Source organism: Priestia sp. 179-F W1.4 NHS (assembly GCF_045369295.1).
GTDB lineage: Bacteria > Bacillota > Bacilli > Bacillales > Bacillaceae_H > Priestia > Priestia zanthoxyli.
In genome coordinates this window covers 227303-284761 of sequence record NZ_JBIQFF010000005.1, presented here as the reverse complement: position 1 = coordinate 284761, position 57459 = coordinate 227303, and the positions used below count along the sequence as shown (strand labels likewise).

Genomic DNA, 57459 nt, shown 5'->3' with positions numbered 1-57459 from the left:
GCCATTAGCTCAGTTGGTAGAGCATCTGACTTTTAATCAGAGGGTCGAAGGTTCGAGTCCTTCATGGCTCATTTTAAGAAGCGCCCGTAGCTCAATTGCATAGAGCGTTTGACTACGGATCAAAAGGTTAGGGGTTCGACTCCTCTCGGGCGCGCCATAAACGGGAAGTAGCTCAGCTTGGTAGAGCACTTGGTTTGGGACCAAGGGGTCGCAGGTTCGAATCCTGTCTTCCCGATCAGAAGTATCATAGGACCTTAGTTTAGTTGTTTAGAGTAGAAGGTTCATCAGTTATAATATCGGAGGAATACCCAAGTCCGGCTGAAGGGATCGGTCTTGAAAACCGCCAGGGGTGTCAAAGCCCGCGGGGGTTCGAATCCCTCTTCCTCCTCCATTTATTTTTATCATCATCGCGGGTTCAATTTCCGTCATGACTGCTACTTTTTATAGGGGCATAGTTTAAAGGTAGAACTACGGTCTCCAAAACCGTCAGTGTGGGTTCAATTCCTACTGCCCCTGCCATTTTAGATACATATGAGGATTATGGGCCTATAGCTCAGCTGGTTAGAGCGCACGCCTGATAAGCGTGAGGTCGGTGGTTCGAGTCCACTTAGGCCCACCAGTATAACAAACAGTTAAGTTAAACTTAAAAAACAATCACGGCCCGTTGGTCAAGTGGTTAAGACACCGCCCTTTCACGGCGGTAACACGGGTTCGAATCCCGTACGGGTCATCGAAAGAGCAGTTTGCATTTGCAAACTGCTCTTTTATTTATGTTAGATAACTACAGATTTTGATTGAGACTGTATAAAATTCTAATGTGAAAACTTCAAAATTTTTGAGTCTAATCTCTGAAATTTGAACATAACGATACTAGTACTTTAAGAATAACACTAGGATAACGTGCTATAATGGATAAAACTGAATACTAGGGGTAATGAATAATGGAGGAATTAAAGCGAAAAAACCAAGGTGCTGCGGAACTAGACGAAAAGGGCTTTAAGTGGATGCGTTTCGTCAGCTTCTTTATGATTGTGAACCTCATTTTCACCGTAGCTTTAGTAGCAGTTGTTCTAATAGTTCCACAAATTCAAGAAACTTTTCAATGGGTAGCATTTGGTGTATATGGGTTTACAGTTCTTTATCTCATCTTTATGCGTGAAGTAGCCTTTAAAAAGACATATGGTTCTTTAGCAGTTTGGATGCGTACTGTGTGGAATTTTAGTTTTATTGCTAGTGCGTTTGGGGCCATTAGCATGTTTATAGGGAACACTCACTGGACTTTATTTTAAAGGAATCTGTCTTCTTGTGTTGAAAGTGAAAGTAAGGGAGGAATTTATATGAATCCATATGAACAATTACAATTAAACAAAGAAGTAGAAGCGATTGCTAAACAACGAATTGAAATTCATAAACAGCGAATAAAGCTATCTGAAGAGTTAGAACAAGACTTTGATAATACAGAGCTCCAAAATAAAATTATTGAGTTAGAAGAAGAAAGTCAAAAACTAAAGAAAAAGAGTGAAGCTTTACAAGCTAACTATTAAACATCCTTTCAGGGTGTTTTTTTAATAATGTTATAATAATAAAGGAGTTGGTACTATCACCATACAAAATCTTATTGACTCAAAAGATTTAGAATTGCCATTTGTTTTTTATTATGACGGGGATTTCGTACGTCAATCAATTAAAAATGGAACGAACATACTAGAAAGATATGATTACGTCGGAGAAGTTGAATTAGAATTACTTCAAGAAACTGGATTTATTGAAATTTGTATAGAGGGTTATGGTGGGATGAGAATAGGTGATAAAATTGATGTCTCTGTTGGTAATTTAGAAACTAAAAATGTTACCGAACCATTTGTTTTAGAAAAACTTGATAAGCGATTTTATTTTTTAATACCCTTTCATCCTTATTGGGTGAGTACAATGGAAGATGGGGGTATCCTCATCTCATATTCCATAAAAAGTGTACTAAATATGACTACTTATAGTTCTGAAACAGTACGCTTTCATAAAGATATTCTATCTAGCTCAACTGTTTATTAAAATAAACGTATGAGCTTAATCTATTGCTTGTCAATATGCCGCTAGATATGTATCTTTTAGAAAAAATAAAATAATTTACTGAAATAGTCTTTATATAGAGCAGAACAAGCAGATTCTTAACTATTAAGAGCCTGCTTGTTTTACTTTATACCTAGCATTAGATTCTTTAAATTCTCTTTCTGGCTTAAAGGCTGGAGACTTTGTAGCATCAATAAATTCAACTTTATTCGTATCTAAATACCTTATTCCTTACTATGTATAGTCTGTGTAGACAAAAAATATATCATAGTTTTCTTATAAGGATCGAACGTAAGTTCTTTTAAAAGCATAATGCATCTGCTAGAAAACTCTAAAAAAGTTAACATTGCATGTTTCGTTTCCTTTTTATTAGGGAACTGGAAATAAAAGAGAGATAAAAAATGATTAAAAATGAGAAGAAGGAGTGTCAAAAAAGTGGTATATAGTCAAGCAGTAAGAAAACCTGAGTTTCAACAAGCGGAATCGGAAGGGTTAAATGAAGCCATTCACGAGTACATAACTCGTCGTACACGTCACAATGCACCGGTTGTGGATGCGCTTCGATATATTATGACCATTGAACATAAACATGAACGCATGCAGGTAGCAGCAGAACTGTTCGGATCAGCTATTCAGCGTGTAAAAGATCAAGATATTATTCAATATCTAAAAAAATGCGGAAGCTACAAAAGAATTTCTGATACGATGGAATAAAAACGTTTTCTTTGAAAAAGCGCCTTTAATGAGAGGGGGCTTTTTTTGTTTCCTCCATTTAAAAGCGAGGGTAAATACATAGAATTCTTCCAATTTGTGCATAGTAAATGAAGCAGAATTAATTGAGGAAGAGACAGAGTTGTGTATCTGACTGCGGGGACGAATGTTAAGGTCTAAAATAAAGTCTTTATTACAGATACCCACTCTTGAATAAATGAAGATTTACGTATGTATCCCTAGCAGGAGGTTTAGTGCATGAGTCAAGAAATACCGTTAAGTTCAAGTGAAATTGCTACTCTTTGGATGACCTATCAGCAAAAGACAATGGTCCGAAGAATCTTAGAATATTTTATTGCACACGCAGAAGATGACCGAGCAAAAGAAATTATGCAAGATACGCATATGCAAGTGGTGAACTACATTGAAGATATCAAAAAAATTTTACAGAATGAAGGGGCAGCCATACCGGTAGGATACACAGAAAAAGACGTAAATGTCGGTGTTCCTAAGCTTTATGATAAGATGTTTGATATTATGTTTCTTCGCCTTTTAAAAGAAATTAGCATGGGGCTACATACGCTTCATTTAACCATGTCCTACAGAAAAGACATGATTTCACTATATAAAGAGCTTACCGCTTTCACGCAAAGTGGCTATGACAAATGTGTAGATTATCTTCAGGAAAAAAACGTGCTTCCAAGACCTCCAGCTGTTTCAGTACCTAAAACAGTGAAGTTTGCCGAAGGCACAGATTACATGAATGGAATCCATTTGTTTTCGAGTAAACGTGCATTAAATACTGTAGAGGTAGCACATATTTATTACGCTATTGAAAGCAACATTTTGGGCATGCAAATGATCACAGGGTTTGCTCAAGTAGCAAATGAACCTGAAGTGAAGAAGTACTTTGTAAAAGGAAAAGAGCTGGCTAAAAAAGTTGTAAGTGATTATAGCAAAATTCTTCTAGAGAGCGATATCCAGACGCCTGCGACGTGGGGTGCGAAAGCGACCGAGTCAAAAATAGCGCCTTTTTCAGATAAACTAATGATGTACTGCGTGAGTTTATTCTGCAGTTTCGGGCTGGGAAGCAACGCTTTGGGCACCGCGTTTAGTTTACGTGGAGATCTTCCTCTTACACTTGTCAGTACGGCCAAAGACATTTTAACATACGGGCAAGACGGGGGAAAAATCATGGCCAAAAACGGATGGCTTGAGGAACCGCCAAGTATGGAAGACCGAAATGATTTGATTAAATAGAAAAAGCATAATATATGAAGAAGACTTCTTTTTTTAAAGAAGTTTTTTCTTTTGGATAAAAAATGTCGTTATTTGTTCGTTGAACGGTTTGTTTTTTGAATAAAAAGGATATATAAACTATAAATTTACAATTATATGATAAAAAAGGAGGATGTTGCAGTTGAAATGGTACATAAAGGTGTTAAAAAATTACGGGGTATTTTCTGGTCGAGCAAGCCGAACTGAATACTGGATGTTTGTTTTAGTTAACTTTGTTATTTCATTTATTCTGTCTTTCATACAGTTCGTTATTGATAAGCCTCTTTTTCTGCCTATAATCTACTCGTTATTGATTGCAGTCCCTTCGTTAGCTGTAGGAGCAAGAAGACTCCACGATACGGGAAAAAGCGGATGGTGGCAGCTCATTACATTAGTTCCACTCATTGGCGGTATTTGGCTAATTGTTTTATTCTGTCAGCCTAGTGACCCTAAAGAGAACCGTTTTGGTACAACGGCTAAAGCAGCATAAATAGAACTCCCCCTTACACAAGGGGGAGTTTTTTAGTGCACAGGTTCTACTATAGCACCATCATACGCCGATTGGTAAATAGCTCGTATGTCTTTTTCATGAAGAGGCAAAGGACTGCGAGCGAGAATTCGTTTTTGCTGGACGCCATCTTCTGTCAGCTTTTGAAGGGCACTTTCTGGAATATCAAATCCGCGAAGGGTTTGAGGAATGCCTACGTCTTTGACAAGTGACTGCAGCTGTTTTACACACTGATAAGAAGCTTCTTCTGTTGATAAAGAGTTAGCGTTTCCGCCTAGTGCTTCAAAAATATCTCGCATCTTTTCCACACAGCTGCTGCGTATGTAACCCATCACATATGGAAGCAATACGGCGTTTGATTCACCGTGAGAAATATGAAACTGTCCACCTAACGGATAGGCAAGTGCATGAACACCGGCAACACCAGCGTTAAAAAAAGCAAGTCCCGCTAAATAGCTTCCGTAGCTCATCTGAGTTCGCGCTTCTTTATCTTTGCCATTTTCTACAGCTGTTCGTAAAGAAGAGCCGATCATGCGTATAGCCTTTAGTGCTAAGGCGTCTGTTGCTGGATTTGCATTTACTGATATATAAGCTTCAACGGCATGAGTTAATGCATCAACCCCTGTAGCCGCCGTTACTTTAGGAGGCACGCTCAGCGTAAGCTCGGGATCTACAATCGCGGCGTCCGCAAGCAAGTAGTCGTGGGTCACAACATCTTTTGTGCTTTCAAGAGACAGCACAGAAATATTCGTTACTTCTGAGCCCGTGCCGGAAGTTGTGGGAATTAAAATTTTAGGAAGACCTTTTTTTGAAATTTGTTTTGTACCAGTTAAGTTCAAGTATTCTTCTACAGCTCCGTCGTGAACGGCTAAAACGGCCGTAAGTTTTGCTAAATCTAATGCGCTGCCGCCGCCAACGCCAATGACTAAATCAAATTTTCGGCTTTTTGCGTAGGATACGAGTTTTTCACCGAGTGCTAAAGGCGGCTCTGGTGCCGTATCTGCATATACATCTACTTCGTATCCATTTTTAATGAGGGGAGAACTCACTTTATCCACAAGTCCAATGTCTTTTAACACGGGATCTGTGACAATTAAAATATGAGCAGGGTGATATTTTTTTACTTCCGGAAGCAGTTGCTGAAGTGATCCCCATCCTGTGTAGCTGAGAGGGGTGAAAACTAGTTTTGAAATGGTCATTTGTTTGCCCTCCGATTTATAGAAAATTTTTTTTATATTAAGCAGCTGCTTGATTTCATTCGTAATAACCTTCAGTAGATTTGCGGAACTGCTGAAATTGATTTGCATCGTGGCCAAACCAAACTTGCGAATTAGTTTCGTAGGCTAGACGGCGTATACGTTCAACTGTGTTTGCATATCCAAGAGAGTCGTAGATAATACCGGGTGGTTTAACAGGAGGACCATAGCTCTCAGCTGTATAGATTGTATCAGATGCTAAGATAATGCCACCTGTTTCAGGCAAATGAACATGAAGACCAAGCATACCCCAAGCATGTCCGCTTCCAAAATTCAAGACATTAATTCCTTCTGCCAGTTTGATGGTATCTTCGTTTCGTTTAATCGTTTTCCAACGAAGGTCATTTTTTATCCAGGCGTCAATGTCAGCCCAAATGTAAGCACCTTCTTTTTGATTGCGTGCATAAGACTGAAGAGTGCCGTTTAACTCATCTTCATGAACGATAACAGTGGCGTTAGTGAACAATTCTAAGCAGCCGGCATGATCAAGATGAAGGTGGGAGGCAACAACAAATTTAATTTCTTTAGGGTCAACCCCTAATTGTTCTAATCGATTTGGTAAATAACATTCTTCTGTAGCGGAGTAAGGAAACATTTGTTGAGTTGTTTCAGTCCAACGCCCTTGTGGTCCCATTGATTCAGGGTTGCAGGCTGTATCAAACAGAATTTTCCCTTCAGGATGATCAATTAATACAGTATAAATTGGAAACTCTACAAATTCCGTGGGTGCCTGAGGGTTCTTAACAGTTGCTGGGTTATGCATTGCAAGCATCCAGTTTTTATCCATTTGCATCGAGCCGTTGTCCATCACATAAAGCTTTGGGTTAGGTTTGATAATATTACACATATAATAGCCTCCTAAACGTAGTTGAATTTTTGTTTGCGCTTTCAAAATAGCTTTATACTACATTTACCCTATATGCTGGAGAGAATAATCCTTTTTAAAATGGATAGACTCTTTCCTATTCTTTCAACATACTAAACTGCAATTTTTATGCCAGTATTTGAAAAGTAAATATTAGCGCCGTTTTCCTTGGTTCTTATAACCAAGTGCTGAAAAAATTCACCGCTTTTAGAAGGAAAAAGGCTATTGTGCATTGAATGGTTAGTGGTGAAAAGTTTCACCATATGTTGGCGGGAATTCACCATAAGAAAGGAATGCGAAACAATGACTTCTTTTAAAGGGAAAAAAGATTTGACGAACGAAACGTTACAGGCCATCATTGAATTCTCTACGGACGGAATATATGTAGTAAATAAAAAGGGAATAACGATATATGTAAATGAAGCTTATGAAAAAATCACAGGAACAAATAAACGAGACGTATTAGGAAAGCATATGCAAACCGTTATCGATGAAGGATATATTGATCAATCTGTTTCCCTACTTGTGTTAGTAGAAAAACAGCAGCGCTCTATTATGCAAACTATTTCAAGCGAAAGAGACGTTATGGTAACAGGAAATCCAGTGTTTAACAAACAAGGTGAAATAGAGCTCGTTGTGACCACTGTACAGGATATTACACAGTTAAACGCAGTTAAAAAAGAGCTGTTAAAGGTAAAAGAGTTTTCGCATATGAATGCAAATAAATACGCTGTGAAAGTGAATGGGTCGGAACAGCCCCTAGTGTTTCAAAGCAATAGGATGAACTTAGTTTATCAGCAAGCCAAACGAGTAGCTCCGTTTCCTACAAGTATTCTTCTATCAGGTCCCTCAGGATCCGGAAAAGAAGTAGTCGCTAACCTTATTCACGATTCAAGCGATAGAAACAATCAGCCATTTATTAAAGTGAACTGCGGAGCCATTCCTGAGCCGTTGCTAGAATCGGAGTTGTTCGGCTATGAAAAGGGAGCTTTTACTGGCGCTCGAACAGAAGGGAAAATAGGACTGTTAGAACTCGCTGATGGCGGAACCTTGATGCTTGATGAAATTGGTGAAATGCCGATTTCCTTGCAAGTGAAACTGCTTCGAGTGTTACAGGAAAAGCAGGTACAGAAAATTGGAGGAACTAAAACAAAAAGTATCGATATACGAATCATTTCGGCAACAAATCAACATCTAGGAGAGCTTATTAAAAAGGGGAGGTTTCGTGAAGATTTATACTACCGTTTAAAGGTAGTCGAAATCAGCCTTCCGCCTCTATCTCAACGTAAAGAGGATATCAGTTTACTGGTTGATCATTATGTTTCCTACTTTTGCAGCTTGTATTACGTCCAAAAGCGCATATCAAATAAAGCGAAGCAAGTATTAGAAGCTTACCAATGGCCAGGAAATGTAAGAGAGCTTCGGAATATGGTGGAGAATATGATTGTGTCTATTCCTGGAGAAACAATTGAAGCTCATCATTTACCTTTTCATACTTATCATGAAGATGAAAAATGTGATTATTTACCTCTAAAAAAGAAAGTGGAGCAGTTTGAACAGCGACTCGTTAAAGAGACTATTCAACATTGTCCATCACTCCGGCAGGCAGCGAAAGAATTAGGTATCGATCATTCTACTTTGATAAAGAAACTAAAAAGATGGGAATGTAAAGAAAGAGAGGAGCAGGCTTGAGATATGTAACAAAAGAATTAGCTCAGAAAATTGTCGGTAGAACAATGGAGATTATTGATTGCAACATTAACGTGATGAACGAAAAAGGAGTCATTATTGGTTCTGGTGACAAAAAGCGAATGGACCAAATTCACGAAGGAGCGCTAATGGTATTAAAAAGCGGCAGTTCTTACGAAATTACTCAGCAGCAGGCTGACTCGCTGCGCGGAGCCAAACCGGGCGTGAATTTGCCTATTTTCTTTAACGGAGAAATTGTTGGAGTCGTGGGATTAACAGGACTGCCAGAACAGATTCGTAATTACGGAGAGCTTGTGCGTATGGCTGCTGAAATGATTTTTCAAGAAATGATTTTAATAGAGGAAATTCAGTGGGATGAACGATTAAAAGAAGAGGTGGTTCATCAGCTTCTTCAACAAGAAGAGCCGCTGGATTCCTTATTTTTTGAACGAGCGAATCGGTTTAATATTAACTTATACCTTCCAAGAATGGCACTAATTATTAAAGCTGAAAATCGCCATGAAGTTATGAAGGTTGTAAAGAAATACATAGCTAATAATGATCTATACGCTATGCTTCCAGACGGAGTGGTTTTATTGAAATCTATAGAAGCGGGCAGCGCTAGCAGCTATGCTGAACAGCTGGAAAAACAGCTTCGTGCGTCTGGTATGGTGTGTAAGTTATCTGCAGGATCTGTTCAAGCTGACTTTAAAGGCCTTCATGTATCGTATCAGCAGGCGAAAGATACGCTTGCTGTTGGTTCAAAGCTTCATCCAGAAGCTGATTTCTACAGCTATTCGGATTATCAAATTCCCGTACTGTTACGTCAACGCGCCGGTTTTCAAGAAAATCATGATCTGTTGCAATACTATGAAAAGCTTAAGGAATATGATAAGAAAAAAGAGCTTATCGAAACGTTAACGATCTACATAGAAGAAAATGGCGAAGGAAGCACGGCAGCTAAAAAGCTTTTTATTCATCGGAATACGCTAAGCTACCGTCTAGATAAAATTCAAGATATCACGGGAAAAGATCCAAGGAAAGTAAAAGACCTTCTCGAACTGTATGTAGCGCTACTGCTATCTAAAATTTCATAATTGTGCACGTGCATAAAAGATCTTGCGATAGCAAGGTCTCTTTTTGTTGAAGTGACTAATGAAAGAATTAAAGGTAGCGCTTACAATTAGCACTGGGGATAGAAGAAATAAGAAAGGGGATGCTTTATGGACGTTCAAGTAAGCGCATTAGGCGCTATTTGTGCATTAGTAATTGCTATTATATTAATCTTAAAGAAAGTGGCTCCAGCATACGGAATGATAGCCGGAGCTTTAATTGGAGGACTGATTGGCGGAGTTAATATCGCTGATACCGTTAATTTAATGATTGAAGGGGCACAAGGCATCATTCCCGCAGTACTGCGGATTCTTGCAGCCGGTATATTGGCCGGGGTATTAATAGAATCAGGTGCTGCAGCGGTTATAGCAGAAACCATTGTAAAAAAACTAGGGGAAACAAAAGCGCTTTTAGCTCTAGCGCTAGCCACACTCATTCTTACGACAGTAGGTGTGTTTGTGGATGTGGCTGTCATCACAGTGGCGCCTATTGCTTTAGCCATTGCTAAACGTACGGGTATGTCAAAGCCTGCTATTTTACTGGCAATGATTGGAGGAGGAAAGGCAGGAAATTTAATGTCTCCTAATCCTAACGCTATTGCTGCTTCGGATGCATTCAATATTCCGCTTACATCCGTGATGGCTGCAGGAATCATTCCCGCTGTATTTGGCGTAGCGGTCACTTATCTAGTAGCCAAACGATTAGTGAAAAAAGGAACAATGGTTCAAGCTGAAGAAATAGATACAGTGGATGCAAGCAGCTTGCCGCTGTTTTTAACGGCTATCATAGCACCAATTGTTACCATCGTGCTGCTGGCGCTGCGCCCGCTTTTTGATCTTAATATTGATCCAATGGTTGCGCTTCCTGCAGGAGGTATTGTTGGTGCCATTGTGATGAAAAAAGGAAAACAGCTTAATACATATGCTATTTCTGGATTAGGGAAAATGTCAGGGGTAGCCATTATGCTTCTCGGAACAGGGACATTAGCAGGTATTATTGCTAACTCTCAGCTAAAAGACGTTATTATTCAAGGCTTGTCTGCCATTGGATTGCCCGCTTATGTTTTAGCTCCGGTTTCAGGTATTTTTATGTCAGCGGCAACCGCTTCGACAACGGCAGGAACAGCAGTCGCAAGCCAAGTTTTTGGCTCGACGATTTTAGAGCTGGGCGTTTCTGCTTTAGCCGGAGCTGCTATGGTTCATGCTGGAGCGACCGTACTTGATCACCTCCCCCACGGAAGCTTTTTCCACGCAACGGGCGGAAGTGTAAACATGAAAATAAAAGAACGTTTAAAATTAATCCCTTACGAATCGCTGATTGGACTCATTATGGCAATTGTATCCACGCTTATATTTGGTGTATTAAAGCTATACGGGTAAAAACAAAAAGGAGTGTTTCTATGAAAATTGTGATTGCACCGGATTCATTTAAAGAGAGCTTAACGGCTTTGCGCGTTTGTGAAGCGGTTGAAAAAGGAATAAAAGCTCATTTTCCAGACGCTGAGATTAGTAAAGTACCTATGGCAGACGGTGGAGAAGGAACAGTTCAGTCGCTTGTGGACGCGACGGGCGGACAAATTATACAAGCTAAAGTAACCGGACCTTTAGATAAAGAGGTGGAAGCTTTTTACGGAATTCTTGGAGACGGCAACACGGCTGTTATTGAAATGGCAGCCGCTTCAGGTCTTCATCATGTCCCTGTCGATAAACGAAACCCGCTTATCACAACAACGCGAGGAACCGGCGAGCTCATTCTTAAAGCGTTAGATCACAAAGTAAAGCATATCATCATTGGCATCGGAGGAAGTGCTACAAATGATGGAGGAACCGGTATGGCAAAAGCTTTAGGAGCAAAGCTTCTTGATGCTAACGGAGCAGAAATAAAAGAAGGAGGAGGCAGTTTAGCTCAGTTAGCCTCTATCGATCTGACAAACTTGGATTCTCGGCTTGCTGAAGTCAAAGTAGAAGTTGCGTGCGACGTAGACAATCCGTTAACGGGTGAAACCGGAGCATCCGCTGTGTTTGGTCCTCAAAAAGGTGCGACTCCTGATATGGTTAAACAGCTTGACCGTAATTTAGCTCATTACGCAGCGATTGTTGGAAAAGAAATGGGTATTCATATTCAAAGTATTCCTGGTGCCGGAGCGGCAGGAGGACTAGGAGGCGGCCTGCTGGCATTTTTATCTGCGGAGTTAAAGCCAGGTGTAGACATCGTCATTAAAGCAACTCAGCTAGAAAGCTATATTAAAAATGCCGATCTTGTCATTACCGGTGAAGGAAGAATAGATGGACAAACCATTTACGGAAAAACACCCATTGGCGTAGCCAAAACAGCAAAAAAGCATAGCGTTCCGGTGATAGCGATAGCAGGGAGCATTGGAGCGGGAAGTGAAGCTGTGTATGAACACGGTATTTCTGCGTTATTCAGCGTCGTGCCCGGAGCGGTCGATCTGTCAGAAGCACTAGAAAAAGCTGATGAAAATATTGAAAGAACGGCTAAAAACGTAGCGTCAGTTATACGCTTAGGCATCAAGTGAAGGAGTTACAGTTTTTATTGTTCTTTTTTTAATGAATAGTAAAAGGTCTCTTCCATAAGAAGAGGCCTTTTTTTCGTTTAGTGCTGAAGTAAGCTGCTATCATTCTTTTAAATTTTATATAGGAAATAGAACTAAACGTTTTCTGAAGCGTCATAGTAAGTAAGCAGTTACAAAGAGTCACTAGGGTTGGCATCTGCTTGTTAATTGCTACTTACGGAAAGGAGAGGTAAACGTGCAAAAAAAGTTTAGGTTCTTGAGAATTCTACGAAACGTGATAGTAGCTATATTGGGGATATACATCGTGTGGATTGTAACGAATCAAGTAATGACGGCAGTAGAAAAGAAAAAGTACCCGCCTATTGGTCAATTAGTAGAAGTTGATGGCAGAGATATTCATGTATATACAAAAGGTAAAGGGGAAAATACGATTCTACTACTAAGCGGGTTGGGAACGACTGCGCCTGCACTAGATTTTGAACCGTTAGTAAATGAACTGTCGAAGGATAATAAAGTTGTGGTAGTAGAACCATTTGGATACGGATGGAGTGACACTACGAATAAAAAACGTACGGTAGAAAATAGTGTAAGTGAAATGAGAGAAGCTTTGCAAAAATCGAATATAAAGGGTCCGTATATATTAATGCCGCACTCAGTTTCTGGCGTGTACAGCATGTATTACGCTAATAAATATCCAGATGAAGTAAAAGCAATTATTGGAATAGACACTACGTTGCCACAAGCGCTGGATTATTTTAAAGAAGAAGCGCTGAATATACCAAGTTTGATGAGTGTTTTAGCGCCAAGTGGAGTTGCTCGCTTAGCCCTGCTTACTAGTCCTAATCAGTATCTACCGCTAGCCGAAGAAGGAACGTATACAGCAAAAAATTTAAAAATGACAAAAGCAATCTCCAGCTGGAAAGGCTACAACAAAAACGTCATTGATGAAGCAAAAGAGCTGAACAACAATATAAATAAAACTCTCGATATGTCGTTTTCTTCAAAAATGCCCATAATGATTTTTACTAGAAAAATAGATAAAGAAGCAAAAGAAGGAAAATCGAATATTATGTTTTATCAAAACCAATTAAGTCACGTATCGTCGCAAAAACTAGTCGTTTTACAAGGTCATCACTATTTACACTGGACGAAGTACAGAGAAATGAGTAAATATGTAAATGATTTTATAGATACATCTATTAATTCAAGTACAAAGAAATAAAGTTGATTTAAGAAAAGTAGTCCGAACATTGGATCTCCTTTTTCTAGTACAGTGAAGAACGATAACTAATGTATTCGTTCTATGTCTATAAATGTTATAATCAACCAATAATTGGAATGTTTTGTATAAATGAATTTCAAGAAAGTTGATAGGAAAAGGAGTAACATGATGAAAAGTCAAGTTCGTTTACTAAGGGATAAAGAATTAGAAGAAGCAGCAATCATCTATACAAATGTTTTTAGTGCCTCACCGTGGAACGAGCCTTGGAGTATAAACACTGCTTATGCTCGTTTATACGATATCAGTAAAACTCCAGGTTACATAGGGATAGGTTACTTTCACAGTGAAAATAATAAACTCACAGGATTTATAGTAGGAAATGAAGAACAGTGGGCGAACTATAAGACGTTTTATGTAAATGAAATTTGTGTGTTAAGCAACACTCAGCAAACTGGCATAGGAACGAGTCTTTTATCTTTCCTTAACGAGTTACTTATACAAAAAGAAGTGAAAGAAGTCTATGTGTCTACTGAAAGAGGCCAAGGTAAACCAGAACGTTTTTTTGAAAAGAACGGTTTTGTTACTCATGAATCTCGTATACTGATGACAGTAAATGTAGATTGAATATAAGTGAATGGGTGTAGTATATCCGCTTTGTTATTTCAGGAGGAACGGTTTATAAAGCAGGAGGAAATAATTTATGATTTTTTCGCTACTAGTTTTAGCCGCTATTTTAACGGTGAGTATTCCATTGATAATTATTATGATTAAAACGGTGTGGCAGCGAAAGCTTCCTCGTAATTACTATACGCCGTTTGACTATCTTGCTGCACAAACAGAAGAAGAGTTTCATGAAGAACAAAATGAACGAGAAATAGAAGAAAAAGAAGGAGATGTCAAAAGAAGAAATAGCTAAGGTGATGTGTGCATCCTTCTTTGTAATACTAAAAATAAATAGGCTATAAACCGTGTTAAGGAATGGAATTGACTCTTTGTTTTTTACAAACGTAAATCATTTGAGTGCTTTGGTTGGTCAAAGCGCTCTTTTTCCAATCTCCATAGACGCTCGTAATCATAAATCCGCTACGTGTTAAAAGATGCGCCATTTCTTGCGGGAACGTGTAGCGTAAATCTATTTTCGTTGTTATTTCTTTTATGATTGTTTTATCGTAATCTCTTATCTTTCTAGTTGTGAGGTTATGCTGAATTTGTTTGATGGCATCATAGTGGCTACTTATGTAAACTTCTGTTGTATATTCGGTGTCGGCATCTTGGTAGCTTTTCCAATATTCTTCTGCTTCCGTTGATGTTAGCTCTTCTATAGAAGGAAAACGTATTCCAACAATAAAGGTTCCACCTTCGTTCAAATGCGTATGAACGCTTCTTAAAAAGGCATGCTGCTCTTCATTTGTTAGAAAATGCTGAAATGAATTTCCTACGATATAAATAAAGTCGCTTTTTACTTTTAAGTCGAGTCTAGTACAGTCTTGTTCCACCCATTTAACAGATAGCTTCAAAACCTCGGCTTTCTTCTGCGCTTCTTGCAGCATAGGTGGATGAATATCTACTCCAATCAGGGAATGTCCCGCTTGTGCTAATGGAATAGTTGCGCGCCCTGTACCACAGGCTAAGTCAAGGATCATTCCGCGTTTGTTAGCTGCTTCTGTTAGTAAAAAAGCAACGTCTTCTGTATACTGCTCATTTTCATCATCGTATAACATAGGGTTATTATATTCTTCTAAATTTGTTAACATAAAAGCGGACCTCCGTGTAGGCGTATTTTTACATAATTATAGCAAAAAAAGAGCTGAAACTAGTTTCAGCTCTTTCTTTTTACAGCCCAATCCTCCACAATTTCCGTAAATTCACCTAGGTGTTCTTCAAATATCCGTTTTCGATGTCCGTTTGCTCCAGATGGATGAGGAAAGCCAAATAAATACGTATGCCGAGAAAACGAAGGTTCACCCGAAAGTTTTCTTAAAACATTTTCAACTGCTTTTCCTAGCGGAACGATTAAGCACGGATTCTTTATTTCGTTCAATTCCTGTGGAAACACTTCAAAAACATAGTGCGAAAGAAGCGCTGAGCGTTCAATTGGGGGCTGATGACCCGTATAGTTTTTTCCTTTGTAAAATACGGGATATTTCAGTACGGACGTTGTATGCAGCATATCTCGCTGTGAAGCAAATAAATCAGCGGCACTGTCCATACCGATCGCTTTTTGAACGCCGCATCGATCTAACATGTCTATTAAATTTACTCTCATCGTCCCGCTAAAGCTAGCGGCTTTTTTTGTTTCGTACAGTACTTGTTCAAGCGGATGATGATGGGACAGGCTGGAAACGCATTGTTTAAAAGCGGTTTTCATTTGAAACCAGCCCGGTGTGATGCCCGCAATGACAATATGAGCGTCTGGATTTATGTAATCGTTATGGGGCGAGTAGTACATGCTTAGTTCCTTTTCTTGACCGATTAAAAAGTCTTTTTGCAACAGCTGTTCTTTCGTGAAATTCATATTATGTAATTGTTGAAGGACGGGCAGACATTGTTGAAAATAAGAATATTGGCTAATCATATGCTCTCTCTTTCCTTATCAGTATTTCTCCTTTTATTTTCCCCAACAAACCGTTTTATATCAAATATGAACAAATTCTTATGAAAATTAATATTTACTAAAAGTTTACTTAAGTTTTAGTGCGTTGTGATAAAAACAAAGTAGTAATAGCGGTGATTTTGTCATTTTAAAGGCGAAACTAACAAAAGAAATGAAGAATTATGGAGAATATTTTAATAAATTTACTGAAGTTTTAAAATTATTTATTGAAAGCGTTTTATTAATGTGCTATTCTTCCAATATAAGAGATAAATATTTAGTAAAAATAGAAGATTATAATAGAGAGGTAAAAAGATGGCAACTTTAAAAGATATAGCGGCGTACGCTAATGTTTCCAGTTCAACCGTATCCAGAGTACTAAATAATGATCATACGCTTTCTGTATCTGAGGTTACCCGTGAGCGCATTCTTCATGCAGCCAAGGAGCTGCAATATACGCCTGTGAAGATACGAAAAGGAACGGCAAACGGAAAAGACATAGAAGCTCCAAGGATAGGTATTATTTTTGCTCAATCGCTTGAAGAAGAGTTAGTAGACCCTTTTTTCTCTTCTATTCGCCATGGAATAGAGAGTGAATGCGCAGAAAAAGAAATTTTTACAGTAAAGTCATTTAGACTAAAAGGCATGAAGCAAGAAGAGCTGCTGCAGGATCTTGATGGAGTAATTGTAGTGGGAAGAGTTAGTCCAGAAACGGTTCAAGAAGTGAGCAATCATTTAGATACTATTGTTTTTATCAATCACAAAGCGGATGAGGATTTGTACGATTCGGTCATGATTGATTTTGAGAAAGCTACTAAACATGCATTAAATCATTTATTTGACCTCGGTTATAAAAGAATTGGCTATATCGGAGGGACAGAAAGAGAACATTATATCAATGGAAGTTCTATTATTGAAGATCAGCGTCAAACGGTTTTTGAACGCGTTATGCATGAAAAAGGCCTGTTCGATTCTGAGAAAGTTTATGTCGGCGAATATTCAATGAATGAAGGATATGAGCTGATGGGACAAGCGATTAAGCAAGGAAATCTTCCTGAGGCATTTTTTATCGCAAGTGATGCAATGGCGATAGGAGCGATGCGTGCCCTGCAGCAATCAAATATAAAGGTTCCTGAAGACGTAGCGATTGTAAGCTTTGATGATGTGGATGTCGCAGCATTTGCGAGCACGCCGCTCACCACAGTTAAAGTATATACCGAAGAAATGGGAAGGCAGGCTGTTAAAATGCTAGTAGATCGGCTAAGCGGCAGGTCCATTCCTTTAAAAGTCATGGTGCCGACCAAACTAATTTACCGTGAAAGCTGCGGAGCTTTGCTCAAGAAGCAGTAACCTAAAAGTTATAACTTGAAAGGGGGTGATAGAAAAGCAGAATTCATACATAAAGAGTGATAAGGGGGAAGAAAAATAGAAAAAATCATAAAAAAGGCAGGTTAAAAAGCCCTAGAAACTACATACTTATTGGCAGATAAATATGTAAATAAAAAAGCTTTTTCATCTCTAGGACTCTTTGAACCTTTGTAAAAGTATAGGACTAAATTATAAGTGACTTTATTTCGTTGTGCAATGAATTTGTCTATGATTAAAATACTGAATATTCAGTTATTTATAAATTGATAGAGTATAAGGAGGAAAAAAGATAAATGAAAAAGCTTACGTATCTTTTCGTTCTATTACTAGTCTTTTCTGTTGTGGCAGCGGGCTGCGGAAATAAAGAAGCGGCAACAGGCGGAAATGGGAAAACAACGCTAACGCTTTTTTCTACGATGAGTAATAAAGGGGAGAGAAAAGCGCTTCAAAATGCGATTGCAGAATTTGAAAAACAAAATCCAGATATTAAAATTGATGCGAATTTTCCGGGTAACGGCTATGAAGATATGCTTCGTGTGAAAATGGGTGCAAATGATATGCCGGATTTATTTGATACGCACGGCTGGTCTCAGCTTCGCTACGGGGAATATGTAGCAGATTTAAAAGATATGGATTGGGTTCAGCATTTGGATCCAGCGCTAAATCAAATTTTAAAAGATAAAAGCGGCAAAGTGTATGCATATCCTTTAAATCAAGCAAAAGACGGAATTAGCTATAATGCGACGCTGTTAGAAAAATACGGAATAAAGCCTCCTAACACAATGGATGAATTTATAACAGCAGTAGAAACAGTAAAAAAGAAGAGCGAAGGAGAAATAGCGCCTCTATGGATCCCAGGAGGGGAAAATGGCAATATTGCTCAAGTGTTTGATCAGCTGGCTACACCTCAGCTTATTACAGCAAAAAATAAGAACTATGCTAAGCAGTTGGAAAAAGGAACATTTAATTGGTCAAACTACACGCCGCTAGCGGAAACAATGGCAGAAATGAAGAAAAAAGGGCTGCTGAATGAAGATGTATTAACCGCAAAAGTATCTCAAGCAACGGAATTAATGGCTCAAAATAAAATTGCTTTTACATTTGTGGGCGGATCTCTTGGACCGGATGCAACAGAATTAAATCCTGAAGTAAAAGTAGGAACGGTACCGGTGCCTGCTATTCATAAAGGCGGTACGCAAAGCTGGATCGGCGGAGAGCGCTTTACCCTTGCTGCGTGGAAAGATTCTAAGCACCTTAAAGAAGCCAAGAAATTTATTGAATTTGTGTCACAGCCGGAAGTTGCCAAAAAGATTGCCGAAGGAACGTCTTCAGCATCGGCTCTGAAAAACAATAAAACACAAAACTACTACTCTGAATACTACGATAAGTATAGCGATATTAAAGTTGAGCCATACTTCGACCGAAAGTATTTACCGAGCGGTATGTGGGCAGTGATGTCTTCTACAGGTCAAGAATTGCTAGCGGGAAGTTTAACGCCAAAGCAATTATCAAAAGAGATGGAAAAAGAGTACAAGCGTCTCAGTAAACAATAAAATAGTGTGCAAAAGTTCCTTGTTCGCCGAGAAGCAGGGAGATAGGCTTCTGCTTCTTTTCAACACAAGCTGAAATAGGAGTGAACACGATGAATGAATTAGTCCGGAAAGAGCCGGTTTCTGTAGTAAGAGATACGAAAAAACGAAAGAAAAAATTAAAAACAGAGTCCTCTTTATGGTGGATGTATCTTCCCGGCTTAGTAATTATCACCGTTTTTATTATCTATCCTTTTATTAACGGAATTAGACTTTCCTTTACTAATTGGAATGGATTTTCACAAACATATGATTGGATTGGGCTCCAGCAGTATAAACGTTTGCTTGCAGATCCAACGACTTGGCTTGTGATAAAAAATACGCTGCTCTACGGAATAGGCAGTACTATTTTTCAAAATATTATTGGCTTGTTATACGCTTTACTTCTGAATCAAAGCATTAAAATGAAAGCTGTAACAAGAACAATTGTCTACCTTCCGGTTATTATCAGCCCAATTATTATGGGGTATATCTGGTACTTCTTTTTTGCCTACCAAGGAGGCGCTTTAAATGACCTTCTTGTATTTTTAGATTTTGAGAAGATTAATGTTTTGGGAACTCCAGAGCTTAACTCTTGGATTATCGTGTTCGTCAATACGTATCAATTCGTTGGAATTGCGATGATTATTTATTTAGCGGGGCTGCAAAGTATTTCAAAAGATTATTACGAGGCAGCGCAGCTTGACGGAGCATCTGCTCTTCAGCAGTTTAAAAACATCACGCTTCCATTGCTTATGCCTTCGATTACAATTAATGTCGTTTTAAATATTATCGGAGGTTTAAAACTGTTTGACGTAATTGTTGCGCTGACAGGAGGAGGGCCTGGAGATGCATCGCAGTCAATGTCTACTTTTATGTATGACTTATATTTTAGAAGACAGGACGCCGGCTATGCTGCAACTCAAGGTGTGTGCATGGCGCTCATTATCTTAGTCATTAGCTTATCAGCACTTGTGTACTTTAAGCGAAAGGAGACAGAAGCGTGATGGACTATACAAATAAACGGAAAAAGCGATTTTTTACCTTTCTAGCTCTTTGTATAACGCTCGTTCATATTGTCCCTTTTTATATTCTTGTTACGACTTCTTTAAAAGCAACCGGGGATTTTAGTTCCAAATGGGTATTTCCAAAAAGCATAAACCTTGAAAATTTCACAGCGGCTTGGGAGCAAGCGAATTTAGGCAGTTCTTTTATGAATACGTTTATCATTACGTTCGTTTCGGCGGTTCTGCTTATTTTTTTAGGATCAATGGCTGCGTATCCTCTAGCGCGCCGCCAAACGAAACTAAATAAGTACGTCTATTTTATCTTTATCGCCGTGATGGTAATACCGCCTTTAACAGCGTTAGTTCCGCTGTACAAAATGGTTGTGAATATGGGGATGATGAACACGTACCAAATTGCTATTTTAAATAATGTCGCAGCCTTTTTGCCGCTAACGATCTTTTTGTATGCGGGCTTCATTCGCTCCACTATTTCTAAAGAGCTCGAGGAAGCAGCAAGAATTGATGGGGCCGGCACGTTAACGATTTTCTTTAAAATCGTATTTCCACTGCTAAAGCCTGTCACTGCGTCTATTTTAATTATTGCGAGCGTCTATATTTGGAACGACTATCAGTTTGCAATTTTCTTCCTTCAAGATAAGGAAATGCATACATTAACCGTTACGTTAGCAAGCTTTTTTGCCGAAAATCAAAATAATCTTAGCTTAGTAGGAGCAGCTGCGATTATTGCGATGCTTCCAATGACCATTTTATTTTTAGTGCTACAAAAATACTTTATTGCAGGGCTTTCATCAGGATCTGTAAAAGGATAAAACCAATACGAGGAAGGAAGATGACAATGTCTAAAATCACATTTATCGGAGCGGGAAGTACAGTTTTTGCAAAAAATATTTTAGGAGACTGCATGTTTGTGCCTGCTTTAGCTGGCTTTGAATTTGCGCTATACGATATAGATGCTGAGCGTTTAAGAGATTCGGAAAATATGCTAAACAATCTAAAAGAAAACTATAAAGTGAATATTACGGTTAAAGCCTATTTGAACCGCAGAGAAGCTTTAACAGGAGCGAAGTATGTGATTAACGCCATTCAAGTAGGCGGTTACAAACCAAGCACCGTCATTGATTTTGAAATTCCTAAAAAATACGGCTTGCGTCAGACGATTGGAGATACAGTAGGAATTGGAGGAATCTTCAGATCACTGCGCACGATTCCGGTCCTGTTTGATTTTGCAAAAGATATTGAAGAAGTATGTCCAGATGCGCTGTTTTTAAATTACACCAATCCAATGGCAACACTAACGGGTGCAATGCTGCGCTATACCAATGTAAAGACGGTAGGCCTTTGTCACAGTGTTCAAGTATGTACAAAAGATTTATTTGATTCTCTCGGAATGAATCATGAAGGAATACAAGAGAAAATCGCAGGCATCAACCATATGGCATGGCTGCTAGAAGTAAAAAGAGATGGGCAAGACTTATACCCAGAAATCAAGCGTCTGGCAAAAGAAAAACAAAAGACAAAGCATCACGATATGGTGCGTTTTGAGCTAATGGATAGGTTCGGTTATTATATTACCGAATCGTCTGAGCATAACGCAGAGTATCATCCATACTTTATTAAACATAAATATCCAAATCTTGTTGATCAGTTTAACATCCCTCTGGATGAATACCCGCGCCGATGCGAAGAGCAAATTAGCAATTGGGAATCAATGAGAGAAGAAATGGTTAACAACAGTCAGTTAACTCATACACGTTCACATGAGTACGGCTCTAGAATCATTGAAGCAATGGAGACAAACGTGCCGTTTAAATTTGCCGGTAACGTATTAAATACCGGGGGCTTAATTAGTAACCTGCCGACAAAAGCGTGCGTAGAAGTTCCATGTGTTGTAGACCGAAGCGGCATTATGCCGACTTATGTAGGAGACTTACCTGAGCAGCTTGCGGCGTTAAATCGTACGAATATTAATACGCAATTGCTAACAATTGAAGCAGCGGTCACTAGAAAAAGAGAGCGCATCTATCAAGCAGCGATGCTAGATCCTCATACAAATGCGGAATTATCTATGGATGACATCATTCGTATGTGCGATGATTTAATTGAAGCCCACGGCGAGTGGCTGCCTGATTTTACAGGGAAAGTGAACCAATACGTGTAATAAAAGAATCCTCGGCTTTGATCGGCTGAGGATTTTTTTGTGAGTAGTAAAAGAAGGGAATATCATCCAAATGGATATTGACATTTAAAAAACTTCATCATACACTGTAAGAAGCAAGTCATTTTATACTAAGAAAGGAAAGGTACCGTAGACAATGGATAAGTAATCCTATTTTTTTAGACATTCTTTTAAAACTTTATTTTAAATGAACATTTGTCTAGATAGGATTAGTCTGTACATTTTTAGGTGCCATTTCTATATGTCTTATATGAAGTGATTTCTCCCTTTTTTTACTCTATAAAAAGGGTGCATATTTGCGTATGCCTAATTATGACCTCTAATCCTCTCTAGAAATCCTAGGGAGGTTTTTTTATGTTATTGTTAGAAGCTATAGATATTGAAAAAAGCTATGGAGATCGCCTGCTGTTTCAAGTAGAGAAACTTCAAGTACATCGCGGAGAGCGAATTGGAATTGTCGGGAAAAACGGAGAAGGCAAATCGACGTTGCTTCATATTTTAATGAAAAAAATGAGTCCAGATCAAGGGATTGTACAAACATATGGCCGTTCCTCACTGATTCCGCAGCTTGATGTTCAAGCTACAGGAGCTGTTTCTCCTGAGATGAAAAGTCAGTGGAGTGTGCCAACTGAAGCGGACTTTCTTAGCGGGGGAGAAGAAACAAGAAAAAAAATTGCAGCTGCTCTTTCATTAGGCGCAGAACTGCTTGCAGCCGATGAGCCAACGAGCCACTTAGATGTAAAAGGCGTAGAGAAGTTTGAAGAAGAAATGAAGTCTTTTACAGGCAGTCTCCTGCTGATTTCACATGACCGAGAATTATTAAACCGCCTTTGTACGTCTATTTGGGAAGTAGAAGACGGCAAAATTAACTGCTATGAAGGCAATTATCAAGAATATGTGACGCAAAAAAAACACGCAGTTGAAAGACAGCAGTTTGAATATGAACAGTATGTAAAAGAAAAGCAGCGGCTTGAACTGGCGTCTGAAGAAAAAAGCCAAAAATCAAAGTCGCTTAAAAAAGCGCCGAGCCGCATGGGCAACTCTGAAGCGAGACTTCATAAGCGAGCGGTCGGAAAACAAAAAGCGAAGCTAGACAGAAGCGCAAAAGCGATTGAAACAAGAATTGAAAAGCTGGAGAAAAAAGAAAAGCCAAAAGAAATGGAAGAAATTCATTTTGACCTATCGCAGTTTCATCAAGTGCACAGCAAGCAGGTACTAAGCTTTGACAAAGTCTCAGCATCAGCTGGTAATCATATCTTGTTTCAAAACCTAAAAGGCGGTGTGAAGCCGGGAGCGAAAGTAGCGATTGTCGGCAAAAACGGCGCCGGAAAATCTACGCTGCTGAATATGATTGAGCAGCGAGCAGAAGGCATCACGGTTGCGAAGCCTGTAAAACTCGGCTTTTTCCATCAGCGTCTTGAAAATCTAGATCCCGCTAAAAGCATTTTAGAAAACATTAAAGAAGACAGTCCGTACACCGAGCATTTTATTCGTACGGTACTATCGCGCTTACTTTTCAAACGTGAAGACGTGTATAAAAAAGTAGAGATGCTAAGCGGAGGAGAACGAGTCAAAACGGCATTAGCAAAAGTCTTTTTAGGAAATTATAACGTTCTTCTTTTAGATGAACCGACCAACTATCTTGATCTTCATACAAAAGAAGCGCTGCAGGAAGTATTAAAAGCTTATCCAGGGACGATTTTATTTGTGACGCACGACCGCTACTTTGTTAAAAAGCTTGCGACGCATGTTTTGACGTTAAAACAGTCTAAAGCGGAGCTCGCGGCGATTGAAGACACGGGTAAAAGCAAAAAAGCGTCACAGCAGCAAAATGAAGCGGAGAAACTTGCGCTTCAATTAGAATTAACAAAAGTGATTAGCGAGCTTTCTATCACCCCAGAAGGAAAAGACAAGCAGCGTCTTGAAAAAAGATATGAAGAGCTGTTAGAAGAAAGAAAACGATTAAATAGAAAGGAAGGATAACATCACTTCGCCTAACAATGAATACAATGATGTTACTGAACATCAAAAGCATATTGAAGGAAAAATAACGGATATGAATGTAAAAGGAACGCCCAAAAGAATAAAATGGATTGGGTATGGCATCATTATTTTCTTTGTGATTCTTATTTTAACGATGATCATCGGCGTATTTATCAATTAAAACAAAAAGCAGCCGCTTCAATGTTGAAGCGGCTGCTTTTTTATTTGCCTACTTTTGTAACAATGGCATCTCCGTTTTTTCCAACTCGTACAGTAGCAAAACGAGCTTCGCTTTCCACTTTGCTGCCGGTTCCTTCTGGAATAAAGTAATGCTCAATTCCGTACTGAATTCCCCAGTCGTGATAGCTGCCCGTAATGACAACGTCTTTCTTTTTAGAAGTATACGGTTTATTCCAGTCATCATCCGCTTGGTAGATTTTTGCGTATTTATACACACCTTGTTTGTTAGGGCGAAGAACGAGCTTCACTTTTTCTCCGTCTTTCACATGAGGTAAGGTAACGTGCGCAATGTCGTAATTCAGCTCAACATAATCGCCTTGCAGCAGCGAGCGCGGATCGATCGGCTGTAAAGCGAGCTTAATTTCTTTTCCGTTTTGAAGAAGCACTTCGTTTTTAGTGAAAATGCCGCCCAGCATAATAAGCTGAACAAGAATGATGATCCATACAGCGGTTCGGCTGCGGTCAAGAAACGACGGCTGCGGCTGGTCAGGCGTTGACAGGTCCCATTTCCTGCTTAGGAAAAGAAAGATAAGACCTAAAATAACGAGCACAAGTGATTTATTAAATAAATCCCACACAAAGTCGTAATATTTCATCGCTAAAAAAACAAACCAGAAAATCATGCCGACAATAAAATCATATTTTGGCTCTTTTCGTACCGTCACAAATAAAAAGACGGTCGAAATCACAAAAAACACCGTGCAGTAAATGATATTTAAAAAAGACGGTTCGCTTAATTCAGTCAGCGACAGTAAAAAGATAAAAGCAAGAAGCAGCGCTGCTTTTTTAAACGCGTGGTGTACGTTTATCGCGTACATAGCGGCATTTAATAGAAACAAAGCGAGCAGCACATAATCTATTTTGATAGTGTCATAGTAAGCAGTCGGAACCTTTATTAACAGAAGCCCTTGCACTAGCACAAAAAGCAGCAGACGAACGGGCGTATGCTTCGTGAATACTAAAAGCGCTACAAGTGCGATGACGTAGATAAAAAACAGAATGTCGTTCACAAAAAAAGAAGCGCCGCCGCTAATTAATACGCCCATCATTAAAAGCGTATATTTCACGGTTGGAATATCTGCTTTAATCAAATAACATGCCACAATCAGCAAAACGCCAATCACGAGCATTCCGTTTGTTGGGTACGTTCCTGTAATAAGTGTGACAAGTCCTCCTAAAGAGCTGCTGCCGATCACCGATGCAATGGCCGTAATCCCAATCACCGCTATTCGTTTGATTACGCGGAGCGAGGTTTTTTGTGCTGACGTGTTGGCAGTGAGCCATTTGACAAACCATACGCTTGCACCAATAAATAAAATCACGAATCCTAAAGCTAAGAATAGTGACCATTCAGCGTAGTGTTTAGAAATAAAAGAGAAAAACTGTTCAATAACAAATAAAGCAAATGCCACGATGGAAATCCCTAAAAACGACCTTTGCGGCTCCACTTTTGAAAAATAAAAAAAGGAGCTTAGTAAAAACAGCAAATAAAAAATAATAAGACCAATCCGTAAGCTAGAGCTGCCTGTGAAATCCGGCAGGGAAACAGTTAAAAAAATGTAGTGAAACAAACAAAACGCCGCATACATGATCACAGGAGACGAGCGCTGTTTCTTTTTTATGATCCAAAAGATGAGTAAGTTCACAAACGCCATTCCTGCGTAAAGTAAAAGCGTCTCGTGTTCGCCTCGCTGTGAAACTGCGCCTATTGATGAAATGAAAAAAGCCATGGTGAATTGAAATAAAACAAACGATAACACGTAAAACGGCTGATACTTTGTAAAAAAGCTAAACAAAATAACCGGCACAAGCCAAATTAAAAACAGCCAGTACGATTCAGCGTGCGTGTTGTAAATTTGAGAAAGAAGCGCGATGCTTAATCCAAATGAAAGAGCGCCCGCCAAAAGCGTCCAGTGACTTAAAAACGCCTGCTGAGGAAGCAGCTTTCGCACTACAAACGTACTTCCGTAAAACAGCAGCATCAGCCCCACGCTCAGCGCAATTTTAGTGTAGCGGTCAAAGCCTTGCCAGTTCGATGCAAAGAAATATAAAATGCCGGACAAAACAAGAGCCAACCCCAGTAAATAACCGAGTCTTACGAGCTTTTCTCTCATACTCAACCTCCTCTTTATATTATGTATATACTAGCGCATGTTTAAATATTTGGAAATAGAAAGAATGAAGGCGTTTTAACAAAAAAATTGTGTAAAAAGGCCTTTTAGTGGCGCGGAAATAACAAGTGAAGTAGTCCAAAAATCTTGATAAATCGTCAATGGTAAGATAGTTTTGGTTATTTTATCCTGAAGAGTGGGTATTGAACTAAAAACCTACATTATTCCCAAAAAATATAAGAAAACGTGCCGATGTGCTCTCTTTCTTTATTTGATAAGCTGTAAAAGGGAATTAATGTTAGAAGATCCAAGAGATAGATATAAAGGAAGTGTCATCATATGAATGAGATGTTTGTTGCTCATCTGTATACCCAAGTGAAGCAGGCACATGAAGATATCCAGCAGCTTATGGCTAGTAAAAACACGTTAACGGAAGTCAAAGGCGAGCTTGAACGTGCAAAGGAAAAGGTGAAAGAACCAGAGCTCACTTCCGCCACTTGGTCAGGCAGCCTTGCTGTTGGGTTTGAAGACATCCGTACGGCTATGTTAGACGAATACGATGATTTGCTGACCCGTCAGCTGACGGATGCCCTTACGACAATTGATGCAAAAATTACGGCGCTTCAATCAGATATACAAGGGATGGAACGCGCCATTAAAATGCAAGAAGACGAAGCAAAAGATAAGGTGTGATGCAGTATGGCAGACGAAATTAAAGTAATAGATGGTGAAATTAATAGAACGCTTAGTGACCTAAGCACTGCTGCGCAGCAGTTTCAGCCGCTTTTTCCGTTTCACGTCGGAAGCGGACAAGAACTAGCGGTGCTCGATGAATTAAACCAGCTGAACCAGCAGCTTCAAACGTTAATTGTGGACTATAAGCAAACGCTCCTCGATGATTTGAACGCCACCAAAAAATCCGTGCAGTCCATAAAAGAAGCAGATGAAAAAGCTGCAAACGCCCCTAAATAATGTTCATATTTTATATAAAGCTATCAAAAACAACCTTTCAACCAGCATAGATTTGGCATTCAAATAAAAAGGTTTTATCTAGCGGATGATGCAAGCCTTGTAAAAAGGAGCGTCCGCTTAGGTTTAGAAAAATGACGGGGTTGTTCGTTAACCGTTCGTTGTTTTTCTACATCGGTACAGCTAGGAGGTTACAGATTATTGAAAACACTTGATGTCGATGCTTTTCACGAAAATATTCAAACTATCTTAGACTCTATTAAAAGTCAAAAAGAACAAATTCAGGTCCTGATTTCACAGGTTCAGGCATTTTCAAGCTTAGATGATGGGTTTAAAGGAAAAGGAGGAGAAGCGATTCGGTCTTTTTACGAAACGGGACATGCTTCTTTTTTAACGCTGTATCATTCATTACTCACTTCCTATGAAGCTCGACTAACTCAAATCACACATGCGCTGCGCTCATTTGAGCCGAGCGAAGACGGCTACATTACGCAGCCCTTTCTGCAAGACACTATTCCCGCGCATTTAAATCAAACAAGAAATACAACCGTTTCGCTTGTCGATCAAGCGAATGCAGCGATTCAAAAAGTCAGTCATCTTGCTTCTGTTTCCGCGCTTAACGATCAAGGTTTTTTAACAGAAGTAGAACAAGCAAAAAGCAAAGCGGACAAAACGATGAACGATTTAGTCCGTTTTGACGAACAGCAAACGCAAAGCCTTTCAGTCATTCAAGATCAGCTGACGTCTTTAAACTCGCTGCTTTCTAAAGTGAAAGCTGGGTTTCAAAATGGTTCCATTCAGCCAGGCAATGTAAGTGAGCTGAGTGCGTTGGCGAAAAAAGCGATGACCGATTCAGGAGGCGTCTCGGTTTTTGAAAAAGGCATTCAAACAACCTTGACAAGAAAAGAAAAACAAGAGAAAGTGATAAAGGAAGTAGGTCTTGAAAAGCTGATTCAGCTTCAAGCAATGACGCCTGCTGAACAGTTAAAAGAAATTCACAAGCTTGAAAAAAACTCGCCTTACATAAGAGAAGTGCTAACGCAAATTCAGCAGGATACAGCACCTGCTAACATGAAAAAACTAGCGGAACTGTCACCTGCAGAGCAAGCAGTGGAACTTGAAAAAAGCCCATACCTGCAGGCGCTCAACGATTCTTCAACTGTGGGCATGCTAGCGTCTCAACAGATTCTTCAAAACGCTACGGGCGTTGAGGGAATGCTTATGCAGTCGGTGGTGCGTCAGGGGCAGATTAGAGATGTGACACCTGAAAAAACTGCTGAATCCTTTGACTTTACAGAAATCTGCGAGAACCCTGCGGCTAAAAAAGAAGAAACTGGTATAAAAGCTGTAGTCAAGGACGTAGGAGAAGGTGCTATAACTTTAGCAAAAGGTACAGTTACGGGTACTAAAGGCGTAGCACAAGACGTTTGGGCCGGTATGGGAGAGAGAGCAGATAAACGGTACAACTCCTTGTATGACTTTGGAAACTATATAACGATGGGCGGATTTGATGGCGCTGTTTCCTTCAAAGAAGGCTTAATTGAGCGAGGAGAAAAATCGTTTGATTCACCGTATGACTTTGTCAATCACGCAACGATGGGACTCTTAGATGTAGGGCAGCAGGCACTTAATACGGACAAACCTCTTTCAAAAGAGCACTGGGAAAACAGCATGTTTCTGTTTGCGAGCGTAATTGGAGGAGCGAAACCCGCAGGAGCCGTAAAATCCGTTCCAAAAGTAACAAACGTTCCGCGTGTACCTGCCCATAAAGCGACCAAAACACTAAGCTATATGCGAAATGTCGTCAGCCCAAAAGCAGCAAGCAATTGGTCGAAGAAGGTATATGAACCTGTTCAGAAGAAGCTTCAACCTTTATTAGATGCTGAGATACCGACTTTACGTCCTCAACCTCAACTGGTAGGGATAGGAGAGGCTTTGCCTGGAAAGACCTTTGGTGAAGCGTTAAATGGATTAACGACGTATAAGATGGGGAATGTTTCGAAAGGTCAGTCCAAAGCATTGGAGAAAGTGAAAGAGCCTGGTGGTAAGAGCAAGAGGGATGTTGAGGAGATCAATGATCAAAGGGCAGTGGTTAAGGGTAGAGGAAATGGTGAAAAAGATGATTACTTTATAGGAACGTTAAAAGGAGAGAAAATTCATTTAAATGGTGTAAAGGTAGAAGAAATCATTTATACTAAAAGACTTCCTGAAGAAACAGCTAAGCTTAGGAAGAAATTTAATAGTTCTATTAGGAAAAATTTCCTTAAAGAATTTGCTAACGACTCTGTAAGAGTTAAATATCTTAGAGAAGCTGGTCTGGGTGAAGGTGATATTGCTAGAATGAAAGATGGACTTAATCCTAAAGGATGGCAAGTGCATCACAATTTACCTTTAGATGATGGTGGTACAAATGCTTTTACTAACTTAGTATTAATAAAGAATGATCCTTATCATAAAGCGGTTACTAATCAACAAAACTCTTTAACAAGAGGTTTGGCACCAAAACAAAGTAAAACTATAGATTGGCCAATGTTTGAGGATGATGTTTATCCCCTAAAACCTTTTAAAAGAAGGGAAGAGTAGATATGCCCGAGTGGAAAGATTTGTTGAGGGAAATAGAAAAGGTTGAAGAAAAATACGGAAGTTCACTTAGAAGTCCAGCATCAGATAGAGATATTATGAAATTAAATCATAATATTCAAGAGAAATTAGGGAGTATGACATTACCCGAATCATATATTGAATTTTTGAAAAATGTAAATGGATTAGATTTTAATGGTTTAGTAATATATGGTGTTGATAAAGCTTTACTAGATAAGGAAGTAGATGAAGACATTTATGGTTTTATTGAAGCAAACGAGCTTTGGTACGAAAATGGTTGGCAAAAGCAATATATATTTTTGGGGGATTCTGATACAGCATGGTACTGTTATGATTTAACAGAGAGTTTATATGTTGAACTCGATAAACCTTCAGGAACTTTAATTCAGTCATTTGAAAATTTTGATTCCCTGTTAGGTGATGCATTTGAAACAGTTCTTTTGTGATGAAATCCTTAGTATGATTTTTTATAGTTCCGTATTATTGATTGAACTTACTGGAGTGAAATCGCATCAGACTTTTACATGATGAATTTATAGAAACAAAAAATGATTTTTAAATTATTCCTTGATTGGCTATAGGCCTTTCAAGGTTTATTTGTTTTTTTATAAGTTTTTTTAAAATTTCTTTGTCATAAAAGTTAGCTGCATCACTTAAATCCCATATATAGTGAAATTAAAATTAAATAAGCATCTATTCATCTATTATAGATATATACGAATGATAAAAAGCCTGAAATTGCAAGAAGTGTATATGAGGAGGAAGCCAAAAAGCAACAAAAGGACGGTCTAGGAACTGTTTCTTTTGCATTAGATATGGTGCCTTTGATTTCCAATGTAAAAGGTGGATAGGAAGTAGGTACGACCCTGTTACTGGCGATGAACTCTCTCATTTTGACCATTCTGTTTCTGGAGCAGGAATTGTCTTTAGCGGCTTTGCGAGGGTGCCAGGGAAAGTGGTGAAATACGGAAGCGAAGGAGCAGAATACGTACTTCGTGTAAACAAAGCAGAAAAGACCGTAACCAAGCATAAGGTTAAAGATGTTTCCAAGGGTGAGTCAGAAGCTGTGGAGAAAGTGGAAAGGCCTGGTGGTAATGCGGGTGTTGAAGGGGGACATGATCAGGCGGCTGTTTCTAAGGGTACGGTTAAATTTGTCAACAATGCTGATGATGTTGTATTCAAACAAAGTTCAATAGATAAAGCTTTCAGTAAACACAGAAATGATTTTGGAAGTTATCCTGATGGTAGCAAATCTAGTGTGGAATTATTCAAAAACGATGTTTCAGAGCTGATTGATACTGGAGTTCAAAAACAAGGTAAATATAGAAACGTTGAAGGAACGCATATTTACAACGAAACTACTAAACAATGGACTTGTATTAACTTAGATGGAACTATGAATACAGTTTTCAAATTAAGTGATTCACAATACAAATATTTAATTGAGAAAGGAGTTGTAAAATAGTGAGGTTAGTTAATACCCTTCTCTCAGAACATGAATTAAAGAAAGAAGATATTGAAGTGATTTGCAATATATTTAAGAAACAATATGATAAAAATATAGAAGTAAATAGCTATAAATATGATGATCGTAAATATTATGAAACTGATTTTGATATAATTGACATAGAATTTCTAAAGGGAAATATATACATAGAAATTGATAAGTTGATTAAGATTCATGAAAAGGTTATTCAATTAGTTAACCAAAATATGGAAATAATTGTAGCTAATGATGAAACAGATACGGAAATCTAAGTATTTGAAAAAAATTGTAACGATATATCAGGATTTGGATTGTTTATTACTTCAAGAAAAATTCGAGAACTTGAACCCTATTATACTTCTGATATTTGCAACGCATATTTGAATTTTGAAAATGTTAGTTTTGGTGTAATGTTTGAATAGTGTTAATTAGGAAGAGACGGTTCTTCCACTTTAGGATGGATGAATGGTTTGCTGAAATTTTCATAAAAGAAAAAATTATGAAATTCATGCTGGGAAATGAGATTTTACGAACATAGACAAGAAAAATATTTATGTTAACATTTCTTATTACTACCTTGATTGGCTAAACGCCTTTCAAGGTTTTTTTATAAAGTTGGATTCGATAAAAAGGTATCCAAAGAAGAATAGATGTAGTGATCAAGAAGTAATGAGAGTAGCTAACTAGGAGTAAGCCTGGATTTAACTAACCTTGACAAGAAAAGAAAAACAAGTGAACGTAATAAATGAAGTAGGTCTTGAACAAATGATTTAGCGCACAAGCAGCAAGCAATTGGTCGAAGAAGGTGTATGAACCTGTTCAGAAGCAGCTTCAATCTTTACTAGATGCTGAGATACCGACTTTACGTCCTCAACCTCAACTGGTAGGGATAGGAAAGGCTTTACCTGGAAAGACCTTTGGTGAAGCGTTAAATGGGTTAACGACGTATAAGATTGGACGTGTTTCAAAAGGGCAGTCGAATGCGTTGGAGAAAGTGGAAAAGCCAGGTGGTAAGGGTAGGGGTAATCCTGAAAAATCAGATGGGAATTTTAAAGAATATAGAAATGCTAGTCTAAATGAAATAAAAAAACAGTTAGGTATACCAAGGACACAACATCCTATAAGTCAAAAGATGGTTCCTTTAACTGATGGAGCAGGAAATAGAATATTAAATGAGATGAAACAGCCTGTAATGACAAGAGAATTGACATACGAAATAAATGGTCAAACAGTAATAATACAGGATCATTCAGCAGGTCATAAGTTTGGAGAAGGGGGGATTGGTGATCAGCCATCTCATTACAATGTAAGGCCTCCAGAGAATACAAGAACTGGTAAAGTAGAAGGAATGGAGGATCATTATTATTTTAATAAAAGAAATAAAAAATAGGTTATATATTTCATGTAGATATGTATTGTATTTATATCAGAGATATAGTCTTGATTAATTATAAAGCGTGTAAGAGATAGACAACGTATTAATAGAAATAGAGGAGTGTATATATGATTAACTCGAGTAGGATAATGAACCCTCAAGCAGTTACAGGCATTTTTGGTAGGATGCCAATGTTTAACAATTCTGAATTATTGAGTGTTCAAATAAAAAGAGATGGTCCGACATTATTTATTCAATTATCTACTAAAGAGATTGTAAAAAATAAGCCTAAACGGTGGGGGGAATGGGACATAGTATATATTGAAATGTCATTTTTGGGTGTGAAAGAATTGGAAATCAATTCATTTGGAACTATTAATGAAATTGAGGAATTCGAAATTGAAGATATTGGGGAAGGGGGATCTATAAAAATTCAATGTACTAATAGAATGTCTATTACGTGTTTATTTGACTGGGCAAGGATTGAACAAATAAATCCTGGTTTAATAGGTACACCATAAGAATTTATTAAAAAAGGCATAAGTATAAGAACAAAAAAACTTTGTATTTGCATTCAGAGCGCACGATAGATAGAATAATTTATTTAGATGAATATGGACAATGCCAAGGTTGTTTCTGGTGCCACAGAGAATCATTTGAACGGAAATATTTCACCAGGAGAAAAACAAAGCGGTATTGCAATGTTTGATATACTAAAAGAAGGCGATTTTAAGTTTGAATTTAGCGGTTTTGGTAAAAATCGTGGTATTTGGACGTTTACACGAGAGAATATTCAACCAAGCTCAATAAGAACCAAAACAAGTCACGTGCTAAGTGTGGCTTATTTTGGTGGAAGCTAATAATAACCACGACGCATGAACGATTTAACTAAACAACTTTGAAATAAGAGAAGCATGTAAGGTGCTACTCTTTATCAATAACTATGTCCTATGTAAAAGTCAACATACATGTTAGGTTTTATAACATAAATTTCTGAATAATCATTTACTTATTCACTTATTTCATGGTATGTTATATGACATAGATATTGTAACTTGCAATATGAGCTGAAAATTAGCCATTGCAATATATACTTATTTTTCTAAATATGCACCTGGACGAGCCGGTGCTCTATACATATACATATATATACGTCTACGTATAACTAGTCAAAAAGAATGAAGGCATTTCTAATTATAGTGCTGTTTGTTCTTTCAAATGAGTATAGTTATAGTAGGTGAAATTTTCAAGACAGTTATTTTGGTTTTTAAGCTGAATTTTTGGAATAGTTTGTTATTTCATTAATCAATGCTTTGCCACTTAGAAGTAGGTATAAAAGTTTCCTAATAAAAGAAAATGCAGACGGAATTTAATAAGTTTTTTGGAATTTGTGGGCGATTTTCTCACTTTTTTATCATTTTTGAATAGTTTATAATCATCAGACAATTATACTGTGATATAGTTATAAGTGAGACAGAAAAAGGTGTGTTCTTAGGTCGCACCTGAATTTTTTTACTACGTAAGCAGGAGCGCCTACATCTTTTTACAAATATAGGGGATGAGGAAGGTTATAATGAGCAACGTACAGAAAAAAACAGACGTTATCTTAATTGGTGCCGGAGTCATGAGCGCAACTTTGGGATCATTACTCAAAGAGTTAGCACCTGAATGGGACATTAAAGTATTTGAAAAACTCGCAGACGCAGGGGAAGAAAGCTCGAACGAATGGAATAATGCAGGGACGGGCCATTCTGCGCTGTGCGAACTAAACTATACATCAGAAAAAGCTGATGGATCTATAGATATAACGAAAGCGATCCGAATTAACGAGCAGTTTCAGCTGTCAAGACAGTTTTGGTCTTATCTGGTAAGCAGCAAGTTGATTCGCAATCCGCAAGATTTTATCATGCCAATTCCGCATATGAGTTTGGTACAAGGGGAAAAAAATGTATCGTTTCTGAAAAAGCGTTTTGAAGCGCTGTCAAACAATCCGTTGTTTCAAGGAATGGAGTATTCCGACAGTCCTGACAAACTAAAAGAATGGATTCCGTTAATCATGAAGGGGCGCACGTCAAATGAACCGATTGCCGCAACTAAAATTGATTCGGGAACAGACGTAAACTTCGGTGCTTTAACACGCATGTTGTTTGACCACCTGAAGAATAAAGGGGTTCACGTTCATTACAAACGAAGTGTAAAAGATATTAAACGTAAAAGTGACGGTATGTGGGAAGTAAAAGTCGCAGATGTAGACAGCGGCAAAGTTGAATACCACACGGCAAAGTTCATCTTTATCGGTGGTGGAGGCGGAAGCTTGCCTTTACTTCAAAAAACAGGTATTCCTGAATCCAAGCATATTGGAGGCTTCCCGGTAAGCGGATTATTTATGGTATGCAATAACCCTGAAGTGATTGCGCAGCACCACGGTAAAGTATACGGAAAAGCCAAAGTCGGAGCTCCGCCAATGTCAGTTCCGCACCTTGATACACGCTATATTGACAACAAAAAGACGCTGTTGTTTGGCCCGTTTGCCGGCTTTTCACCGAAGTTCTTAAAAACAGGTTCAAACCTGGACTTAATCAGTTCTGTAAAGCCGAATAATATTTTAACCATGCTAGCAGCAGGCGTCAAAGAAATGGCGTTAACAAAATATTTAATTCAGCAAGTGCTGTTATCAAATGAAAAACGTGTCGAAGAACTGCGTGAGTTTATCCCAAACGCGAAAAGCGAAGACTGGGATATTGTTGTAGCAGGCCAGCGTGTGCAAGTAATCAAAGACACGGAAGCCGGAGGAAAAGGAACGCTTCAGTTTGGTACAGAAGTTGTAAGTGCCGCTGATGGTTCTGTTGCTGCACTTCTTGGCGCTTCGCCTGGTGCATCAACGGCGGTTCACGTTATGCTTGAAGTATTGGAAAAATGCTTCCCAGAAAACATGAACAAGTGGGAGCCAAAAATAAAAAAAATGATTCCTTCCTATGGCATGTCGTTAGTTGATCATCCAGACTTCTTTAACGAAATTCATGCGTCTACTTCACAGACGCTTGGTTTAATTAAAAAAGAGTCCGTTTATAGCTAAAGATTTTACGCCGCAACAAACAGCACATGCGTATGTGAAGAAATCTACAGGCGTGCACAAACACCACCTTTTCTTGAGGTGGTGTTTTAATGGTCTTTATATGTAGAGTTTGAGTTAAGAGCGGTATTGATTGCTTCCAGGCTGAAGTTTCAAATGCTTCCACGCTGCAATTGCATCATCGCGGCTTTTTCCATTGTTTTTCGGATCCTTAAAAAAATCGCGAATAAAGCGGTTGTACTCAAACTGAGGCGCAATTTCTTTTTGATAAGAAGGCTGCTTTTTTCGTTTTTCTTCTTCATGCCACGCTTTTACCACATCTCGATAGGTTTTCCCTACATTTTCTTTAAAGTAGTTTTGAATATATGTGGAAAAATGAAACGTAGGATGAATGGCGTCTTTAAAAAAAGTCCGTACTTTTTGACTGCAGCGGTGATTTTCCCCAATGGCGGTATCTAATGTTAGCGGCGCTTGTGTTTTAGAGGACGAGCGTCTTTTAGGTCGCGTTGTTATTTGTTGAGTGTCACCGGTCGTTAATAACACTTCAATTCTTTTTGAAAGTTCCATTTTAGATCCAGACGGGCTCATGTTGTTTTCTCGGCAAAATTGCTGCAGCTCGGTTTTGAGCCAGTAAAAATCGGTAAAGTCTTTGATAAGTAAATCTTTTGTAAGTTCAGGTCGCATCGTTTTCACCTCCATATATTTACTATAGAACGTTTGTTCTTGTTGGTCAATTGTTTTTAGAGAAGTACGAAGGAATGTCTTTATATTTCTTCCTATTTTATAAAGAAGAAAAAGCATCTAGGCAAGAGATCTCTTGCAAATTCCAAAATCAAACAATTACAATGATAGAAAGGAGTTGATCATATGACGCTACATAAAAAAGTCCTTTCTACAATTCTAGGAGGAGCTGTCGGAGACGCTTTAGGCGTTCCAGTTGAGTTTAAAAAACGCGATTCATTTCGGATCACAACTATGACCGGCTACGGTACGTATAACCAGCCTGAAGGAACGTGGTCAGATGATACGTCTTTAACGATGTGCTTGATTGATAATCTACTAAAAAAACAAGATGAATATGATTTAATGCAAAAGTTTGCGAACTATTGGTCGGACGGCTACTGGACGCCGTACGGAGAAATGTTTGATATTGGCATCGCAACAAGCGAAGCGATTCGTCGCTATAAAAGCGGGCTTCCTAAAGAAGAGTGGGGAGGAAGCGCTGAATACGACAACGGAAACGGAGCGCTTATGCGTATTGCCCCGCTTGCTTTTACATTATGTGATGAACCTAGCTTTACAAAAAGAAAAGAAGAAATAGAAAGAATTGCGCACGTCACGCACCGCCATGTGCGCTCTACGCTTGGCTGCATTATATACGTGGAGCTGCTTATTCGTCTCCTTCACGGCGACGAGCCTTTTGAAGCATATGAAAAAGCGGTAAATCTCTGTCAAAAGCAGTTAACAGGTACGGAGTATGAAGCAGAGTTTTCTGCGTATGAACGAGTGTTAAACCTAAGCTTGCCACACGCAGCGAGAAATGAAATCGGGTCAACTGGATACGTCGTCAGCTCGCTAGAAGCATCTCTTTGGTCTTTTCTGCAAAGTGATGACTACAAAGAAGCTGTACTTACCGCTGTGAATTTAGGAGAAGACACAGATACAATTGGCTTTATTACGGGTACTATGGCAGGAGTATATTATGAGCTGGATGGTATCCCTGAAGAGTGGGTTTGTCAGCTTGCTAAAAAAGAAGAGTTAGAGAAAGCGTGTAAGAAGTTTGCGGATATATGTTAATGGATCATAAAAATTACTCAAAAGTTCGGAGGAGATAAAGTGAAATTTTCTATGGATTTTGGCGATACCAATTTTATCGGAGTGGCAAACGCAAAAGAGTACCAATCATTTGTCGATGAGGATTGGGAGCTAGACCAGCTTCTGAATCACTTCGGCAGTGGAATGAAAAAGAGAAATATTCTAGTATGTCAAATGACAGAAGAAGGAATTGAACACTCTTGGAACGTAGAAGTGAAGATTGGAAGAGAGTCGGATATAGATACATACTTTAGGAAAGCAACAGGTTATATAAATGTAACCAATCATCAGCTTTATCTCGTAGATTATGACTGCCTTACGATGGCCGCCCAATTTGAAGATCAGTTAGTGCCTGATGCGAACTGTTCTAAGTATAGAATTGATATTAAAAACGGTATGTACAAGGTCGAGCTTATTCAATTTTATAATGTTGATCAAGATGAGTATACAGGAAATGACCAAACGGATCTTTTATTGAACTTTATTAAGATGGAGCATGTTGAAGAAACGGTCGATGAGGTATTTTGGTGTACGTATTAAGTAGTAAACGTACCGTAGGCTACTAACTTAGAGGCGTAGTGTGCCGTTCTAAGGCATCCTATCTTATTTATATATTCAGTGAAACCCTCTGGCTTTGCGTCAGAGGGTTTTTATGGTCAAAATCATTTATAATATACTTTTACATAACATACAAACTTCACGTTAAAGAAAGGTGATCACAGTGCCAAATGCATGGGATGCAGAACAAATTGTATCAGCACCGCTTGCCAAAACGCTAATCGAGACGCAGTTTCCAGAACTTGCGCCCGCTACAATTTCGCTGCTTGGCTACGGCTTTGACAATACGGTTTATCAAGTAAACGACCGCTTTGTTTTCCGGTTTCCTAGACGAGAACTCGCAGTGAGACTACTAAAAACGGAAAATCGGCTTTTACCAAGCCTTGCTTCTCAGCTGCCGCTATCCATTGCCGAACCCATTTTTTTCGGTAAGCCGAATGCAGTCTATCCTTGGCCGTTTATGGGCTATCACTACGTGCAAGGAACTCCACCTGCACGATTAACAGAAGAAGAACGCATACAATCCGCTTCTGTACTAGCAAGGTTTCTTCGCACGCTGCATCACTATCCATATTCAAAAGCGCAAGAGCTTGCTGTTCCATTTGATGAATTAAATAGATTGGATATGATGAAGCGAAAGCCGGCGTTAGAAAAGTATGTCAAGCAAATGAAGGAGCGTAATCTTTATTCAAAACAAGAGATTCTTGAAGACTATGTAAATGACATACAAGAAATTCACTATCAAGAAAAACATGTACTAGTTCACGGAGATCTTCATATTAAAAACATGATTGTTGATCAAACCAATATGGTTTCAGGCATCATTGACTGGGGAGATGTTCATATTGGTCACCCGGCAGTTGACCTAGCGATTGCCTACAGCTTTTTACCTCCTAAAGGAAGAGCATGTTTTTTTAAAGAATACGGAAAAGTAGACGAAGAAACGCACAGACTGGCAAAATGGAAAGCTGTATTTACAACTGTAGTGCTTGTAGCACACAGCTACGATCAAGGAGACAAACAAACGCTAGAAGCGGCTCTAGAAAGCTTGAACCTGATTTTTCAAGAGTAATAAAACTGTAATAGAATTTCTGTTAAATTCCTGTATAGTTGAAAAAGGATAAAAATAAAAACAACAGGTGAAGCAAACGATGAATACAAGCCACTGGAATAAATCAGCAGCGCAGCTGCTAGAAGCATGGATACAGCTATATAAAGAAAAAACATTTCTTATCGGAGAAACGGAATCTTTAAACATGCTAAAAGGAGAAGTAGAGGGGATGGATAAAGAAAAATTTCTCTCCATAGTAGAACGTCATCTGCAGAAAGTGTATGAAGAACTGGAAAAAGAACGTACAGAGTACAACATGAACAACAGTGAATATACAATGGTGACGTTTCTTTCAAGCGACTACCCGGAGTACATAAAAAAGCGTCAAAGCAATATGAGACAGATTGAACAGTTAACAAACATACATAGGAATGTGACAGAGCTTTTCGGAAAAGAACTCATTTCAGAAGCGGATATGGTATCGTTTAGAAACGACTTTTTTCAACTAACAGAAAGACACGCTAACACGTCATCGTTAAAAGAAATGAAGGAAAACTGGAATACGTATTTGTCAGCGTTCGTTGACTTTCAAAAAAAGCATGAACATGTAAAACAAGCGATAGCCACAGTACTCGAAGAAGACAGGAGTTTAAAGCAAGAATGGCATCAGCTAAGCAAAAACAAATTGGTGACCAAACAAAAAGCGACCGCCTTTCGCACAAAGCAGCATGAGCTAAATGAAAATATTCGAAAAGCCACGACTGCACAAAAACAGTTACTCGAACTGCACTGGCCTGATGTTCGCAGTCAGTTTGATGCCTTGCAAGAAAAAATGAGTAAGAGTCTTTCTACTATATTAAAAGAAACGGAATGTAGTATGGAAGTCATTAGCCAAAACGATGCAAATGAACACGCCAAGTTAAAGCAATCACTTAACGACCTAAATGCAGTCCACAAAGTCGACGTTCATCAAACGTGGTTAGCGGCTTTTATTAAAAAATCACGACCATTTTTTAACGAACTGAGTGAAGATATCAAGGATACTCGATGTCGAGAGCTATGGAACCGAATTTACGGCATGTATAAAGGAATAGCAGTAAACGAGTTTATTGTTGCATATGAAGAATTTTTAGCACTTCAGCCGCTTGCTAGTGTAAAAAGCACGGAAATACCAAGGCCATTAGCTCGGTTAAAGGTAGAGGTAAACCCTGTTACGCTGCCATCCTACGCAGACTTTCCCGTGCTCAAAAAGCAGCAATCATCACGGCGCACTTTTCCTATTTTAATAGGAGGAGCTATCGTCCTTGTCTTGTTACTGACGATTGTATATATGAATCGTGACAATCAAACCGCAGAAACAAGCTCAGATATAAAAGAAACGACCAGCACGACGTCGTTAAAAAATGAACAGACTAAACCAGCTGCCGTAAGTAAAACGGATCTTGAAAACTTTTTTATCTCCTATAAAGCTGCTTACTTTTCAAGTTTAAACAGCGGAGACTTTAGTGGGATGGCGCCTTATATTGACTCGGGTCAGCCAGTTTATAAACAGCTAAAAAGCTATATCACATCACTTGCCGGAAAAAACGTATCGTTTGCTAACGATCAATTTTTAGTGACAAAAACAGAGTCACATGATGACGGAACCTACAGCATTTATACAAACGAAGTGTACACGTTCACTAATTCATATGACGCGAGCACGCAGTTCAAAAAAGAACGAATTTACCATGTGAAAACTGCTGGTAAAGACAAACTTCAAATTACTAAAATTGATACATTAACAGATGAGCAGAAGCCGGTGGAAGAGTGAACGGTTTCTGAGAGATTATGAACAACCGCTAGTTCCTTTTGGGGGCTAGCGGTTGTTGTGGTTGGAGCGACTTTTCCTTTTTTTTGTAGAGTGGTAGCGGCTATTTGTGAGTCTTTCATTGATTATGTTCATGCTTCTTACAGTAGAAGTATGGTAGTATCGAACATGTATAAAATATAGGTTGTAACATAAGTAAAAGGAGGTGCTATGATGAAAAAACGCACGAAAATAGTTAGTGCAGTCATTGCTGGAGCTACTATTTTAATAGGAGGTATATGGATGGTAAATGAAACCTGTTATCCAAACGTCCCCGCTTTTAATGATCAATTTACACGAGAATTTTTAGAAAAAGATAAAAAAGTAGATGATGGATTTTATGAGTTTAAATCGAAGACAGGGCAGTATACGATGTGGTTTCCAGAGGAGTATCAGTTAATTCATGAAAATAAAGAAGACTATGCTATCAACGGTCAGTTTTATGAGCGATGGGTAGCTTCTTCCGAAAATTTCTTTAATAATAAAAATGAAATTTCATACATGAACGTAGAACTGGCAGAGAAGGTAAAAGAAAATGAGGAGGTAAATGTAGAGAGTCTGTTCAAAAAGAACCTACATGTGAATCAACCAAAAAAGATAGAAACAGCGCATATCAGTATATATTACGATTCAGCATATACATATTTTAAAGGAACTGAAGAAAAAGTTGTAAAGAACAATATTAAGTATGTTCCAAATACATACGTAGCATATATAGCAGATAAAAATACGAATAAAGTAATCGAGCTTTATTACAAATACACTGGAGATCATTTAACAGATAAACAAGGGGAAAAACAAGACGAGTTGATTGTGAAAATGCTGAAAAGTGTAAAGTTTTAATAGGGGAAACGAGCAAGAATAAAAAAGCACGATTATAATAACGAACGAATTGTCATGATCAGCTAAAATATAAGGGTTTATCTGAAAGAGGAATTTGTGTTGATAAAACAACAAATTCCGTATTTCAATACTCTTCTTAAAAAATATTAACACTTCCAGTTTTTTTCAATGAAATGAAACGCAGGTCGTAAATTAGTTTTATTAGCAATTGAAATAAGAGCGGGTACCACTGAAGGATCCGTTTTAGATAAATTAGGAATCCTCGGATTTAACCGGAAAAACTGATCGCCTAAAAGCTCAGAGCTAACCATTGATTCATAATAGCTCGATCCACCAGAGATAATCTGAAGAAACGGAAGCAACGGTTCATTAGGAGACCGGTCTAAAAGTACTCCCCAATTTGGCGGCAGGTCCTCCATGTCTTCTGGTCGTATGTTATCGGCACTCACCATTCCCCATCCCTTTGTATCTCTTCTTAATTGAGTTGGCTGTTCACCTGTTCCGATGGATAATACGGCAATTTGATCTAACGGCTGCTTTGCTTTTCCCACTGCAAACGCGATACTAGCTGTACTGGTGTTAGTTGCTACTGTATACCCATCCACATAGTTTTGATAAGCTCTTTGCGTTGCAGGGGCAGCGCTGCTCCTAAGTATTACGTCACTCGCTTTTTCATTAAGATAGGGAGAGCCAGGGAAATTATGAAATAACACAGGATTCCAACGGTTCAGCTCCGGTGCAAATAAGTGAAAGGCAGGCACAACAATTCGTTTCTTTAAGTCTCTAAGGCGAAGGTCTCGGGGGAAAAATGTTCGTATGGCTTTAATAAAACCAGAATAGGGTAATTGTTGGTTAAAAACAGGTCCGCCCGGTCGGGAAATGCTGAATGCTGGTAAGATGTGATCTTTGAAAAACTGAAATGTCTCCTCTGGTGATCTTCCGCTTGCTAGTGAAAGAGCAGTAAATGAACCAATTGAATTTCCTGAAAAAACATCGGTTTCACTAATTAACTTCGGGTTTTGATAAGTCAATCTATTCAAAAGCTGTAAACTTAAAGCACCTAAAGTACCGCCTCCATCAAAGGTCATAATTCTATATTTTGTCAAAGGTGATTTCTCCTTTCGAATCCCATGAGAGTATTCTGTATATATTTATTTTATTAGTTGTAGAGGTATGATTATCTCTTTTGCGGATTCTTCAGGATTCAAGTTATGCAGATAAGCATACGAGGAACCCCTCCAGTAAGTTTTCTATTCTCTTTTTCCTCCCTTTAAACTGTGTGTCTTTTCTGAAGAAAATTCATAGGATATAGCATCTTATCTGTATTAAGAAAGGGGTTATATCGTGGAGGAAACAAAGCTTACTGGACGAATCGTTACACCTGATGATGCGGAATATGATCAGGCTAGAACAAATAATAATTTAGGTGTGCCTAAATTTCCAAGAATAATTGTATTTTGTCAGAATACAAACGATGTAGTAAATGCATTGAAGTGGGTAAAGGAAAATCATGTCCCATTTCGAATAAGAAGCGGTAGGCATAGCTATGAAAATTTTTCACTAGTAAACGGTGGATTAGTAATTGATGTCAGTGAAATGGATAGAATCAAGATCGACAGTAAAAGCATGACAGCGAAAATAGAAGCAGGAGCTAATCTAGGGAAAGTATATAATGAATTATGGAAAAAAGGAACGACTATCCCTGCAGGTACGGAAAGCAGTGTTGGTCTTGTAGGCCTTGTGCTTGGCGGAGGAATTGGGATGTTATCAAGGTTGTTTGGGCTTACCTGTGATAATTTGTTTGAAGTTGAAATGGCCATAGTAAATGAACAGAGAGAAGTTGAACTCATTAAGGCAAATAAAAATCACAACAGTGATCTCTTTTGGGCTTGTTGTGGAGGCGGGGGCGGAAACTTTGGTATTGTTACGTCTCTTACATTCAAGGTGCAGCCTATCTCAAAGGTGTCAATCTTCTCAATTACATGGGAATGGGAAGATTTCGAAGCTGCTTTTGATGCATGGCAGCACTGGGCCACAAATACCGATAAGCGCTTAACTTCGGAGATTGAGTTAAAATCCAAGGAAGCAAATCAGATTATCGCTCAAGGTGAGTTTGTTGGTTCATCATTCAAGTTGAAGGAACTTCTGCAGCCTTTAATAGATGTTGGGTGTCCTAAAAAAGTAGTAATAAAGGAAGTTTCATATATAGAAGCTGTACAATTTTTTGACGATCCGAGCGGAAACCAACCCGCCCCTCGAAAAAGGTCAGGTTCTTTTCTTAATAAACCTTTTCCAAAAGACGCTATTTTAACAATGAAGCATTTTTTAGAAAATGCTCCGAATGAAAAATCTAGTATTTGGCACCAATCTCTCGGGGGAGCAGTAGAGGAAGTTGCCTCTAATGAAACGGCCTTCTATTATAGAGATGCTATTATTGCACAGGAATATCTTGCCACATGGAGCCATCCTTCAGAAGAGCGAGCAAATATTCGATGGATTGAAGAATTAAGAAATGCTTTATCGAGATATACAACTGGAGATTATGTGAACTGGCCGGACCGGTTCATCAGAGATTGGCCAACAGCTTATTATGGAGAGAATTTTAAAAAGCTTCGAGAAGTGAAACGAGCATATGATTCGTGCAATCTATTTCATTTCCCTCAGAGCATTCCGCCGTTTATTAACTGGTTTTAAAGAGCGTCTTTCAAGTCGGAGAGCCAAATAATACCCACCTTAAATGAGGTGGTTTTTTGTGTATATTTCCTTTTCCTGAGAGCGTGAAAAAGACAGCAAACAGTGGTAAGCAGTTATTTTATCAATAGATGGCTACGTTATACGGAGAAACATACATAAATATCATAAACATTGACATTCCCTTCCAAACCGCATACAATAGCTACTAATAAAAGCACACAAATTCGTTGAAGAGAATCAGTACGCTGCAAGTTTGTTCCACAGAGAGCTGGTGATAGCTGAAAGCCAGTGTTCAAGCCGCAGGGGAATATCCTCTCTGAGAAGTCAAACTGAACTATAAGTAAGTTTGAACGGTAGTCTACCGTTAAAAAGAACGCGTATGATTGTACGTTGCTGAGTGCTATTGATGAACGGATCAATAGAAGCCAGGGTGGTACCGCGGTTAAAACCCGTCCCTAGTCATAGGGACGGGTTTCTTTGTGTGCTTTTAACTTTAAAAGGAGTGGTATCACATGAAAGAAGTGAATGTAAGGGAGTCTTCGCAAGAGCGCGAACAGCGTATCCAGCAGCAGTGGCAAAAGGGAAATGTGTTTCAGCAGTCGGTTCAAAACCGAGAAGGGCATCCGTCGTTTGTATTTTATGAAGGGCCCCCGACAGCCAACGGTTTGCCTCACGTGGGGCACGCGCTAGGCCGGACGATTAAAGACGTGGTGGCTCGTTATAAAACGATGACAGGGCATCAAGTGATTCGAAAAGCAGGCTGGGATACGCACGGACTGCCGGTTGAGCTCGGTGTTGAAAAGCAGCTCGGGATATCCGGGAAGCATGATATTGAAAAATACGGCGTAGAAGCTTTTATCAACAAGTGTAAGGAAAGTGTGTTTGTGTATGAAAAACAATGGCGCACGTTCACGGAGCAGCTCGGCTATTGGGTTGATATGGAAGACCCTTACATCACCTTGGAGAATTCCTACATTGAAAGCGTATGGAACGTGCTTGGCACGATTCATGATAAAGGACTTCTTTATAAAGGACACCGCGTATCACCTTACTGCCCGAGCTGTCAAACATCATTAAGTTCACATGAAGTGGCGCAAGGGTATAAAGATGTAAAAGATTTAACGGTAACGGTGAAATTTAAAGTGAAAAATCTCGATAACGAGTATTTTTTAGGCTGGACGACAACGCCATGGACGCTTCCGTCAAACGTGGCGCTTGCGGTGCATGAAGAGATGAACTACGTTCGAGCCCAGCAAGGCGACAGCGTGTATATAGTGGCAGAAGCGCTCGCAGACAAAGTGTTAAAAGGAGAATATAGCGTTTTATCTCAACATAAAGGAAATGAGTTAAAAGGGATGTCGTATGAGCCGCCGTTTAATTTTGTGAAAGTGGAAAAAGGGCATGAAGTTGTAACGGCTGATTACGTAACGGATCAAAGCGGAACGGGTGTTGTTCATTTAGCACCTGCATATGGTGAAGATGATTACAGAGTCGTAAAAGAAAACGGCTTTTCGTTTGTGAACGTAGTGGATGAAAAAGGACAGTACACGTCTGAAGTGCCGCCTTTTCAAGGACGTTTCGTGAAAGACTGCGACGTTGATATCGTTCGTTATTTAGCAAATGAAGGCGTGCTGTATCATAAAGAAAAGCATGAGCACAGCTATCCGTTTTGCTGGCGATGCGACTCGCCGCTTCTTTATTACGCAAATGAAAGCTGGTTTATCCAAACGACGGCGTTGAAGGAACAGTTTTTGAAAAACAATGAAAGCGTGACGTGGTACCCGGATCATATCAAGCACGGCCGCTTTGGCAACTTTTTAGAAAATATGGTGGACTGGAACATCAGCAGAAAGCGCTACTGGGGAACGCCGCTGAACGTATGGGAATGCGGGGAATGTCAGCATCAAGTAGCGCCAAAAAGCATCAAAGAGCTTCAGAAACATGCGTCACATTCCGTAGATGACAGCATTGAACTTCATAAGCCTTATGTAGATGACGTGCAGCTAACGTGTCCGGTCTGCAGCGGAAAAATGAAGCGAACGCCGGAAGTGATTGACGTTTGGTTTGACAGCGGATCGATGCCGTTTGCGCAGTATCACTATCCGTTTGAAAACAGCGAACTGTTTCAAAAGCAGTTCCCGGCAGACGTTATCGCAGAAGGAATTGATCAAACGCGCGGCTGGTTTTACAGCTTGATGGCAGTTTCAACGCTGTTTACAGGAAAAGCACCGTATAAGCGTGTTCTGTCTCTTGGCCACGTCTTAGATGAAAACGGTCAAAAGATGTCTAAAAGTAAAGGGAATGCGCTAGACCCTGTTGATCTTATTCATACATTTGGTGCCGATGCGCTTAGATGGGCGCTTTTAGCAGACAGTGCACCTTGGAATCCGAAGAAATTTTCAGAGCGGGTCGTGCAAGAAGCGAAATCAAAAGTTATTGATACGCTAGTGAACGTGTACGGCTTTTACGTTCTGTACGCCAAGCTTGACGGCTATGACCCGAAGCAAACGTATGAATTGAAAAAAACAAAATTGGATGAGTGGATTCTTTCGCGTTTGCACAGCACGGTCAAGCGCGTAACAGTACATCTTGAAGATTACGGGTTTACAAGCGCGGCTCGTGAAATCGCGGTATTTATTGAAGAGCTAAGCAACTGGTATGTGCGACGTTCCCGCGATCGTTTTTGGTCAGAAGGAATGGACGGAGAAAAAGCAGCGGCTTACGATACGCTTCATAAAGTACTAGTGACGTTAAGTCAGCTATTAGCACCGTTTACGCCGTTTGTTGCGGATGATATTCATGAAAATCTAACAGGGAAAAGCGTTCATTTAGCAGACTATCCTGCATGTGATCAAACGAAAGTGAACGAAAAGCTGGAAAAAGAAATGGCAGCGGTGCTTCAAGTGGTGGAACTAGGCCGAAGCATCCGAAATACGCATTCGTTAAAAGTAAAGCAGCCTCTGCAAAGTCTTTCGCTTGTGGTAACGGAAGAAGATGTAGAGTGGGAAGCATACCATGATGTCATCAAAGATGAGCTTAATGTGAAGAACTTTAACGTGGAGCAAGACGACGACAAGCTTGTTTCATACGTGTTAAAACTCGATTTTAAACAGGCTGGACCGAAGTTTGGAAAACAAGTTAATGAGGTCAACCAAGCGTTAAAAAACCTTTCAGAAGAGAAAGGAAAAGAGTTTGTTGAACAAGGCAAGCTAAGTGTTACGCTTGCTTCAGGAGAAAACCTAACGCTTGAAACGGCAGACGTACTTGTTGAAAAAGTGCCAAAAGAAGGTTTTGCGGTTGCATCCAACGGCACGTACACTGCGTTGTTGGATACGGCTTTAACCGAAGAACTCGTACAGGAAGGAGTCGCTCGTGAAGTAATTCGAGCGGTTCAAGATTATCGCAAAAAGCTGGATTTACCCGTGAACTTACGTATTGATTTGGAACTTAGCGGAGACGAAGAAGTGAAGGAAGCCGTTGCGAAGTTTGAAACGCTGCTTCAAGAAAATCTTCTGCTGCATAGTCTCAGTGTGAAAGAAGCCATCAAAAACGGAGAGACGGTAAAAGTCGGAACAAAGCAAGTTACGCTTCGTGTTTTAAATCAGAACTGATAAAAAGCACTTACCTCATAGCAGGTAAGTGCTTTTTTACCTTTAATCAAACTGTCCGAGAACATTTTTAAGACTCGGCCAAACGATTTCAAAAGGAGCCGCTAGTACATAATCTTTTCCGTTTTCATCTTTAAAGTGTTGAACAAAACGATATTTTCCTACTTTGTAGTTAGGAGTTGCGATATCTAATTTGAGTGATTTCCCTGGCTTCAGCGTGACAGTTTTATCAGGAAACTCCAATCCGTTTAGCACAACTTCGTACCACTTTCCGTCTTTTAAGTGATCCGCCGTATTTTCATAAGGAATCGTTAAGGTATGCATCGAATTGTTTTGAATAACAAAAAAGCCAAACTGCGTTTTATCGTACTTTTCGCTTACAGCAGATAGCTTAATAGTTCCCCCATCAGTGTTAATGGAAGAAGGAATGTTTTTTTCTTGTTTGGCTCCAAGTTCCATTTTTTGACCGTTATAATCGATATAGCCAAAGATACAAAACAAGATAATAAAAATGCCTAGTATTAGTAAAAGTGTTCGTACTATTTTCAAGAGCTTTGCACCACCTTTTTATCACTCTTCCATTATACGGAAAACTTCTTGTTTGAAATAGTATGAATTTACATTTCCTATATCACTTTTTTGAAAGGAATGATTGAAATGAGACAAATTATAGCCATGGGCGGCGGAGGTTTTTCGATGGAGCCGGATAACTTGCTTCTGGATCAATACATACTTTCACAAGCTCATATAGATGTGCCGAAAATCTGTTTTATCCCTACAGCCAGCGGAGATGCCGATAATTATATAGAAAGGTTTTATGAAGCGTTTGAGAAGTTGATATGTACACCGTCTCATTTATCGCTGTTTTCACCAAACTTTATGAATTTAAAAGCATATGTGCTGCAGCACGATATTTTGTATGTAGGTGGCGGTAATACAAGGAATATGCTTTCTTTATGGAAAGAATGGGAACTGAATACGATTTTAAAAGAGGCTTATGAAAAAGGAGTGATCTTAGCAGGAATAAGCGCAGGTTCACTTTGCTGGTTTGAAGAAGGCGTCACCGATTCAATGAACAATAAACTGTCTAAAATCGACTGTTTAGGATTTTTAACGGGCAGCAACTGTCCTCACTACGACGGAGAAAGCAATCGAAGACCTTCGTATCATGAGTTAATGGCAAGCGGGGAAATGAAAGAAGGCTACGCTGTAGATGACGGAGTCGCGCTGCATTTTAAAGATGAGAAGCTATCCACGTCAGTTAGCTCAAGGGCAACAGCAAAAGCGTACGCTGTTGATCGAAAAGAGGAAGAAGTAATTGAACGTGAGTTTCCGGTGACCTATTCGGGTGATCACAAGCAATAAATGGCCGCTTTCCATGTTTCTCTGTATAAAATGGAGCTTATTCGTACATACATAAGCAGAGACTCTATATAGGAGGTTACTTCAGTGAGTTATGAACGATACTGGGGAAACATACATGAACAAAGCGATAAGCTGCAGGAGTTATTATCGTCGTATTGGCATCAATATTCAGATTTTGGAAACTGGCAGTTTTGGGTGGTGCTTGCTTCGCTCGTTCTTCCTCTTGTGTTGTTGTATTTTACCGTAGACCGGACGCGGATCTTTGAGGTGTTTTTCTTCGGTTACACAGTGCACATGCTTTGGGCATATATTGATATTGCACTTGGAAGAACCGGTTATTTAACGCACACATTTTTCTTAACACCACAGCTTCCAAACGCAACAAATATTACTGCTTCTATTTTGCCGGTATGCTTTCTGCTCCTTTATCAATATTGTACGAATCATCAAAAGAATTTTTATCTGTATACAATTCTGCTGAGCGCTGTTTTTTCATTTGGACTGGCGCCTCTTGAACAACATTTTAAATTTATTGATTCAGGAAAAGGAATGAGCTTGTTTTATATTTTTCTGATTGATATAGGGATAACGCTAGTAGCGTATTGGGTTACAAGGCTGCTTGTAAAAGCAAAAGCCGCAGCCTATCGTAAAGTGGAAAAAGAACGCTGAAAAAATGTTTGAAAATTATTAGTTAAGGGTATACATACACTTAAGATAAATTGAGGTGAAGAAATTGTATTACTACCGCATTTCAGAAGGACAAGATGAAACGTACTCTGAGACAATTGTTGTTCATGAAGAACAGTTTGATCAAGGTACATTTGAAAAAATGGTGAAAGAAGCGATGGTCGATAAGCCTGGCAAAATTGATCAAGTGGACATTGTGAAATATTTAATTGGACATTATCATTTCCAAGTTGCATATATTGAAGCTGCTTTTCACAGTACATATACAGATTAATAACGTTATGTATTCGTTAAAAAACCCCGTTACACTGGCAGCGGGGTTTTTTTGTCTCTACCAATATCGATAGTGATAGGGATTTTGAGGAGAGTAATAAGGATTTTGAGGCGGAGGATACGTATAAGTAGGCTGCTGGTGGTGTACAGGGCCTCCTTGTTTTTTCTTTTTATAGTGTTCTTTTTCTCCGCATTCGTCCGTTGGTCCAATCACGATGGTTTGATTTTTTAGCGGAGCCAGCGTTTTCTTTAGCTGCTCCGGATCTAAGCAGTACGTGTGAGCAAGGACTTCAATAGGCGTTTTATTTAAAATATCAGATCCAAAAATGTATTCCGGATAAGGAGCGTCAAAAATGGCAAGTAAATGCGTATTGTCTTCAGACGCAATTTCCCAGTGCCACCAGCCTTGAGGGATATTAGCTACTTGACCGGGAGTAATCGGAATATTTGTGACTTCGTTGTTAAACGGATTGATTAATGAAACGACGGCTGAGCCTGAAATGCAGTAGACTAGCTCAGCGGCATTTTGGTGATAGTGCGGTTCGACTACGCGGCTTTTGCTTAAGTAAATATCAAGTAATGATACGTTTCCTAATGTGTTGAGCACATCCCGGCCTAATCGGTTAATGTAATTTTGATCGTTTCGCGTATTAAGTCTGTTTTTATTCACATCAGAAAAGTATTGTACGTTTGGATTATTGTAATCCATATAGGGCGTTGACAAGGGTCTCCAGCTCCTATCCTTGAATTTTTTATGATGCTGTATCGTATGTGAAGAGTTTTATTTCGTGACAGAAGCCTAGGAGGATATGTAGGTAAGGCCTATTTTTGATAACGTGTACAAACATTTGTCCACTGATTTTCATACACTGTAACAGGTTCTTTTTTACAGAGCCATGATCAATGTCAGACACATACGACAGATCATTTTAAGGAAAGTGAGTTGCAGAGCTGTTGCTTGATCAATATGAAAAGATAACTAGTACGTATGAAAAGCTGGATGAACTTCAGCTGCCGTTTGATAAGCCCGTTTTAGTAGGAGTCGAGTGGAACGGAGTGCTGTTTGAGTTTTTGGTGAGATTAAAAAAAGAGTCTTCTCATTTGCTTGTGTTTGGTTCAGGAGGAGGAGCAAGTCAAGAAATGCCGGCAGGTCCTCCATATTTTCAGCGCCATTCGTGGATGAATGAATTCCAAGATTCAATTATTTACTATAACGATCCTACGCTTTATTTAGGAAAGGTGTCGCTTGCGTGGGGACAAGGGACAAGCGATCGTTTTTATTTAAAAGACATTGCGGTTTTAATTGAAAAGTTCATGAAAAAAGTACAGGTGAGTTCGTCTAATGTGCTATTTTACGGATCATCGGGCGGCGGCTTTATGTCAATGTTTTTAGCGGGGTACGTAAAAGGAGCAAAAGCGCTTGTCAACAATCCGCAGACTTGCTTGACCAAGTGGCTGAAAACGCCGGTTCGGCAAGTGTTTAATTTATCTTATCCGAACCTAACAGAAGATGAAGTGATCGCCTCATACGATGAGCGAATTAACGTAGTGAAGTTTTTTCGCCATATTAACTATGTGCCAAAGGTGTATTACTTGCAAAACGGGGCGTTTGAATACGATATGAACAATCACTTGCTGCCGTTTCTAACGGATTTGCAGGATATGCCAGACGGCTGTGAAATTAATAATATAAAAGTGGAGCTCTATTATAACCCGAAGCTGAAGCATGCAGCTGTTAGTAAGCAAGAAACGATTGATTATGTGAATATGGCAAAGAAGATATAAGAAAAAAGGCAAGAGTTTATCCTTTAAGGAGCTCTTGCTTTTTTATGTCGAATTTTCTACCTCAATAGATACAAGTAGGAAGTTATGTTGCTTTTTCTTTTGAATATGATAGTGAAGATGAGGTGTAAGGAGGGGAAGTATGGCCGATCAAGATGAGAGAAAAAGATACTTGATGGAAGTTCAGACCTGGCTTGAACAAGTATGTGATCCTGTATTTGAAGAAGCCATTACAGAAGTAGATATAACGTCATATATAACGCGCACGCAAGAAGACGTTCTTGAATATTTAAGCGAAGAAGATGTCAACGAATATACGTTAGAAGAAATCAATAATGCAGTGCGGCATATTGATAAAGTTTTAAAAGAGCGGCTTGGAGACGATGGCAGGGAGCGAGAATCGATAGCGTCAGGACAGCACGAGCTGCCGCCGCTTGGCTATAGCTATTCAGCTCTTGAACCGTATATTAACCGGGAAATTATGCGTCTTCATCACAGCAAGCACCATCAAAGCTATGTCGATGGATTAAATAAAGCAGAGCTCATGCTGCAGCAAGCCCGTAACACAAACAATTTTGACCTCATAAAACATTGGGAACGGGAAGCTTCTTTTCATGGCTCCGGTCATTACTTACACACAATCTTTTGGGAGATTATGAGTCCAGAAGGAGGAGGACGACCGAGACGACAGCTGCTGCAGCAGCTTCAAAAAGACTTTGGCAGCTATGAGAAGTTTATGATGCACTTTTCTCAAGCCGCTAAAAAAGTAGAAGGTGTTGGCTGGGCTATCTTAGTATGGTCGCCGCGTTCGCGAAAGCTTGAAGTTCTGCAAGCTGAGCGCCATCAGCTTCTCACCCAGTGGGATACGATTCCGCTGCTTGTATTAGACGTATGGGAACACGCATATTATTTACAGTACAAAAATGAACGTGATCCATACGTTGATAATTGGTGGAAAATCGTTTACTGGCCGAATGTAGAAAAAAGGTTTGAGGCAGCTAGAATGCTTCAGTGGCAGCCGTATTAACAAGTATTGCAGGTATTTTAATTTCAAATAAAAAGGCTATGATAAAAGCATTTTAGTTGAAGGGAAATCCGAACGATGAATTGAGATTCTTGATGGAGAATCCAACGCGTTCGGATTTTTTATTGTTATCGCGGTGATATATGTATACGCTTCTAGCAGTTGATTGGAGGGCAAGACGAAGACTCCTGCGGAAATAGTGGAATAGATGAGACCCCGCAGGAGCGCAAGCGACGAGGAGGCTCATCGGCCACCCGCGGAAAGCGAAGTCTTGCACGGAAATCAACTGCGGTGTAAAAAGTGATTTATATTAAGATCCTTTAACGCATTTATTAATTTTAAATAAACTATGTTCTAAATAACCAATTTAAAATAAAGTATAAGCCTCTAGAACCAGTTAAATGTTACAAATGAAATAATCTAATATAAATGTGTGTAAAAGCACCGTTATATGCCTAAATATGTATGTTTTTAAAATGCTAAGGTGATTAATTTACTAGTTTAAAAGGAAGAATATTTATTTTTACTGTAACTAAACTATCAAACTATTGACATGTTACTGAAATATAACTGTAATACTCATGTGTTATTTTTTATGTATTGGTAGATAAAGGGGAAATCAATTACATGAAAAAGACAATGATTACGTTCAGTTTAGTTCTAATGTCACTGTTCGGAGTGGCAAGTGGTGCATCAGCTGCAACAAATACATATACAGTAAAAAGCGGAGATTCGCTATACAAAATTGCAAAGACATATAAAGTATCGGTTAGTCAGCTGAAACAGTGGAATAACTTAAAGTCAGACAGCATTCATCCGAAACAAGTATTAAAAGTATCTCAAGTAAAATCAAGCACGCCTGCTAAAGCAGCGCCTGCGAAGTCTTCAAACGTGGTGAAAGAATTTAAAGTAACAGCAACAGCGTACACAGCGAACTGCAAAGGCTGCAGCGGAAAAACGGCGATTGGAATCGATTTAAAAAAGAATCCAAATCAAAAAGTTATTTCTGTCGATCCAAAAGTGATTAAGCTTGGTTCAAAAGTATACGTAGAAGGTTATGGCACGGCAATCGCAGCTGATACAGGCGGCGCGATTAAAGGAAATAAAATTGATGTTCTTCTTCCTTCTCAAAAAGAAGCGTTAAAATGGGGAAGAAAAACAGTAAAAGTTCAAATCTTAAAATAAGTATTCTTAAGGAAATGAGAGCCTTCGTTGAAAGGCTCTCATTTTTTTCTTCATTAAAGGGCATGCTACTTTATATATACTGATGGAAAAGTTTTACGAAAATGATCATATTTGTTGACAAATATTTCGGAAACAGATATATTTATCCGGTATATAATTAAGTTCATTAAATATTCGTGACATAAATTAATAGAATGAACACATAAAATATATTCTTAACCTGTTTGTCATCTGAAGATTTACATACAGATAATTTTAAAGGGAAAGGTCTTGTTAAAATGAATACACAAACACAACAGTCCGATCAAGCGCGAACTCGGTCTATTTTTGGCGTAATGATAATGGGAGCGCTCGTCGCTTTTTTAAATCAAACGCTAATTAACATTGCGCTTCCGCAAATGATGGATCATTTCCATGTAACGGCGGCTACGGGGAACTGGTTAACAACCATCTTTATGTTAGTAAACGGAATTGTTATTCCAATTACAGCATTTTTAATGAATCGATTTACGACAAGGCAGCTGTATATTACAGCAATGGGTCTGTTTACAGTAGGAACACTCCTTTGCGGTATCGCACCGACATTTTCTGTTATTTTAGTAGGACGCGTCGTGCAAGCTGCAGGAGCAGGAATTTTATTTCCGTTAATTACAAACGTTATTTTCACGTTATTCCCGCCTGACCGACGCGGTTTTGCGATGGGGATTTTTGGAGTAGCCATGAACTTCGCACCGGCAGTAGGGCCGACACTTTCTGGTTTAATCGTTGAGCACTACTCATGGCGTGTTTTATTCTTTATGATGTTCCCAATCGCACTTATTAACGTAATTGCGGCTATTATTTTAGTGAAAAACGTAACGGAAACAAGCCGACCTAAGCTAGACGTGCTTGGCGTTATTTTATCAACAATTGGATTTGGCGGCTTGCTGTATGCGTTCGCTACGGGCGGTACAAAGGGCTGGACCAGCACCGAAGTGTTAGCCATGTTTATTGTAGGCGGTATTTCGATTCTGTTCTTTATTTTCCGTCAGTTAAAAATTGATCAGCCGCTTCTTGAATTCCGTATTTTCCGTTACCGCATGTTCACGCTGACAACAATTATTAACGTAATTGTGACGATGGCAATGTTTTCAGGTATGATTTTAATGCCGATTTATATGCAAAATGTACGCGGCTTTTCACCATTTCTTTCAGGCTTGCTGCTACTTCCTGGGGGAATTGTAATGGGGATTATGTCTCCGATTACAGGAAGGCTGTTTGATAAGTTCGGCGCAAGATGGCTTGCTGTTATTGGTTTAGCAATTACCGTTGTGACAACATATGAATTAACAAAGCTTGAAACAACCACAACATTTATGTATGTCATGATTGTCTATACTGTTCGTATGTTTGGGATGTCACTGCTTATGATGCCGATCTTTACAGCTGGATTAAATGAGCTTGCGCTTAGCTTAAATAAATACGGTACCGCGATGGTTAATACGCTTCGAATGGTTGCCGGAGCTGTAGGAATGGCGTTCTTTGTATCCATTATGATGAATCAAGGTGAAAAACACGTGAAAAATATCGTAACGAATCAGCAAATTTTGCCAACAGATAAAGGCAGTATGGCTGAAGCTGTGAATCAAGGTACAGCAATGGGTATTAACGATGCGTTTATGATCGCAACGATTTTAAGTGTAATCGCGTTTGTTTTAGCCTTCTTTATTCGCAAAACATCACCAAAAGAAGATACCATTACAAATCGTGTGAAAAAAGCAAGCTAATAAAAAAATCCGTGCCTTATATGGTACGGATTTTTTTATGAGTTAAATTTATCTTTTTTATAGTCAATATAAAGCGATCCGTCGGATTGAACCTCAGCGTAAAAGACGTCATCAATTGAGTTGATTCCCGCTTTTTCGAGCTGTTTATGCAGCCAGTTGTTATCTACGTGCAGGTCCTTCAACGCATCCTCATTCGCTTTTCCGTCGTAAATAACGCCGGTTGAAGTGGGAAATAACAGCGTTTTTGACCACGAGTTTGGCTTTTTATCTTGTTTTTTCATAACGGAAAGATTTCCATTTATTTCTAATATGGCGTATTCGACATCTTTTATGGAAAATACGTTTTGCTGCCTCAGCATGCCTAAAAGAGATTCAATATCTAGTCGGACTTGTTTTAATGCCTTTTCCATCACTTTCCCTTGCTTAATTACAATTTTAGGCTCACCGGTAATAAGATGCCGCGCTTTTTTCGATTTCATTCCAAGATAGCCCATAGCGATCGTTAAAAATGTCCAACCTAGCAGTGAATAAACTCCTTTATCAATCTCTACTCGCTTATCAGTGGAAAGGGAAGAAGCGATATTACCAATCGTAATCGCCGTAATAAATGTAAATACATTTAACTGGCTGATTTCTGTTTTTCCCATGAGCCGCGTTAAAAGAAGCAGCACAAAAAATGAACAGGCGATTCGAAACGTTGATTCAGCATAGCCCATACATTTCACCCTTCCTTCATTTCATTGTTTTATGTTGTGAAAAAATAGAAATTTTATGCAGTTAAAAGGATAAATTCTGTGCTTGTCTCCCAATCGCTTTTGCTTTTGCGCTACAATAAAGAAGCAACGTGTTTAACTAGACAAAAGAAGGTGAAACCATGAAGCCATTTAAAGCCTCAGCCCTACTAGATGTTATCAGTGAATTGTTCTCCGATGAAGCGTCGATTGCTGTTTCAGATCTAGAAACGTACGTGTATTACCGAGCAAGCAAACGAATTAATTTGAAAATCAGCCCTGGAGATCAAATAAAAAAAGGAACGATTACATATAAAGCATTAGAACGAAAGCAAAAAGTATCGGAATTTATTCACCGAGACGTGTTCGGCACACCTTACTACGGCATGGCCGTGCCTTTTTTAGATGAAGGAGA

General features: G+C 39.0%; 55 protein-coding genes, 7 tRNA genes and 1 other annotated feature (1 of these 63 running past the window's edge). Of the genes, 52 read left to right on the top strand and 10 right to left on the bottom strand.

Features of this window, described 5'->3' with window-relative positions; translation table 11 throughout:
- From ACH0CI_RS21990 to ACH0CI_RS21930, 13 genes are all read left to right on the top strand, one after another.
- Window positions 1–71, top strand: a tRNA-Lys gene (locus ACH0CI_RS21990).
- Between the two features lie 9 nt (window positions 72–80).
- Window positions 81–157 (top strand) — tRNA-Arg (locus ACH0CI_RS21985).
- Window positions 158–161: 4 nt separating this feature from the next.
- A tRNA-Pro gene (locus tag ACH0CI_RS21980) sits at window positions 162–235 on the top strand.
- A gap of 63 nt (window positions 236–298) precedes the next feature.
- Window positions 299–391: transfer RNA gene (locus ACH0CI_RS21975), tRNA-Ser, on the top strand.
- A gap of 54 nt (window positions 392–445) precedes the next feature.
- A tRNA-Trp gene (locus tag ACH0CI_RS21970) sits at window positions 446–519 on the top strand.
- 23 nt (window positions 520–542) lie between these two features.
- Window positions 543–619, top strand: a tRNA-Ile gene (locus ACH0CI_RS21965).
- Between the two features lie 39 nt (window positions 620–658).
- A tRNA-Glu gene (locus ACH0CI_RS21960) sits at window positions 659–730 on the top strand.
- Between the two features lie 211 nt (window positions 731–941).
- Complete coding sequence (locus tag ACH0CI_RS21955; protein ID WP_025753676.1) at window positions 942–1289, top strand: hypothetical protein; 348 nt, start codon at window positions 942–944, stop codon at window positions 1287–1289.
- 48 nt (window positions 1290–1337) lie between these two features.
- Entirely contained in the window at window positions 1338–1544 is a 207-nt protein-coding gene (locus ACH0CI_RS21950) for a hypothetical protein (protein WP_016766132.1), read from the top strand.
- Window positions 1545–1638: 94 nt separating this feature from the next.
- A complete protein-coding gene (locus ACH0CI_RS21945) occupies window positions 1639–2049 on the top strand; it encodes a hypothetical protein (protein WP_050690599.1) in 411 nt (136 codons plus the stop codon).
- A gap of 453 nt (window positions 2050–2502) precedes the next feature.
- Window positions 2503–2781 (top strand): hypothetical protein, encoded by a 279-nt coding sequence (locus ACH0CI_RS21940; protein WP_013083544.1) that lies wholly within the window; start codon window positions 2503–2505, stop codon window positions 2779–2781.
- A 255-nt stretch (window positions 2782–3036) separates the two neighbouring features.
- On the top strand, window positions 3037–4038 hold the full coding sequence (locus tag ACH0CI_RS21935) for a DUF3231 family protein (RefSeq protein WP_335708057.1): 1002 nt from the start codon (window positions 3037–3039) through the stop codon (window positions 4036–4038).
- A 160-nt stretch (window positions 4039–4198) separates the two neighbouring features.
- Window positions 4199–4546 carry a DUF805 domain-containing protein gene (locus tag ACH0CI_RS21930; protein WP_335708056.1) on the top strand — a complete coding sequence of 116 codons (348 nt, stop codon included), beginning with the start codon at window positions 4199–4201 and terminating at the stop codon, window positions 4544–4546.
- Window positions 4547–4578: 32 nt separating this feature from the next.
- Here the strand turns inward: ACH0CI_RS21930 and ACH0CI_RS21925 are convergent, their stop codons facing one another.
- Together ACH0CI_RS21925 and ahlS are read right to left on the bottom strand one after the other, a co-directional pair.
- A complete protein-coding gene (locus ACH0CI_RS21925; protein WP_406902268.1) occupies window positions 4579–5763 on the bottom strand; it encodes an iron-containing alcohol dehydrogenase in 1185 nt (394 codons plus the stop codon).
- Between the two features lie 55 nt (window positions 5764–5818).
- Window positions 5819–6667: an AhlS family quorum-quenching N-acyl homoserine lactonase gene (gene ahlS / locus ACH0CI_RS21920; protein WP_098999503.1), complete on the bottom strand. Its 849-nt coding sequence runs from the start codon at window positions 6665–6667 to the stop codon at window positions 5819–5821.
- Window positions 6668–6988: 321 nt separating this feature from the next.
- Here ahlS and ACH0CI_RS21915 point away from each other — a divergent pair, with 321 nt between their 5' ends.
- The 7 genes from ACH0CI_RS21915 (at window position 6989) to ACH0CI_RS21885 (ending at window position 14158) form a co-directional block, all read left to right on the top strand.
- Window positions 6989–8377: a sigma-54 interaction domain-containing protein gene (locus ACH0CI_RS21915; protein WP_098999504.1), complete on the top strand. Its 1389-nt coding sequence runs from the start codon at window positions 6989–6991 to the stop codon at window positions 8375–8377.
- Window positions 8374–9471, top strand: coding sequence for a sugar diacid recognition domain-containing protein (locus tag ACH0CI_RS21910; RefSeq protein WP_033579321.1), 1098 nt, complete (start codon window positions 8374–8376; stop codon window positions 9469–9471). Before ACH0CI_RS21915 ends, ACH0CI_RS21910 begins: the two co-directional genes overlap by 4 nt.
- 126 nt (window positions 9472–9597) lie before the next feature.
- Window positions 9598–10866, top strand: a complete 1269-nt coding sequence (locus ACH0CI_RS21905; protein WP_057235837.1) for a GntP family permease — start codon at window positions 9598–9600, stop codon at window positions 10864–10866.
- Window positions 10867–10886: 20 nt separating this feature from the next.
- Entirely contained in the window at window positions 10887–12023 is a 1137-nt protein-coding gene (locus ACH0CI_RS21900; RefSeq protein ID WP_406902267.1) for a glycerate kinase, read from the top strand.
- Between the two features lie 325 nt (window positions 12024–12348).
- Window positions 12349–13242: an alpha/beta fold hydrolase gene (locus ACH0CI_RS21895; protein ID WP_406902272.1), complete on the top strand. Its 894-nt coding sequence runs from the start codon at window positions 12349–12351 to the stop codon at window positions 13240–13242.
- Between the two features lie 168 nt (window positions 13243–13410).
- Window positions 13411–13866, top strand: a complete 456-nt coding sequence (locus ACH0CI_RS21890) for a GNAT family N-acetyltransferase (RefSeq protein WP_406902266.1) — start codon at window positions 13411–13413, stop codon at window positions 13864–13866.
- Between the two features lie 76 nt (window positions 13867–13942).
- Window positions 13943–14158, top strand: coding sequence for a DUF3951 domain-containing protein (locus ACH0CI_RS21885; protein WP_335708050.1), 216 nt, complete (start codon window positions 13943–13945; stop codon window positions 14156–14158).
- Between the two features lie 55 nt (window positions 14159–14213).
- Here ACH0CI_RS21885 and ACH0CI_RS21880 read toward each other — a convergent pair whose 3' ends face one another.
- A complete protein-coding gene (locus ACH0CI_RS21880) occupies window positions 14214–14996 on the bottom strand; it encodes a class I SAM-dependent methyltransferase (RefSeq protein ID WP_335708049.1) in 783 nt (260 codons plus the stop codon).
- 65 nt (window positions 14997–15061) lie between these two features.
- The gene (locus tag ACH0CI_RS21875) at window positions 15062–15817 is read right to left on the bottom strand and encodes a hypothetical protein (protein WP_406902265.1); all 756 of its coding nucleotides are present in this window, start codon (window positions 15815–15817) and stop codon (window positions 15062–15064) included.
- Between the two features lie 333 nt (window positions 15818–16150).
- On the opposite strand from ACH0CI_RS21875, the gene ACH0CI_RS21870 reads away from it, so the two are divergent.
- The 6 genes from ACH0CI_RS21870 to abc-f all read left to right on the top strand — a co-directional run bounded on the left by ACH0CI_RS21870 (window position 16151) and on the right by abc-f (window position 23958).
- Complete coding sequence (locus tag ACH0CI_RS21870) at window positions 16151–17185, top strand: LacI family DNA-binding transcriptional regulator (protein ID WP_154992434.1); 1035 nt, start codon at window positions 16151–16153, stop codon at window positions 17183–17185.
- 311 nt (window positions 17186–17496) lie between these two features.
- On the top strand, window positions 17497–18756 hold the full coding sequence (locus ACH0CI_RS21865) for an ABC transporter substrate-binding protein (protein ID WP_406902264.1): 1260 nt from the start codon (window positions 17497–17499) through the stop codon (window positions 18754–18756).
- Between the two features lie 89 nt (window positions 18757–18845).
- Complete coding sequence (locus ACH0CI_RS21860; RefSeq protein WP_406902263.1) at window positions 18846–19778, top strand: carbohydrate ABC transporter permease; 933 nt, start codon at window positions 18846–18848, stop codon at window positions 19776–19778.
- Entirely contained in the window at window positions 19778–20608 is an 831-nt protein-coding gene (locus ACH0CI_RS21855; RefSeq protein WP_043983089.1) for a carbohydrate ABC transporter permease, read from the top strand. The genes ACH0CI_RS21860 and ACH0CI_RS21855 overlap by 1 nt, the downstream gene beginning before the upstream one ends.
- A 26-nt stretch (window positions 20609–20634) precedes the next feature.
- Complete coding sequence (gene melA / locus ACH0CI_RS21850; RefSeq protein WP_322552138.1) at window positions 20635–21957, top strand: alpha-glucosidase/alpha-galactosidase; 1323 nt, start codon at window positions 20635–20637, stop codon at window positions 21955–21957.
- A gap of 372 nt (window positions 21958–22329) precedes the next feature.
- Complete coding sequence (abc-f, locus tag ACH0CI_RS21845) at window positions 22330–23958, top strand: ribosomal protection-like ABC-F family protein (RefSeq protein WP_406902262.1); 1629 nt, start codon at window positions 22330–22332, stop codon at window positions 23956–23958.
- A 221-nt stretch (window positions 23959–24179) separates the two neighbouring features.
- On the opposite strand, the gene ACH0CI_RS21840 is transcribed toward abc-f, so the two are convergent.
- Window positions 24180–26312 (bottom strand): GDYXXLXY domain-containing protein, encoded by a 2133-nt coding sequence (locus ACH0CI_RS21840; protein WP_406902261.1) that lies wholly within the window; start codon window positions 26310–26312, stop codon window positions 24180–24182.
- Window positions 26313–26648: 336 nt separating this feature from the next.
- Between ACH0CI_RS21840 and ACH0CI_RS21835 the strand changes: the two genes are divergently transcribed.
- From ACH0CI_RS21835 to ACH0CI_RS21790, 10 genes are all read left to right on the top strand, one after another.
- Window positions 26649–27002: a YwqH-like family protein gene (locus ACH0CI_RS21835; protein ID WP_406902260.1), complete on the top strand. Its 354-nt coding sequence runs from the start codon at window positions 26649–26651 to the stop codon at window positions 27000–27002.
- A 6-nt stretch (window positions 27003–27008) separates the two neighbouring features.
- Entirely contained in the window at window positions 27009–27281 is a 273-nt protein-coding gene (locus ACH0CI_RS21830) for a YwqI/YxiC family protein (RefSeq protein WP_043983083.1), read from the top strand.
- 198 nt (window positions 27282–27479) lie between these two features.
- Window positions 27480–29861: a T7SS effector LXG polymorphic toxin gene (locus ACH0CI_RS21825; protein WP_406902259.1), complete on the top strand. Its 2382-nt coding sequence runs from the start codon at window positions 27480–27482 to the stop codon at window positions 29859–29861.
- 2 nt (window positions 29862–29863) lie between these two features.
- Window positions 29864–30325: a YrhA family protein gene (locus ACH0CI_RS21820; RefSeq protein WP_043983082.1), complete on the top strand. Its 462-nt coding sequence runs from the start codon at window positions 29864–29866 to the stop codon at window positions 30323–30325.
- Between the two features lie 509 nt (window positions 30326–30834).
- Window positions 30835–31344: a colicin D domain-containing protein gene (locus tag ACH0CI_RS21815; protein WP_043983079.1), complete on the top strand. Its 510-nt coding sequence runs from the start codon at window positions 30835–30837 to the stop codon at window positions 31342–31344.
- Window positions 31344–31637 (top strand): hypothetical protein, encoded by a 294-nt coding sequence (locus tag ACH0CI_RS21810; RefSeq protein WP_406902258.1) that lies wholly within the window; start codon window positions 31344–31346, stop codon window positions 31635–31637. Before ACH0CI_RS21815 ends, ACH0CI_RS21810 begins: the two co-directional genes overlap by 1 nt.
- 533 nt (window positions 31638–32170) lie before the next feature.
- Window positions 32171–32755, top strand: coding sequence for an HNH/endonuclease VII fold putative polymorphic toxin (locus ACH0CI_RS21805; protein ID WP_322552136.1), 585 nt, complete (start codon window positions 32171–32173; stop codon window positions 32753–32755).
- A gap of 113 nt (window positions 32756–32868) precedes the next feature.
- Window positions 32869–33261 carry an immunity 50 family protein gene (locus ACH0CI_RS21800; protein WP_043983075.1) on the top strand — a complete coding sequence of 131 codons (393 nt, stop codon included), beginning with the start codon at window positions 32869–32871 and terminating at the stop codon, window positions 33259–33261.
- An 87-nt stretch (window positions 33262–33348) separates the two neighbouring features.
- Window positions 33349–33600, top strand: a complete 252-nt coding sequence (locus ACH0CI_RS21795; RefSeq protein WP_335388404.1) for a hypothetical protein — start codon at window positions 33349–33351, stop codon at window positions 33598–33600.
- Window positions 33601–34313: 713 nt separating this feature from the next.
- Entirely contained in the window at window positions 34314–35816 is a 1503-nt protein-coding gene (locus tag ACH0CI_RS21790) for a malate:quinone oxidoreductase (protein WP_335388407.1), read from the top strand.
- A gap of 114 nt (window positions 35817–35930) precedes the next feature.
- Here ACH0CI_RS21790 and ACH0CI_RS21785 read toward each other — a convergent pair whose 3' ends face one another.
- Entirely contained in the window at window positions 35931–36497 is a 567-nt protein-coding gene (locus ACH0CI_RS21785; protein WP_335388410.1) for a DUF6434 domain-containing protein, read from the bottom strand.
- 183 nt (window positions 36498–36680) lie between these two features.
- Between ACH0CI_RS21785 and ACH0CI_RS21780 the strand changes: the two genes are divergently transcribed.
- The 5 genes from ACH0CI_RS21780 (at window position 36681) to ACH0CI_RS21760 (ending at window position 41929) form a co-directional block, all read left to right on the top strand.
- Complete coding sequence (locus tag ACH0CI_RS21780; protein ID WP_335388412.1) at window positions 36681–37610, top strand: ADP-ribosylglycohydrolase family protein; 930 nt, start codon at window positions 36681–36683, stop codon at window positions 37608–37610.
- Between the two features lie 51 nt (window positions 37611–37661).
- On the top strand, window positions 37662–38168 hold the full coding sequence (locus tag ACH0CI_RS21775) for a hypothetical protein (RefSeq protein WP_335388435.1): 507 nt from the start codon (window positions 37662–37664) through the stop codon (window positions 38166–38168).
- Between the two features lie 181 nt (window positions 38169–38349).
- Entirely contained in the window at window positions 38350–39258 is a 909-nt protein-coding gene (locus tag ACH0CI_RS21770) for a phosphotransferase (RefSeq protein ID WP_335388414.1), read from the top strand.
- A 79-nt stretch (window positions 39259–39337) separates the two neighbouring features.
- Window positions 39338–41050: a TcaA NTF2-like domain-containing protein gene (locus ACH0CI_RS21765; RefSeq protein ID WP_406902257.1), complete on the top strand. Its 1713-nt coding sequence runs from the start codon at window positions 39338–39340 to the stop codon at window positions 41048–41050.
- A 210-nt stretch (window positions 41051–41260) separates the two neighbouring features.
- Window positions 41261–41929, top strand: a complete 669-nt coding sequence (locus ACH0CI_RS21760) for a hypothetical protein (protein WP_335388417.1) — start codon at window positions 41261–41263, stop codon at window positions 41927–41929.
- Window positions 41930–42075: 146 nt separating this feature from the next.
- Here ACH0CI_RS21760 and ACH0CI_RS21755 read toward each other — a convergent pair whose 3' ends face one another.
- A complete protein-coding gene (locus tag ACH0CI_RS21755) occupies window positions 42076–43035 on the bottom strand; it encodes a patatin-like phospholipase family protein (protein WP_406902256.1) in 960 nt (319 codons plus the stop codon).
- A gap of 238 nt (window positions 43036–43273) precedes the next feature.
- On the opposite strand from ACH0CI_RS21755, the gene ACH0CI_RS21750 reads away from it, so the two are divergent.
- A complete protein-coding gene (locus ACH0CI_RS21750; RefSeq protein ID WP_406902255.1) occupies window positions 43274–44623 on the top strand; it encodes an FAD-binding oxidoreductase in 1350 nt (449 codons plus the stop codon).
- Between the two features lie 218 nt (window positions 44624–44841).
- Window positions 44842–45083, top strand: a binding site (T-box leader).
- A gap of 52 nt (window positions 45084–45135) precedes the next feature.
- Window positions 45136–48234 (top strand): isoleucine--tRNA ligase, encoded by a 3099-nt coding sequence (ileS, locus tag ACH0CI_RS21745; RefSeq protein ID WP_406902254.1) that lies wholly within the window; start codon window positions 45136–45138, stop codon window positions 48232–48234.
- 42 nt (window positions 48235–48276) lie between these two features.
- Here ileS and ACH0CI_RS21740 read toward each other — a convergent pair whose 3' ends face one another.
- Complete coding sequence (locus ACH0CI_RS21740; protein WP_406902253.1) at window positions 48277–48780, bottom strand: immunoglobulin-like domain-containing protein; 504 nt, start codon at window positions 48778–48780, stop codon at window positions 48277–48279.
- Between the two features lie 108 nt (window positions 48781–48888).
- Between ACH0CI_RS21740 and ACH0CI_RS21735 the strand changes: the two genes are divergently transcribed.
- The 3 genes from ACH0CI_RS21735 (at window position 48889) to ACH0CI_RS21725 (ending at window position 50557) form a co-directional block, all read left to right on the top strand.
- A complete protein-coding gene (locus ACH0CI_RS21735; protein WP_406902252.1) occupies window positions 48889–49596 on the top strand; it encodes a Type 1 glutamine amidotransferase-like domain-containing protein in 708 nt (235 codons plus the stop codon).
- Window positions 49597–49680: 84 nt separating this feature from the next.
- The gene (locus ACH0CI_RS21730; protein ID WP_335388432.1) at window positions 49681–50265 is read left to right on the top strand and encodes a hypothetical protein; all 585 of its coding nucleotides are present in this window, start codon (window positions 49681–49683) and stop codon (window positions 50263–50265) included.
- Between the two features lie 55 nt (window positions 50266–50320).
- On the top strand, window positions 50321–50557 hold the full coding sequence (locus tag ACH0CI_RS21725; protein ID WP_224357852.1) for a hypothetical protein: 237 nt from the start codon (window positions 50321–50323) through the stop codon (window positions 50555–50557).
- Window positions 50558–50614: 57 nt separating this feature from the next.
- Here the strand turns inward: ACH0CI_RS21725 and ACH0CI_RS21720 are convergent, their stop codons facing one another.
- Window positions 50615–51280: a cupin domain-containing protein gene (locus ACH0CI_RS21720; RefSeq protein ID WP_098113092.1), complete on the bottom strand. Its 666-nt coding sequence runs from the start codon at window positions 51278–51280 to the stop codon at window positions 50615–50617.
- A 230-nt stretch (window positions 51281–51510) separates the two neighbouring features.
- Here ACH0CI_RS21720 and ACH0CI_RS21715 point away from each other — a divergent pair, with 230 nt between their 5' ends.
- The 5 genes from ACH0CI_RS21715 (at window position 51511) to ACH0CI_RS21695 (ending at window position 56313) form a co-directional block, all read left to right on the top strand.
- Window positions 51511–52341, top strand: a complete 831-nt coding sequence (locus tag ACH0CI_RS21715; RefSeq protein ID WP_406902251.1) for a glycosyl transferase family 2 — start codon at window positions 51511–51513, stop codon at window positions 52339–52341.
- 139 nt (window positions 52342–52480) lie between these two features.
- Window positions 52481–53365, top strand: a complete 885-nt coding sequence (locus ACH0CI_RS21710; protein ID WP_335706987.1) for a superoxide dismutase — start codon at window positions 52481–52483, stop codon at window positions 53363–53365.
- A gap of 159 nt (window positions 53366–53524) precedes the next feature.
- On the top strand, window positions 53525–53659 hold the full coding sequence (locus tag ACH0CI_RS21705; RefSeq protein WP_257042369.1) for a hypothetical protein: 135 nt from the start codon (window positions 53525–53527) through the stop codon (window positions 53657–53659).
- Window positions 53660–53989: 330 nt separating this feature from the next.
- The gene (locus ACH0CI_RS21700) at window positions 53990–54547 is read left to right on the top strand and encodes a 3D domain-containing protein (RefSeq protein ID WP_014459735.1); all 558 of its coding nucleotides are present in this window, start codon (window positions 53990–53992) and stop codon (window positions 54545–54547) included.
- A gap of 278 nt (window positions 54548–54825) precedes the next feature.
- Complete coding sequence (locus ACH0CI_RS21695; RefSeq protein ID WP_028413037.1) at window positions 54826–56313, top strand: DHA2 family efflux MFS transporter permease subunit; 1488 nt, start codon at window positions 54826–54828, stop codon at window positions 56311–56313.
- Window positions 56314–56348: 35 nt separating this feature from the next.
- On the opposite strand, the gene ACH0CI_RS21690 is transcribed toward ACH0CI_RS21695, so the two are convergent.
- Window positions 56349–57029 carry a DUF421 domain-containing protein gene (locus tag ACH0CI_RS21690; RefSeq protein ID WP_335706986.1) on the bottom strand — a complete coding sequence of 227 codons (681 nt, stop codon included), beginning with the start codon at window positions 57027–57029 and terminating at the stop codon, window positions 56349–56351.
- 158 nt (window positions 57030–57187) lie between these two features.
- Between ACH0CI_RS21690 and ACH0CI_RS21685 the strand changes: the two genes are divergently transcribed.
- On the top strand, window positions 57188–57459 hold the beginning of the coding sequence (locus tag ACH0CI_RS21685) for a LytTR family DNA-binding domain-containing protein (RefSeq protein ID WP_406902250.1). The gene runs 373 nt beyond the window's last position; the window shows 272 of its 645 coding nt (coding positions 1–272); its start codon is at window positions 57188–57190; its stop codon lies off the right edge, out of view.

Coding starts and splice junctions, on each gene's coding strand:
- ACH0CI_RS21895 (WP_406902272.1), top strand. CDS start 12,349: ATGACGGCAGTAGAAAAGAAAAAGTACCCGCCTATTGGTCAATTAGTA.
- ACH0CI_RS21880 (WP_335708049.1), bottom strand. CDS start 14,996: ATGTTAACAAATTTAGAAGAATATAATAACCCTATGTTATACGATGAT.
- ACH0CI_RS21735 (WP_406902252.1), top strand. CDS start 48,889: ATGAGACAAATTATAGCCATGGGCGGCGGAGGTTTTTCGATGGAGCCG.
- ACH0CI_RS21795 (WP_335388404.1), top strand. CDS start 33,349: ATGAATATGGACAATGCCAAGGTTGTTTCTGGTGCCACAGAGAATCAT.
- ACH0CI_RS21785 (WP_335388410.1), bottom strand. CDS start 36,497: ATGCGACCTGAACTTACAAAAGATTTACTTATCAAAGACTTTACCGAT.
- ACH0CI_RS21955 (WP_025753676.1), top strand. CDS start 942: ATGGAGGAATTAAAGCGAAAAAACCAAGGTGCTGCGGAACTAGACGAA.
- melA (WP_322552138.1), top strand. CDS start 20,635: ATGTCTAAAATCACATTTATCGGAGCGGGAAGTACAGTTTTTGCAAAA.
- ACH0CI_RS21800 (WP_043983075.1), top strand. CDS start 32,869: ATGATTAACTCGAGTAGGATAATGAACCCTCAAGCAGTTACAGGCATT.
- ileS (WP_406902254.1), top strand. CDS start 45,136: ATGAAAGAAGTGAATGTAAGGGAGTCTTCGCAAGAGCGCGAACAGCGT.
- ACH0CI_RS21925 (WP_406902268.1), bottom strand. CDS start 5,763: ATGACCATTTCAAAACTAGTTTTCACCCCTCTCAGCTACACAGGATGG.
- ahlS (WP_098999503.1), bottom strand. CDS start 6,667: ATGTGTAATATTATCAAACCTAACCCAAAGCTTTATGTGATGGACAAC.
- ACH0CI_RS21900 (WP_406902267.1), top strand. CDS start 10,887: ATGAAAATTGTGATTGCACCGGATTCATTTAAAGAGAGCTTAACGGCT.
- ACH0CI_RS21780 (WP_335388412.1), top strand. CDS start 36,681: ATGACGCTACATAAAAAAGTCCTTTCTACAATTCTAGGAGGAGCTGTC.
- ACH0CI_RS21835 (WP_406902260.1), top strand. CDS start 26,649: ATGAATGAGATGTTTGTTGCTCATCTGTATACCCAAGTGAAGCAGGCA.
- ACH0CI_RS21855 (WP_043983089.1), top strand. CDS start 19,778: ATGGACTATACAAATAAACGGAAAAAGCGATTTTTTACCTTTCTAGCT.
- ACH0CI_RS21885 (WP_335708050.1), top strand. CDS start 13,943: ATGATTTTTTCGCTACTAGTTTTAGCCGCTATTTTAACGGTGAGTATT.
- ACH0CI_RS21875 (WP_406902265.1), bottom strand. CDS start 15,817: ATGATTAGCCAATATTCTTATTTTCAACAATGTCTGCCCGTCCTTCAA.
- ACH0CI_RS21950 (WP_016766132.1), top strand. CDS start 1,338: ATGAATCCATATGAACAATTACAATTAAACAAAGAAGTAGAAGCGATT.
- ACH0CI_RS21695 (WP_028413037.1), top strand. CDS start 54,826: ATGAATACACAAACACAACAGTCCGATCAAGCGCGAACTCGGTCTATT.
- ACH0CI_RS21905 (WP_057235837.1), top strand. CDS start 9,598: ATGGACGTTCAAGTAAGCGCATTAGGCGCTATTTGTGCATTAGTAATT.
- ACH0CI_RS21830 (WP_043983083.1), top strand. CDS start 27,009: ATGGCAGACGAAATTAAAGTAATAGATGGTGAAATTAATAGAACGCTT.
- ACH0CI_RS21935 (WP_335708057.1), top strand. CDS start 3,037: ATGAGTCAAGAAATACCGTTAAGTTCAAGTGAAATTGCTACTCTTTGG.
- ACH0CI_RS21915 (WP_098999504.1), top strand. CDS start 6,989: ATGACTTCTTTTAAAGGGAAAAAAGATTTGACGAACGAAACGTTACAG.
- ACH0CI_RS21775 (WP_335388435.1), top strand. CDS start 37,662: ATGGATTTTGGCGATACCAATTTTATCGGAGTGGCAAACGCAAAAGAG.
- ACH0CI_RS21760 (WP_335388417.1), top strand. CDS start 41,261: ATGAAAAAACGCACGAAAATAGTTAGTGCAGTCATTGCTGGAGCTACT.
- ACH0CI_RS21860 (WP_406902263.1), top strand. CDS start 18,846: ATGAATGAATTAGTCCGGAAAGAGCCGGTTTCTGTAGTAAGAGATACG.
- ACH0CI_RS21700 (WP_014459735.1), top strand. CDS start 53,990: ATGAAAAAGACAATGATTACGTTCAGTTTAGTTCTAATGTCACTGTTC.
- abc-f (WP_406902262.1), top strand. CDS start 22,330: ATGTTATTGTTAGAAGCTATAGATATTGAAAAAAGCTATGGAGATCGC.
- ACH0CI_RS21765 (WP_406902257.1), top strand. CDS start 39,338: ATGAATACAAGCCACTGGAATAAATCAGCAGCGCAGCTGCTAGAAGCA.
- ACH0CI_RS21820 (WP_043983082.1), top strand. CDS start 29,864: ATGCCCGAGTGGAAAGATTTGTTGAGGGAAATAGAAAAGGTTGAAGAA.
- ACH0CI_RS21690 (WP_335706986.1), bottom strand. CDS start 57,029: ATGGGCTATGCTGAATCAACGTTTCGAATCGCCTGTTCATTTTTTGTG.
- ACH0CI_RS21840 (WP_406902261.1), bottom strand. CDS start 26,312: ATGAGAGAAAAGCTCGTAAGACTCGGTTATTTACTGGGGTTGGCTCTT.
- ACH0CI_RS21890 (WP_406902266.1), top strand. CDS start 13,411: ATGAAAAGTCAAGTTCGTTTACTAAGGGATAAAGAATTAGAAGAAGCA.
- ACH0CI_RS21710 (WP_335706987.1), top strand. CDS start 52,481: ATGGCCGATCAAGATGAGAGAAAAAGATACTTGATGGAAGTTCAGACC.
- ACH0CI_RS21790 (WP_335388407.1), top strand. CDS start 34,314: ATGAGCAACGTACAGAAAAAAACAGACGTTATCTTAATTGGTGCCGGA.
- ACH0CI_RS21870 (WP_154992434.1), top strand. CDS start 16,151: ATGGCAACTTTAAAAGATATAGCGGCGTACGCTAATGTTTCCAGTTCA.
- ACH0CI_RS21865 (WP_406902264.1), top strand. CDS start 17,497: ATGAAAAAGCTTACGTATCTTTTCGTTCTATTACTAGTCTTTTCTGTT.